The following is a 54,761-nucleotide window of genomic DNA, read 5'->3' on the forward strand; positions in this document are numbered from 1 at the left end:
ACTGCTTACAAAAGTTTCATCTAAATAACCTTTAAATTTATCTCCAATCAAAAAATCAGTACGTGTATTAGGTACTTCATTAGGGAGAGCACCTACAAAACTTATTGCAGTATTGTTTGTATCCACATAAAGTTTCGCCGTTCCCTGTTCATAAGTCAGCCCAATATAGTGCCAGCCTGTTGCCAGATCAGGAGTGGTAACGGTTGCAACCGAACTTCCAATAGACAGTTTCAAACTATTAGCTGTCGCACCCATTTGAAAAGCAATGATCGTGGAGTTTCCATCCATTTTCTTAAAGAGAAAAGCTCCGTCCACCCATTCACTTATATATATATAGGTACCAAAGGTGAATTTATTAAAGGCCCCATCAGCAGAGTGAAGTAATCCATCACCGCCATTCATAAAACTTGTTCCTTCAAATTTAACCACTCCATTACGACCTTGAAAAGTGCCTGTATGAGATACGTTTGTCATCGTCGCATCATTCAACGGCAATTCAAAAGCTACCTCACCATTTGCATAAGGACGCGCTGCCAAATAAATCAAATCTGTACAAGCACCCATACTGGCTGCCGAAATACGGTTTATTTCAAAAAAATCCCCCCGAATGTAAGAGCAATTAATGAATGATTTTACAGTAGGATCATCCGGTTCTTCCGGTTCACCAGGTTTTCCTGTGATTGCACCTTCAGGAGGAGTACCAGTTGGAACGTCTACCCATTTTGTGTCTTTACAAGCTGTCAACGTTCCAAAAAGGAAGAGACAAAGAAATAGGAATTTGTTTCTCATAAATTTAATAATTAAGATTAGCTTTATTTAATAATTGTGCTGTCCCTTTTGACAATCACGATCACAAATGTAGGCTATATTAAAGGCAAAGAATGTTCTATTTTAGCTACGATTCTTCCAAATTTGTCTAAAATCGTCCATTTCATCGATATATCTAAACATCATAGACATTGTTGGACATCTTACGAATCAAAAAAAGAAAGCGGAAGTATTCATTCCTGAATATTCCCGCCTCTTTTATATTTTATCCTAATATAACTACAACAATTTTCCTACGAAGATATATTATAGGTTTTCTATATCAGAAGATTGAAGACCCGTGTATTTGATAATTGTATCAATGGATATTCCGTCCTCCCTCATCTTTCGAGCAATTTCAATTTGCTTCTTTTGCTCTCCTTTCTCCATCCCTTTCTCCATTCCTTCCTTTATTCCTTCTCTTATCCCTTCCTTTAGCCCTTCTTTCATCCCTTCTTCAGCCGCTTTTCTCCGCATCTCTTCGTTTTTACGCCGTTCATCCTCCTCTACGATTTGATTGACTCTATATCGATCTAATGCCTTATCATAAGCGATACGATTTTCTTCCGAAAGATCGGCAACTGCTGCCAATCTCGCCAGATGTTCAAACACTTGTTCTTTAATTGATTGATCACAACCATGAAAGCCAACAACAAGATTAGAACGACGTGAGTATAATGTTTCTTTCATCTATAAATTTTGGTAAGTTCACCTGATTTAGAGACTATTCCAGCTTTTTTTAGAAAAGATTGGGCATTCCTTTTATTAGCTGTAATTTTCTTCACTACCTCAACTCTAAGTTCTTCCCGAGTTTTTATTTTCTTTGTAGCAGTCATTATATACCTCCTTTCTTGTACAAAGATAACTATTTAAATCCATAAACATAAAAAACAATCCCAAACTTTACGGATTTATAGCCTTTTATAGTAAGCCGTCTCCCTTTCAATTCCTCCAAACAAACAAGAGAAATGTTCTATTTTTCAGATTAAGAAAGAAAACAAAACTATTGAAGATGGTAATCCGGAATTAAAAGCATCCATATTATCACATATATATGCATATTACTACCACAATACAGCATATATTTTCAGATGATATGCGTTTTCTTTAAAGAAATAAATGATTTTCCTCGGTGAGCAATAAGCCATTCCTCGGTGAGGAACACATCCTTCCTCACCGAGAAAGCCTTCCATACTCACCGACCAAGTTATAAAAGCCCTCGGAAAAGCCTGTTTATAGGCTAGTTCATCATCATATACGCACCAAAAAAGAATGATAAAACAAACTACATACGGGCAAACAGTAAGCATATAGATAGCAATACAGAGGAATTATTTATTTTTAGACAGGAATTATCCAGGATAACAAACAATCCTACATTCTTTCATCCAAAATGCAGAGCGTTTTTTCCTTCACCACAAACAAGTGACTGATATATTAAAAACAGAAAGAATAGAATATACCCTTTTTCAGATCAGCACATTTCTAATCCCATCCTTTCAACAACCATACTCTTTCAGAGTCTGCATCAACTTCGCGCCATTGATCGGCTTCACCAGATAATCATCACAACCGGCTTTCAACGCAGCTACCCGGTCAGCATCAAAGGCATGAGCAGTCAGGGCGATAATTGGAATTTCAGCATTGAACTTCCGGATCTCCGAGGTTGCAGTACGTCCGTCCATAACAGGCATCTTCATATCCATCAGTACCAAATCCACCGGTTGGGTACGGACAATCTCAACTGCCTCCAGTCCATTCGGTGCGTGTAACAACTGGCATTTGTTTTTCAAGATAGAAGATACCAAAAAGAAGTTACTTTGTATATCTTCAACGACCAGTACTCTTTTAGGTACTTTTTTTGTTTCTTCGGAGTCAAGAATATTTTCTTTATTCGCATCCTTCTCATTGTTCCGACGTGAAGAAGTCGGTTCGCTGTTAACCGATTCGAACTGGCATGGCAAAACCGCCCAAAATAAAGACCCTTTATCAAATTCTGACTCAAAGCCTATCTCTCCTCTGCAAGCCTCAACAATGGCTTTACAAATGGACAATCCCAATCCGGTTCCCTGTGCAAATTCATCCAGTTTCTCAAAACGATGAAATACTTTATCTTTTTTATCCTCCGGTATGCCGATACCTGTATCGCGAACGTAAAGACGAATATTTTCGTCTATCTTCTCATACCCCATTTCAATAGTTCCTTTGGAGGTATATTTGATAGCATTAGTTACAAAGTTAGTGAGAATCTGCGCTAACCGGTTTTTATCCAAACGAACGGTACAGGCTTCATAAGGATTCACGGGAACTAACCGAACCTGCGGATTTACTACACGACGATGCATCGAAGCAGCTAATTCGTTGAAATAAACAGCCAAATCAAAATTTTCGTATTTCAGTTCTACCGAGCCGGCTTCTATTTTCGAAAGATCCAGTATGTCGTTAATCAGCTTCAAAAGCAACTCATTGTTGGCATTGATAATCTGAATAAATTCTTCTTTTTCTTCTTGATCTTCCGTCACCATCAATAAGTCGGAAAAACCAACGATAGCATTTAACGGTGTACGAATTTCATGGCTCATATTTGCCAGAAAGGCGGATTTCAACTTATCGGATTGTTCAGCGCGGCTCCTTGCCTTTTCAAGTTCACCAATCATGTGCTGCCGCTCGGTAACATCATCTACACGAATCACGACACCGTCAACATCTCCCTGTTCATTAAATATGGGAGTAGCAAAGACTTCTATGACATGCTTGTTATCCAGATTAAACAAGATAGACTCTACCTGACCGGATTTCCGGGCACGTTGCATCACACAATTCTCACAAGGAGTGGTGCGATTATGGGCTGTCAGATAGCAAGGTTCTCCTTTTTTGTAAGCCTCATAAGAAAGGCTTTTACTACAAAGCGAGATATTCTCCCATTGTACGATATAGTCGTTCGCAATATATGCCAATCCCGAATTAATATTGTTCAATACCAATTCATTCTGACGAATCAAATGGATCATTCTTTGTTCGCTCTCAAGAAGTTCTTTTTTCGAACGCACAACCTCTTCGTAAAGATTGTCATATTTGTTTTGCCACAAAACACGTTCGGTGATATCTTGAGTTATCACCATATAATTGGTAATTTCAGACTTATCATTATGTACAAAAGAAACGGTAATCTCGAAGAATTTTATACCGGACAGATTAGTAGGAAAAAGACGGCACAAGTCATCAAAATCATATTTTGCCATGAAACGCACTGTTTCTCCTTTTCTGATCTGTTCCTTGATTTCATCAGAGAAACTGGTGTAGTTGAATAGATTATAGCCCAAAATATCCTTTTTGTCTTTTATCCCCATTGATCTCAACCGTGAATAATTGACATCTATCATGAGACCGTCCTTATCATACAATTCCAAGCCTACAGACAAGTCATTAAAGATATTATGCAATAAGTTATCAGCTATCCCATTTACCAAAGTCTGTTCCATGCAGCAAAATTTGTATAGTATTACAATATTGATTGTTTATCCAAGCAAAGTTACTTTAATATTTTGTTACATAGAAAGAAAGAGGCCTTTTAGCCTCTTTCAGTATCTTTATTTCGCATTTTGGTATAAGAAGCCTTCTGCTTTCGCTAATGTTTCCGGTTTGCCTATATCAATCAGATGCAACTTTTCTGTCAAGTAACCACCATAGTTTACTTGCCGGCAAGTGGCAAGATAGAAATCCATGATAGAGAATTTTCCATCCCATGAGGGAGAGGTCATCCATTGAAAAATGGCGGGCGAAAGTACATGGATGCCACTGAATGCATATTCTTGATAAAGGGAAGAATCATACTGAAAACCTTCCGGTTTCACTTGTTCCGTATCCTTGTTTATCCATCCGCAAAGTCTCTTATCTGTATCAAAAAGAAGATAGCGGGAGGTTTTACGTTGGCTGGCCAGTAAAGTGGCAACAGCACCGCTTCGTAAATGGTAGTCATATAATTCTTTCAGATTCACGTCTGAAAGAATATCGACATTGTGTATCAGGAAAGGCTCATCGGAGTTTTCAAAGAAAGAACGGGCTTTCTTAATTCCCCCACCGGTGTCGAGCAACAGATCGCGTTCATCGGAAATATGTATGATAAGCCCAAAATTCTCATTGGCTTCTAAGAAATCAAGTATTTGTTCGCCAAAATGATGGATATTAATCACTATTTCTGTGAATCCGGCAGCTTTCAGTTTTAAGATCACATGTTCCAACATCGGATGTCCGGCTATGGGAACCAAAGCCTTCGGCATGGTATCGGTGAGCGGCTTCAGCCGGCTACCCAAACCGGCTGCAAATATCATTGCTTTCATTCTTTCGGTTACTTTCTTCTTTAATATTTACTCTTCTTAGATTGTTGCCTCAAACGTATGTTCGATATTCTGTTCCCGATGCACCAGTTCGACTTTCACACCAAATTTCTGATTCAGGTGCTCTGCCAGATGCTGGGCAGAATAAACAGAACGATGCTGTCCGCCGGTGCAACCGAAGCAGACGGACAAATTGCTGAATCCGCGTTCCATATAACGTTGCACGGAGGCATCCACCAAAGCATAGACATGATCGAGGAAACGGAGTATTTCTCCATCTTCTTCCAAGAAAGTGATTACAGGTTCATCCAGTCCGGTGAAAGGTTTGTAACGCTCATACTTACCGGGATTATTCACGGCGCGACAGTCGAATACATAACCTCCTCCATTGCCGGTAGAGTCATCAGGAATTCCTTTCTTATAGGCAAAACTCATCACTTTGACGGTTAACTGCCGCTTTTTCAGATCGTCCGTAAATTGTTTCAGTCCGGTAAGCTCTCGCAAAACGTTACAGAGATACGGATATTCCGGATATTCTTCTTTCAACAATTCACGCAGGTTTTCGATGGCATAAGGAACACTTTGGATAAAATGCGGTTTCTTTTCAAAGTAACCACGGAAACCATAAGCTCCCAGCACTTGCAGCGTACGGAAAAGGACAAAGTGACGAAGCTGGCTATAAAAATAGGATTCGTCAATCGGTTGGTATTTGCGAAGAGCTTCCATATACTCTTGCAGCAGTTCTTTACGAAGACTATCGGGATATTTCGCTTTCGCTTGCCACAGGAAAGAGGCTATGTCATAATAGAACGGGCCTTTGCGTCCGCCCTGAAAGTCGATAAACCACGGTTCGCCGTCTTTTATCATCACATTACGGCTCTGAAAATCACGATACATGAAAGTAGCGGAAGAACTGCGAAGCAAGACATCGCTCATTTTCTGGAAATCATCTTCCAGTTTATCTTCCTGAAACTCCATACCGGTAGCTTTCAGGAAGCAATATTTAAAGTAATTCAAATCCCACAGAATGGAGCGTTGATTGAACTCCGGTTGAGGATAACAACGGGAAAAATCAAATCCATCGGCCCCGGCAAACTGAATGGCAGGAAGCAAACGAATCGTTTTGCGAAGCAACTCTTTTTCCTCTTCTGAAAAGACGCTGGTAGCACGTCCTTTCTCTATGGCATGGAACAACAGAGTATCGCCCAAATCCTCCTGCAAATAATAGGTCTTATCTTCCGAAACGATGCGCACTTCGGGAACAGGCAGTCCACATTTGTGGAAGTGTCCTGCCATATAAAGAAATGCTTCATTCTCATCGATAGAAGCTCCGTAAACTCCAATCAATGTTTCTATACCCGTCAGCCGAAAATAACGGCGGTTGGAACCGGAAGACGGTAATTCTGTTATGTTTTCAGCGGGAACGCCCGTATATGACTGATAAAGTTTCTGTAGTTCTTCGGTAATCATAGTCGTATATTTTCGAGCAAAGATAGAGAATCTAGCTAAATAATACTATCTTCCCGCTAATAAAAACCGGCTACTTTACCTAATCTGCTGTGTACAGGCCTTTACTTCCAATAAGCCGGTTATTTAAAAAAGTTGTTGGAATGGCTCCCTATGAATATAAGATGAAGAATTAGCAATTCTCATTGTATTCAAGGATTTTCAGTGCAGAGATTAAAGATTTTCAGTACAGAAATTTATAATAGTTTATGCAGTCGAGTAGTCATCCCCTTATAAGGTGACAATAATCATTTTGTAAAGTGATAAATAGCACCCTATAAGATGACTATTATCCCATTACAAGGGGACAACTTATCTTTAGAAGGACGGAAAGCTTTAAAGATACAAAATTAAATAGAAAAAAGCAACTATATATAACTCTTTTACCTGAAGGAATACAAAATAAGTTTGCTTTTCAACAAACATTCATCCGAATGTATTATCTTTGTTTTAGTTTAACTGACCTAATCTCATGAGAAGAAAGACCTTTTTACTACTATGCATCGCATTTATCGCACTGTTTATCGGCATCTCCCCTCTTCAAGCCGGTCATTATTACTATAAGCAAATCTCACTAAAAGACGGACTGCCTTCTACCGTACGATGCATCTTAACGGATGAACAAGGTTTTGTATGGATTGGAACCCGCTCCGGACTGGGACGATATGACGGACATGAACTTAAAAAGTATGTCCATCAGTCAAACAACCCTCATTCCATTCCTCACAATTTAATCTACCAGCTGATAGAAGATGTACAAAACAATATATGGATTCTGACAGATAAGGGAGTGGCACGTTATCAGCGGCAAAGCGATGACTTTCTTATACCGACTGATGAAACAGGAAATAATATCATCGCCTATTCCGTCTGCCTGACTGATGATGGAGTGTTATTCGGTTCGAAAAATAAAATCTTTTTCTATAATTATCAGGATGCCACTTTCCGCCTCCTGCAAACGTTTGACCTAGAGCCCAATTATAATGTGACTCTGCTAAGTCTATGGGATAAACGAACATTACTTTGTTGTAGTCGCTGGCAAGGACTACTCCTGCTCGACCTGAATACCGGAAAATGCCGCCGTCCTCCTTTCGATTGCGGAAAGGAAATAATGAACGTACTCATAGACTCACAAAAAAGAATCTGGGTAGCCCCTTACAACGGAGGGCTGAACTGCCTGACACACGACGGTAAACTACTGGCTACATATACTACCCACAACTCTTCTCTAAGTAACAATGTTGTACTAAGTCTCGCCGAACGGGAAGGAGAAATCTGGATTGGAACAGACGGAGGAGGCATTAATATTCTCGACCCGGAAACCGGACATTTTTCTCTGCTGGAACATGTGCCCGGAAGTGACAACTATTCACTTCCCGCCAACTCTATCTTATGCCTATACAACGACTACAACAACAATATATGGGCAGGCAGCATCCGCAACGGACTAATCAGCATCCGGGAAGTTTCCATGAAAACATATACAGACGTACCACCCGGCAACGACCGGGGACTTAGCAACAATACCGTTCTAAGTCTTTTCCAGGAATCTCAAGATCAAATCTGGGTAGGCACGGACGGAGGAGGTATCAACAACTTTAATCCGCTCACAGAGAAATTTACTCATTATCCCTCAACCTGGGAAGACAAAGTTGCCTCTATCTGTCAGTTTACTCCCGGTAAATTATTAATTTCTATTTTCTCACAAGGAGTATTTATTTTCAATCCGGCAACTGGAGAAAAACAACCTTTCACCATTGTCGACGCTGAAACAACAGCACTCTTATGCAATCGAGGCAAGGCTGTAAATCTACTCCGGAACACTCATCACAGCATTCTGTTCCTTGGAGAACATATCTATATATATGATTTGAATACACGTACTTTCAGTACCGCTATAGAACAGGAAGAACAAGATATTATCGGTGCTCTCCTGCCAATCGGCAATTATAGGAACACCACTTATCTAAATGATACGAAGCACATATATGAACTGGACAACCATACAAACCGGCTGAAAGCCCTATACAGATGCTGGAAAGACACGACCATCAACTCCGTTTCAAGAGACGAAGAGGGAAACTTCTGGATTGGGAACAATTACGGATTGGTACACTACAATCCCGCCACCAAAATACAGACTCCGATCCCGACCTCTCTATTTAGTGAAAACACTTTGATCGTATGCGACCAGCAAGGAAAAGTATGGATAGGAGCTGACAGCATGCTTTTCGCTTGGCTTATCAAAGAAAAAAAGTTCGTTCTATTCGGCGAATCAGACGGCGTAATCCAGAACGAATATCTTTCCAAACCCCGCCTGTTAAGTATGCAGGGAGACGTCTATATGGGTGGAGTAAAAGGTTTACTGCACATTAACTGCAAAATACCATTAACAACTTCTGAACTTCCCCAACTCCAATTATCCGATGTCATCATCAATGGAGAATCCGTGAATAACGAATTAACCAATCGACCAACAGGGATCTCCGCTCCCTGGAACAGTAATATCACTATCCGGATCATGTCGAAAGAGAAGGACATTTTCCGACAGAAAGTGTACAGATACCAGATAGAAGGGCTGAATGACCAGCAAATCGAATCGTACAATCCCGAACTGGCTATACGTTCACTTCCTCCGGGAAGTTATAAGATTATGGCTTCATGTACAGCTAAAGATGGCAGTTGGATTCCCAGTCAGGAAGTACTGGAACTAACCATTCTCCCTCCCTGGTATCGGACATGGTGGTTTATTCTTAGCTGTACCGTTCTTACTGCTGCCGCTATTATTGAAACTTTCCGAAGAACTCTAAAGCGTAAGGAAGAAAAACTGAAATGGGCAATGAAGGAACATGAACAACAGGTATATGAAGAAAAAGTACGTTTCCTTATTAATATCAGTCATGAGCTGCGCACACCTTTAACGCTCATACACGCACCGCTTAGCCGGATACTGAAATCGCTTTCTGCCGAAGATACACAATATTTACCTATAAAAGCAATCTATCGCCAGTCACAGCGAATGAAAAACCTTATTAATATGGTACTCGATGTACGCAAAATGGAGGTTGGGGAAAGTAAATTGCAGATACAGCCGTATGCTCTCAATCAATGGATTGAACATGTATCCCAAGATTTCGTCAGCGAAGGTGAAGCTAAAAACGTCCGTATCCGCTATCAGCTTGACCCACAGGTCAATACTGTAAGTTTCGATAAAGATAAGTGTGAGATTATTCTAAGCAATCTGCTTATCAATGCCTTGAAACACAGTCCACAAGATGCAGAAATAACAATTACATCGGAGTTGCTTTCCGAGAAAAATAGCGTACGTATCTCCATCATTGACCGGGGAAACGGATTGAAACAAGTAAATACACAAAAACTCTTCACCCGTTTCTATCAAGGTACAGGAGAGCAAAGCGGCACAGGTATCGGATTATCTTATTCCAGGATTCTGGTAGAACTACACGGAGGCTCCATCGGTGCACGGGATAATCAGGAAGCTGGTGCAACATTCTTCTTTGAACTACCCTTGAGACAACAATCGGAAGAGATCGTCTGTCAGCCGAAGGCATATCTGAACGAATTGATGAACGATGATAGCAAAGAACAGTTACCGGAGGAAAATACGTTTGATACGAGTCCTTACAGTATTCTAGTGGTGGATGACAATCCGGATTTGACGGATTTTCTGAAAAAGTCACTGGGAGAATATTTCAAACGGGTAGTGATTGCTTCCGATGGTGTGGAAGCCCTTCAACTGACCAGAAATCATGCTCCGGATATTATCGTCAGTGACGTGATGATGCCGAGAATGAATGGATATGAACTTTGCAAAAATATAAAGGAAGATATTACGATCAGTCACATTCCTATCATTCTGCTGACAGCAAGAGATGATAAACAAAGTCAGTTGAGTGGCTACAAGAATGGGGCGGACGCTTATCTGACTAAGCCCTTTGAGATAGAAATGCTAATGGAAATCATTCGCAACCGATTGAAAAACCGCGAATCTATCAAGAAAAGATATTTGAATACAGGATTAGTCCCTGCGCCGGAAGAGAGCACTTTCAGCCAGGCAGATGAAACATTTCTGCTGAAACTGAATAAAATTATTCAGGAACATCTGGATAGCAGCAATCTGGACGTCACTTTTATCTGCAAGGAGATAGGTATGAGCCGGGCTTCCCTTTACAATAAGCTAAAAGCTCTGACCGATATGGGAGCCAATGATTACATTAATAAATTCCGGATGGAGAAAGCGATCACATTAATCACCAGTACGGACATGTCGTTCACGGAAATTGCCGAGAAGGTCGGCTTCACTACTTCACGCTATTTCAGTACGGCTTTCAAACAATATACAGGAGAAACGCCAACTCAATATAAGGAGAAGAGAAAACAGGAACGGAAAAAAGAGTAATGAGCAGCTACCCGAAAAAACAAATATTCTTTAGGCACGGAATTCTAAGACCTGAGCAAATAATCCGTGCCTAAAAATTTTAATATACTGCAAGTTTCATTACTTACTCAACCATTGACTTTTTTATAGTCTTCCAGAAACTTCTTCAATCCCGAATCCGTCAACGGATGATTCAATAAACCCTTGATAGCACTCAACGGACAAGTAGCAACGTCCGCTCCCACTTCCACACATTCGATAATATGTTTCGTATTGCGGATAGAAGCAGCGAGCACTTGTGTCTTGTAATCATAGGTACGATACATACGTACAATATCTCCCACAAGCCCTACTCCATCTTCACAAATATCGTCCAGACGACCGACAAAAGGCGAAACATAGGTAGCTCCGGCTTTAGCTGCCAGTAATGCCTGTCCTACTGAAAAGACTAATGTACAGTTAGTACGGATTCCCTTTTCCGTGAAATGTTTGATCGCTTTAATGCCATCGGCAATACAGGGGACTTTTACTACAATATGCGGATTGAGCGCGGCAAGTTCTTCACCTTCACGAATCATTCCTTCATAATCGGTTGCTATCACTTCGGCACTGACATCTCCGTTGACAATCTTACATATCTTGATATAATGTTCACGCTGATTCTGCGTTCCTTTGATACCTTCTTTCGCCATCAGCGAAGGGTTGGTAGTCACTCCGTCAAGTACTCCGAGGTCATAAGCCTCCTGAATTTGCTCCAAATTAGCTGTGTCAATAAAAAATTTCATACTCTTAATTTTTAATGGTTAACGATCTAATAGTCAAAGATAATAATTTATTTCCATTCATCTCTGATTATGCAATCGTTATTGACGAATCAAGATATACATCCTGAATAGTATTCAATAATTCCACCCCTTCGTTCATTGGTTTCTGGAACGCTTTACGTCCGCTAATCAATCCCATACCTCCTGCACGTTTGTTGACTACAGCTGTAATGACTGCATCACGCAAATCGGAAGAACCGTGAGATTCTCCACCGGAGTTAATCAAACCAACGCGTCCCATATAGCCGTTGGCTACCTGGTAGCGGCAAAGGTCAATCGGATGTTCGGAAGCAAGTTCGGTATACATACGCTCGTCGATCTTTCCGAAACCGATAGCTTTGAAGCCACCATTATTAGTCGGAAGTTTCTGTTTCACAATATCAGCTTTGATAGTCACTCCCAAACGGTCGGCCTGTCCTGTCAGGTCGGCGGCAGCATGATAATCGACAGCACCTTTCTTGAAATCATTATTGCGCAGGTAACACCAAAGAATGGTTGCCATCCCCAGTTCGTGAGCATATTCAAAAGCTTCGGCTATCTCCACGAGCTGACGGCGACTCTGTTCCGAACCGAAATAGATAGTGGCGCCTACCGCTACTGCTCCCATATTCCAGGCTTCTTTAACGGTACCAAACAATACTTGGTCGAAACTGTTAGGATAAGAAAGTAATTCATTGTGATTCAACTTAACGATAAAAGGTATTTTATGGGCATATTTACGTGCTACGGATCCAAGAATCCCAAAGGTAGAAGCTACTCCATTACAGCCTCCTTCAATAGCCAGTTTTACGATATTTTCCGGATCGAAATAGATCGGATTGGGGGCAAACGATGCTCCGGCAGTATGTTCGATGTCCTGATCGACAGGAAGTATAGACACATAACCGGTATTTGCCAGGCGGCCATGTCCCAACAACGTTTGCAGACTGTTCAATACTCTGATGCTCCGGTCCGAATCAATCCAGATTTTATCTATTGTATCGGGAGACGGAACATGAATCAATGATTTATCAATGGTTTCGCAAGTGTGGTCCAGGTAATAACAGGCCTTATCTCTTAATAATTCTACTACTTTACTCATAACTTCTTTTTTTAATGTGTAACTTTTCTATTTTTTCTTTCCCTGATTGGCTACTGCTTCCATCAGTTTTTTGATCTCTTCCGGGTTTCCCAGGAAATAGTCATTAGCAACGTTCAGGTTTTCATCAAACTCAAATACGTAAGGCACAGCCGTAGGTAGATTCAGCTTGACAATATCTTCATCGGAGATGTTTTTTAGATGCTTGATGATGCCTCTCAAACTATTGCCATGAGCGACCACCAACAGCGTATGAGCTGTTTTCAGACTAGGAAATATATCACTTTCCCAATAAGGCATAATACGTTCAATGGTATCTTTCAACGATTCAGTACGAGGCAACTCCGCATCGGGTACTTCATGATAACGGTAATCAAAACGGGGATTTCTCAAATCACTTTCTGAAAGAGGATGGGGAGCTATATCATAGCTACGACGCCACACTAGCACTTGTTCTTCTCCATATTTCTCGGCAGTCTCGGCTTTATTCAATCCCTGCAATTCACCATAATGCTTTTCATTCAAGCGCCAGCTTTTCTCTACAGGTATCCAGTCCAGATTCATCTTATCGAGAACACAGTTCAAGGTTTTCACCGCACGCTTCAAATAGGAAGTATAAGCCTTATCAAAATTGAAACCATATTCTTTCAATGTCTCTCCGGCTTTTTCAGCTTCGGCAACTCCCTTTTCTGTCAGATCTACATCTGTCCAGCCCGTAAAACGATTTTCTTTATTCCATGCACTCTCTCCGTGACGAAGTAATACTATCTTTTTCATTTCTAAAATTCTCCTTTCTTCTTTTTATATATACAACAGATTGTTTCTTCACAAAGTTCACTAGAAAATAAATAGTTGTCAATACCCAGAAATAATGATTCTTTCTACAAAGAAGCGGGATGCAGTAATCAGGGATATAAAAAAATACCCTCCTCTAATTCTAAGCTTGCATTATGGATGATGATTCATCAAAGCAAGGTTATCATTAGAGAAGAGTAAGTCTGTAAAAGTAAAAAGAGAGAGTTTATATATACAAGAAAATCTGTTCTACTTTTCTATTTTTTTCTATTCTTCGTTTTCCTCAAAGCTATTTATCAGAAGACCGCGTATCAGCATCTTTTCCATAATATCCTTCTTTTATTTTCTGAACGTTGCGCAGCAATGCCGCATAATGCCGGTAATTGAGATCTCCCTCCTTAGAAGCAGCAAGTTGCTCTTTTACTGACTCTTCAATCTTATCTAAATGCTGTTCTACAAAAAGCTGAATATCAGAACGGCTGATTGCCAGATTTGCATTGGCACCATCTTTGCTACTAGGTTTAATCATTCCTTCGACAAACCCCAGATAAGTCCGGTGCAACTGACGGCGGAAATTATTCTCCAGTTCACTGGGATCATTCAACGGTTTCCATATTGCAGTAAATACATCGTTCAAATAATCATCGAGTGCATACGATTCCGAAGAACACAATGAGGTTGAGTAAATATTATACAACATTCCCGGTGCAAGTAGCAAAGCTACAACAGAGCTTTGGCGGTCACGAATCTCATCCACCGGTTTGACTCCGGTACGACTCACCACTTCATCAGGGTAGAGCCAGAGTGGAGCTACAAACAAATTGCGTCCCAACCATTCAACAGCTTCTTTCTGCAAACTGCGTGGCAGATAATCATGCACTTTGAGATCCGGCAAATTATTGGTATAGCGTCCTCCTATGTTCTTCTGCACTTGCAAGGTATACTTCAGATGTTGGGCACGAACCGAATTATAAATGGTGGTTAAGTCAGTGTACTCTCCGTCAGGCTGTGCTGTCCAGGTCAGTATGTTTTCCATCACTCTTTTCAGGTTCTTTATACCGTATTCATTGGCTTTCATATTATTGTCGCCCAAGTCCTCACTCTGGCTACGGGGATCAAATCCCTTTCCTTCATCACCAACAAACCACAAGCGATGATCTCCCCGCAGTTTTTTGGTTACTTCGGCACGTAATACGTCTTTTTCTTTATAAGGATCCTTAAATTCCGGACGATAGCGATATCCCCATTGGATAGCCCATTTGTCATAAACACCGATACGAGGGAACAATCCTTTTTCGGAAATCCGATCTTCCGGTTGGGCTACATAATTGAACCGCGCATAATCCATGATCGATACCGTATGACCATTGGCTTCTACCCAAGCTTTATCACGCAGTTTCTCTACCGGAGTAGCCGAACTGGCTGCCATATTGTGCCGTAAGCCGATACTATGCCCCACTTCATGTGAAGAGACAAACTGAATCAGACTGCCCATTAATTTGTCGTCAAAAGTCATCGTGCGTGCGCGCTTATCCAGTGGCCCGCACTGCACCATATACCACTTTTTGAGTAAGTTCATTACGTTGTGATACCAACAAATATGACTTTCCATAATTTCTCCACTACGCGGATCGACAATACGCGGACCGTAAGCATTCTCCGTTTCGGAGGGTAGATAACGTATCACACTATAACGCGCATCGTCCAAACTCATATTGGGATCGTTCGGCCATTCTTTAGCTATTATAGCGTTCTTGAATCCGGCAGCTTCAAATGCTGTATTCCAGTCTTCGACACCTGCTTTAAGATAAGGTATCCACTTCTTCGGTGTTGCCGGATCAATGTAGTAGATAATGGGATTTTTCGGTTCGGAGAGTTGTCCCCGACGGTAACGTTCCGGATCTTTCGGTTCCAACCGATAGCGCTGGATGATGGCTCCACGATCGGTAGTCTGCTGGTCGTCCGAAAATTCGGTCAACGAGTTTTGGAAAAATCCCACCCGGTCATCGGCAAACCGTGGCTGCATCGGTTCTTTGGGTAACATCACGATGCTTGTATTCAGTTTCACAGTCACCGAACCAGTCTGTGCAGCCGGTAGTCTACCAGCACTAATACTATAAGTACGCAAAGTCACTGCCTCCACGTTGATAGGATAGGTTTTTATCGTATCCATAAATGTGCGGTCCTGGGCTAAAGTACCAATGCCAAGAATGGAACGGTCGCTTGAGGTAAAGCCACACAATTTATTATCACCTAAAAAGAGTTTTGATACATCAATGAGCTGTGCCTGAGTCTCCGGATTTCTACCGATTACATCAAATTTATAGATTACAGGATCTACAGTCGATTGTTTCAATGCCTCGGCAATGTTATCACCCGGACGGGCAAACTGTGATTGCACATATTCGCGTAAAAAGAGAGTCTTATCATCATGCTGTTCCCAATAAACAACACTCCGGTTCACCTCTTCTCCGCTAAGCATTTTGAAACCCTGTGGCACTGCTTTAAACCGGGTCACAGCCAACAACAACCGTCCTAAAAGAGTATCCGGCACTTCAAAATACCAGTTATCTTTGATGTGGCGTACCGTAAACATACCCTCAGATTCACTTCCTCCATCTTTCAACAGTTTTTCATAAGCCGTTACTTTCTTAACAGTGTCTTTCTTGACCGTATCTTCCTGTGCTACCAGTTTCTTCTTTCCACTTTCCAGAAGAGATATACCACTGGCACGAGCTCCCACACCTTGCAAGGACAGGAACGCCAACACAGCCATCATCAAAATCTTTCGCATAGTTTTCTCTTTATTTTTTTCATTCGTTAGTGTTCATTGTCAGGTTCGGATTTTTTTCACGGGCAGCCAACGGGAATGGAATGATATACAACCGTGAATCCGGCTTCAACGTATATGTCTTTTTCTCGACATCCGTAGATACCAGCGGGAAAGTACGGGTGATTGTCTTTGCGTAATCAGCTTCCGTATTGTATCGTTTCAAATCCCAGAAGCGACTAAATCCGGAGATTAACTCCTTACGGCGCTCATCAATGACTGCCTGCACCATCGCACGTTCGGTAGCAGGTTCCGGCAATACAGCTTCGGCTCCCTTGATTCGTTTTTCACGCAACTGATTCAATGTTTGGACAGCTCCCGGTATATCTTTCAGCCGTGCTTTCGCTTCTGCCAGAATCAGGTAAACTTCGGCAGTACGCATTCCCACAGACATAGGCTGAAACTTAGAATAAGTAATCGAAGTATTCCACAAAGCAGCTCCTGAACCTTCGTCAAAGTAGTATACACTGTTGTCACTCGTTTTAAAGAATTGGTTCAAACGTTCATCATTCTGCCCGAAAAGTTGTACCATCTCCGGGCTAAGCATACCATAACAAAAGGCCAAAACTTCAGTAGGACCACCCATATAAGCATAGTTCAGCACTTCCGGGTTACCGCCTTTGGCATAAGTAGTAACCTTAGTCGGACCTCCTTTAGCTCCCAAATCAATATAATCAATCAGGGTATTATTCAACTTCAATGATTCTTCGGCAGCTTCTTTCGCTTTTTTCCAATCTCGATGGAACAGATAAACACGGGCAGCCAACGCATATCCAAAAGCTTTTGACGGATGATATACATTCACCGGCTCTTCCTGTAAATAAGGAAGCGCTTCTTCTATATCCTTAATAATAAAATCGTATACTTGAGCAACCGTAGATTTGGTTGGAGTAGCCTCCAAATCATATTTATCAATGATAGCAACTCCACCGTCAGTGGCTGCAGTTTCCGGATTATATGCTTTCGCAAATGTATTTATCAGAATAAAGTGATCCCAGGCACGCATGATCTTTGCTTCCGCTTTTGCCAATTCCTTAACATCTTTATCACCCAGACTAGCATCAACCAATGAAATTACGATATTTGACCGTAGGATATATGTATAACAATTTTCATATAAATTGTTATCACTTAGCTCTTTCCGGTTAGCTGCCTCATTAAAAGTCATGTTAATACCATCCCATGAAATAAATTCATTACCTATGATATTCGATTCTTTCGACCAGACATTATCGCTCAACAAGGCAAAAGCTGCCGGATGGTAGGCCCGGTTGGGCAGGGCTATCAATTCATAATAAGTATCAGTAGAATCCACCGTTTTCTTGCCTGTAGGAGTAATATCCACATAGTTTTCACAGGCTGCAAAACCCAATATGAGAATAACTGGCAATATATAAAGTAATTTACGCATATCTTATATCTTTTAAATGGTTAGAAACTTGTTGATAATCCGATGGAGTAAGTCTTGGGAGAAGCGATGCCACGTGTACCGTCATTCATTCCATAGCTTTCCGGATCAATATCACTTCCTGCCTTACACCAGGTAAACAGATTATTTACCTGCACTTTCACTTTCAGAGAAGAGAGGCGGAGGTGTTGGCAAACCGTAAACGGTAAGTTATACCCTACACTCAAGCTACGCAATTTTACATAACCTGCATCTTTCACATTGATGTCACCGTATTGCCACCAATCTTGGAAAGTGCTGGCATAAGTTTTCACCTGTGCCGGTATATCGAGGTACATACGTACCTGTGCATTCGAATCATCCGCAGTCCAACGGTTGGCAATTCCTTTCAAGGTTTGAGTACCTAACTGGTCATCCATTTTTAATACACTGTTACGCAGCTTATTACCACCAGCATACACAAAGAATGCATTCAAATCAAAATTCTTATAGTTGAATCTTAACCCCACTGACCCGCTGAATTTCGGAGTCAGCGAACCAAGGTTCACCAAGTCATCAGTACCTTTGAGCGAAGAACCAGAAGTGATACTGGCTACCGTGCCGTCTTCATTAAATTTCACCAGATCATTTCCATCTTTATCCACTGCTACCGGATATCCATTCTCGATACAATGTATACGGTAAGCCCATAACGTATTATAACTAGTACCTTCCATAAAATAAACCTGCGGACTTGCGATAAAGACTCTTGCATTATCAGATTCACTATGATCGACTTTCAACATTTTGTTCTTATTATAGTCAAAGTTAAAATCTACAGCGAAGTTCCAGTCTTTCTTACGTATGATATTGGTTGTAAGGGAAAGTTCTACGCCACGATTACGCATCTCACCATTATTCACCACACGTGAACCGGCTCCTAAAGTAGGGTCCATATATCGGCGTACCAGCAAATCAGATGAGTGACGATTGTAATATTCCAGACTACCGCTTATCAGATTCTTGAAAAGACGGAAATCTAATCCTATATTGTAGGTGGCTGTTTTCTCCCAACGAAGCTTCGGATTTGGCAAATCATCATCCTCATAAGTCAGATAGGTCGTTTTAATAGGATTACTTTGCGTTTTTTTCTTTACAACAAAATAGGTAGTTGAGCTTTGATCGACATTACCGTTGATACCGTATGTCATACGTAGTTTAAGGTAATCCAGCCAGGAAATCTCTTTTATGAACGATTCTTCCGATAAAATCCAAGAAGCACCGATTGACCACAAAGGATGGCGCTGATTGCGTATATCGAGCCCGAACAAGTCAGCTTGATCCCAACGTATACTTCCGGAAAGATTATAACGTGACAGATAAGAGTATCCTGCATTTGCATAAAAAGACGCATAACGATGGCGTGACTCGTGCAAAGTAGCAGACAGCCCCGATAAAGTAATTGTTCTGCCAGAAAGAGCACTTGTTCCTACACCGTCACGATAGGTCTGCCAGTTCATAAAATCAGAAGTTAATGTCTGCGGATCGTAGCCATACAACAATTGGCGGGCAGGTGTCGGAATCTTGTTTTCACGAAATTCCAGACCGGCAATGGCAGTTACTGCATGGTCTTTCCAAGTTTTGTCAAAGTCAATCTGGTTTCGTACCGTGTAACGCTTACTTTCTACTTCTGTCTGATTAAAACGTCCCCCTTGCGGCAATTGTGCTTTTCCATTTGTATCAACCATACTGTTATATAGCATACGCATTACATAAGTATTTTCCGACTCAAATAGTTCACTCTTACCTTTATTCCATTCATACTGATACATGAAGTTGTATTTGAACATTTTCAGGAAACGAGCCTGTAAACTTACAAACGGACGAATACTAACATCATGTGACTTTGTTATGCTTTCCTCCAATGCATCAAGTACATTGAAACCAAACGTTCTATAAGGTGAGACACCCTCAGTTTTTCTTACAACACTCCCATTATAGGAAGGAGATGTATCCACATTCACGTAAGGAGAAGTATAATGGTTACCGTCGGCATCCAATATCCGTTCATATCGCTGTTGCAGGGTGTAGCTAGTATAACCGCTATTCGGGGTATAACTACGTCCCATACGTACATCCACTCCGGCATTCAGGTTCAGCCAGTTTGTAACCGCATAATTCGATTTATAGTATAAAGAAATTTTATTACTTTTGCCACTGATAACGCGCTGACTATCCTTTTCATAATTGAAAGAAAGGAGATGGTTGCTATTTCCGGCTTTCTGTGATACGGTTACATTATAGCGCTGGGCTATAGCCGTACGCCAAGCGTTATCACGATATTCTTTATAATAATCATTATTGCGCCATTGCCTCAACGTAGCATTTACTTCACCACTGGTAATATCCCCATTGGCCTGATCCAGATAAAGCTGAAACAAGGGATTGTAATAATTATACTCAAAAGAAGATAAAAAATTCGCCGCACTTCCTTTTTCCGCTACATTGGCATCAAAAACAGCTGTCTGATAATCAATAATATCACTTGTTGAAGCTAAATTCAAACTCTTGAAATTTGGTTTGGTAGTGATAAACCAGTCTGCATTAATGCTCACGTGCGCACCTTCTTTTTTAGCCCGCATCGTGGCTACCACAATAACGCCATTGGCTGCCAAAGCACCATAAATACTGGCAGCGGCAGCATCTTTCAGTACAGTGATACTCTCTACATTATACGGATTTATCTCGCTCAATCTCAAATTGGTTGGCATATCGTCCACAACAATCAGTGGTTCTGTTCCCACATCATGCGAGAATGTACCTACCCCACGAAGAATAGGACTCATATCACCCGTATTCGAATTGATATTCATACGCAAACCAGCTACTTGCCCTTCCAGAGATGAGGCCAGATCACTGTGCATCTGTCTGTTCAGTTGCTCGGAATCAACGAAACCGAAAGCGGCAGTAGAACGTTCACGGCTAATACGCTGATAACCCGTCACAACAACATCACCCAACTGTTGCTTGTCCTCATGCATTATCACCCTGACGTTGTTACGATCTTTAACAGAAACCATTTCCGACTGCATACCAACGAAAGACACTTCCAATGTATGTACATCGACCGGAACTCTACAAGTAAAGTTTCCCTCTGCGTCCGTAATAGCACCAAAGGGACTGTTAAGCACCTTTACATTTGCTCCCGGCAAGGGATCACCACTTTCATCCACTACCTGTCCCCCAACATTTCTGAACTTACCTGAAGCAGCTGTCGAGGTAGCTTTCACTTTACGGACAGTGATGAAATTTTGTTTCACATCATACTCAAAAGGCTTTCCTTCCAGAATCTTCTGAAGTGCTGCAAAAGGAGCCATCTGATATATACTCACAGTTACACGATAGGGTGCAACGTCTTCACTGGGAAAATTCACCTTATAACCAGATACATTGCTGAACTGCTTCAAGGCCGAACCGAGCGGTTCGTTTTTCATCTCTAAAGAAATCTGCCTGTTTTCTGCATTCTGCGCCCATCCTTGCAAGGTTGCTGCTGTGAGCACCAGCAATAGAAAGGCAGTTTTCATCCATACAAGCTTTCTTTTAGTTCTTTTTTCTAATAATGTAATTTGTTGCTTTTTCATAAGAGTTGTATTTGTATAGTTAAATCTGTTTGATCGTAATGGTTCGGTCCTGATAGTCTACCTGCACTTTCTCCAACTTATTCAGTAGTTCCAATGCTTCATCCAAATGGGTATTTTTATTAGCCCAGAAGTTCAACCTGATATGATACAATTCGCGCCGCTCGAAATCGATATTCACATTATACCATCTTCCCAAAGCACCCATGATTTCTTCCAACGGCACATCCTCAAAGTAGAACATTCCCTCTGTCCAGGCTGTATATGTAGCGATATTCACTTCTGATACTTTTTCCTCTCCGGTTTCCGTATAGGTCAAATCCTGTCCCGGACGTAATGTTACCGACTTATTGTTAACTGTGTTTGTAACCTGCACCTTACCATTCACCAAAGTTACATGACGATCTTCAACACTATAGGAACGCACGTTGAATTTAGTTCCCAGCACCATGGTATTCATGCCATTAGCACATACAATAAACGGATGTTCGGCATCTTTTGCCACTTCAAAGCAAGCCTCCCCTTCTAGTTCCACACGTCGTTCTTTTCCATTAAATGCCACAGGGTAGCGCAAACGACTTTCAGCATTGAGCCATACCTTAGTCCCATCAGCCAGTACCAGCAGAAAATCTTTTCCACGTGGTGTAGTCAAAGTCTGACAGCATACAGTGTCTGCCGAGACAGTTTTCCAGTCTTTCACATCCATCACACTGTCTGTCAATAACTGCTGTTCACTACGACCATCCATTTGTAGGACCACATGTTCATCATTGTTGTTCGCAGCAAAAAAACGTATCGGCTGTTCTACAGGTAAAGAAGTGGAAGGAAGCAAAGAAGGAATCAGAAAAGCCAGTATCAAGACAGCTGCAGCAGAAGAAGCAATTGCCAAGATACGCATTTTCTTTCTGTACTTGCGTTTCCGTTGCAGATTCTCACGTATCACAGCTTCCTTACAAGCCATTAATTCCAAGAAAAGTTCTTTATTTTCAGGTATACCTATCCACTGAAGAAATTCATCAGTTTCTCTTAATTGTGGATGTTGTATGGCACGAAGTGCATAATCTAATTTTTTATCTGAATGGTCTATCATAGTGTCAATAGTTTCATTAAACACGTAAAGGTTACTGAAACTGATGACACCCCGATAGGATTTTTTTTAAAAAAAGATGGTTAATTGTTTTCGGAGTATCTTTAAAGCTCTGGCAATGTGCGTTCTAACGGTATTATCACTAATACGTAACTTTTCACTGATTTCCGCACATTTCTTTTCATTTAAGAAGAATTCTTCCACTACGGTTCGCATTTGTGGAGCCATCTGGCGAATACTCTCCTGCATCCGGTTTATCTTGTCTTCATACTCACGGTATTCTTTCACAGTCCAGCCACTGTAAAGTTCTTCCAGATATCTTTCCGCATTTTTATGCACCACGTTCTGATGACGTATTTGGTCAATACAACGATTTCGCACCATGACGAAAAATAACGGCAGCAGATCCTCTTCCGTTGTCAACCGTTCGTTGCTCTCAAGCACCGAACAAAAGACATCGTTCACCACATCTTTTGCGCTTTCCTCATCATTCAGCAGATTATATGCATGAATATAGAGTTTTTGCCAATGTTCCCTGTATATAACAGTTATAGCATTTTGACTATCATTCATGTATTTCTAGTTACTTTTTGCGTTTCATAGAGCGCAAAGATAACCAATTGGAGCAAAAAACATTCTATTTATTAAAAAAGATTATAATTCATATAAATACATTTGTTGTTATAGACATATTCTATTCCCATCGTCTGACTCTTTATATTTTGACACTATGTTTCTCTCCAGAAAGATACGATTCACAACTATATCCGGCCGTTTCCATTCATCTGGACGTTGATTTAATCTTCGCTTTATCTTTACGCGTACAGAATGCTTCGATTACTTTTTTTACACGAAGATAATTTATTGATACTCTGCTCATATATGCCCATTTTCTTTGTAATACATACTTTCCTTGTGATACAATCATACTATCTTTTACTTTTTTAAGGTGGAATTCAACAAAAATGATTATTTTTACGAGCAAATTATTGTCTAACTACCTGATAATACAGACATACCTTGAAAATAAACGAACAAAACGAAAGCGAATTCCTACAAAAGCTTATGAACAAAGCGAATATAGGATGGTGGGAAGCTGACTTGAAAGCAGAGACTTACAAGTGTTCGGAACTTATCTCCCAACTACTCGGAATAGGAGAAGACGGGCTCATCAGTTTCGAAGATTTCAACAAGCGTATTCTAAAAGAAGATCAGGGATACGCAACTTTTCCGTCTTTTGACAAAGTACAACAGACTGTAGAAGAAATATACTTGTTTGATACTCCCAAAGGTCATGTATGGATTCGTAGCAAGGCATGCTTCCAGGAAACAGACGAAAATGGTAACACCAAAGTATATGGAATTGCCGAAACCCAAGAGGGAATTCATATAGCATCTGCACACCAGGCTCTACAAAATAGCGAGCGGATCCTTCATAATATATATAAGAATCTTCCGGTAGGCATCGAATTATATGATAAGGACGGTCAAATGGTCGACCTGAATAAAAAAGATATGGAAATGTTCCGTATTTCCAATAAAGAAGATATTTTGGGAGTCAACATTTTCGAGAATCCTATATTGCCGGAAGAGATAAAACAGAAAATAAAAGACAATGAGAACGCAGATTTTACATTCCGGTACGACTTTTCCAAAATCAACAAATATTATCAGCCTAACAGTACAACCGGTTTCATTGACTTAACAACCAAAGTCACCACTCTATACGATCACAATCACGAACCTATCAACTACCTCTTAATTAATGTAGACAAGACCGAAGATACAATTGCTTATAATAAGATTCAGGAATTCGAGAGTTTTTTCGACCTGGTAGGAGATTATGCCAAAGTAGGTTACGCGCACTTCGATGCTTTGAGTCGGGATGGGTATGCTTTGAGAAGCTGGTACAGGAATGTAGGTGAAGAAGAGGGTACCCCATTGCCGGAAATCATCGGCATTCATTCCCATTTCCATCCAGAAGATCGAGCTGTGATGATCGACTTCCTGGATAAAGTGATAAAAGGAGAAAGTTCCAAGCTATCCCGCGATGTCCGGATTCGCAGAGCAGATGGAAATTACACTTGGACACGGGTTAACGTATTAGTAAGGAATTACCAGCTCCAGGACAATATCATCGAAATGCTGTGTATCAACTTTGATATTACCGAACTGAAAGAGACAGAGCGGATGCTGATTGGCGCCAAAGAGAAAGCTGAAGAAGCCGACCGGCTAAAATCTGCTTTTCTTGCGAATATGAGTCATGAGATACGTACCCCGCTCAATGCGATAGTAGGCTTTTCCAGTTTGCTTGAGGAAGCGGAGGATGCAGAAGAAAAACATCTGTATGCAACGATTATTGAAGAAAACAACAAGCTCTTGTTACAACTGATCTCGGATATTCTTGACTTGTCAAAGATTGAGGCAGGGACTTTCGACATTATCCCAGAACAAGTGGATGCACAACAACTTTGCAACGAACTGCTACAATCTATGCAGGTAAGGGCTACAGAGCAAGTAGAGATTCTCTTAGCACCGGAACTGCCCGAGCTTACTTTTACCAGCGACAAAAACAGGTTGTATCAGGTATTGCTGAATTTTGTAACGAATGCTCTGAAATTTACTTCCGAGGGCAGTATTGTTATTGATTACCGAATCAACGGAAATGAAGTCAGATTCTCGGTTCAAGATACGGGAATGGGCATCGAACCGGAAAAGCAGGAAGCTATCTTTACCCGATTCGTGAAATTGAATAATTTTATTGCCGGCACAGGGCTGGGACTCCCTATCTGTCAAAGTATCGTCACACAGTTAGGCGGCAAAATCGGAGTGGAATCAGAACCGGGGAAAGGTTCTTGTTTCTGGTTTACGCATCCGATTAACTAAAATCTAAATTCAAAATAAATATCAGAAAACAATGTTTACCGGTTTCTCTTTAAGAAAATACGATCTGTTATAGTGTTGGGAAGTTCCGATTCATAATGTGTCACCATAATCATCGTCTTATCTTTGCGTCGGCAGAAAGCCTCAATCACTTTCTTTACCCGTCGACGATTATAAGTATCCAAGCCATGAAGCGGTTCATCCAGAATCAGCAGTTCCGGGTCTTTGACGAAAGCTCTTGCCAACAAGGACAAACGTTGTTCTCCACTGGATAGTTGCAGGAATGGTTTATCTTTCAAATCTGCAATGCCAAATATATCCATCCACCACTCACAGATAGCCATCTGTTCCGGTTGAGGACGTTTATACAGACCGATACTGTCATGCAAACCACTGGCTACAATCTCAATAGCGGGCAGATTTTTAAGATAAGCACGGTGCATCTCCGGACTTACGTAACCAATATGTTTCTTGATTTCCCAAATACTTTCTCCCGTCCCTCTTTTCCGTCCGAAGAGACTGATGTCACAGGCATACGATTGCGGATTGTCTGCACAGACAAGGCTCAACAGAGTCGATTTCCCAGCACCGTTCTCACCACTCAACGCCCACTTCTCACCACGACGGACTGTCCAGTCCAGTTCTTTCAGAATAGTTCGGTCGCCATAACGGATACTGACCTTATTAAGTTTTACTACTTCCTCCGAATCGTAATTGTTGCCATCAGATGGCAAATCTATAATCCGTTGCTGCAAATCATCCAAAGAGGTAACCACATCTCTACTGCGGAAAGCTTCCAGATAGGCTTCACGTTCCATTTTAGGAAAGACCTCCATTTTGTCCACAGGAATGACATGAGTGATGAATGAAGGTATATCATCGAGCATGGAAAGTACCAGAATGATCTGTACGGACGACATTTTTGTCAGACGTTCGAGCAAAGAAAACAACAGTTCACGCGTAGGAGCATCCAGTCCGATAAACGGATTATCCATAATCAACACGCGGGGAGCAGTCAACAGGGTTTTGGTTAGCTGGAATTTACGTAATTCACCGCTGGAAAGGAGAATAATTTTCTTGTCGAGCAACGGTTCGATACGGAAGAGTTCAAACAGTTCGCGTTGTAGTTGCTCGTCCTTGATTTCTCCCAACATCTCACGAACATCAGGAGCTTCATCCTGATCGTGAGCATTCCAACGCTGCTGGTAGTAGTAATTGGCATCGGCAGCTCCATAGGTATCACGGAAAGCAATGTATTTCACATTATCATAAAGAGTCTGGGTGGCAGAGGGGGAAAAATCATATTGTACGGTTCCTTCACGCAATGGATATTTTCCGATCAGGGTATCTACAAAAAGACTTTTACCGCCACCATTGGGACCTACAATAGCTATGTGTTCATTCGCTCCGATAGTTGCCGTGATGGGTTTGGCTAAACGCACAAGCGGGTTGCGTGCTACGCCCCCCGCCATGCAGAATGTATTTTGGTTCATATTCTTTTATTCTGTTTTATTATTGCCCGCAAAGGTAACAATTTTATCATAAAAGACGCCAAATTGCAAACATATTCTTATTCGTTCCGTAGAAGGAATATCTTTATTTACTTACTAAACCCATAAGGTGGACATTCAAAATTGGTAATATCCAATTTGTATTCCATCATATCTTTCAACTCGTGTATGGGACGTTCCAATTCGTAAGGTATCGATTGTCTGCTGAATTGCTGGAAGTAAAGCAAACAAGCATCCCGCCACCAGACAGCATCCCGTGCCTGAATCTTCAGGCGGTGTTGCACATCACGAAAACGTTCGGAATCAATATACGGTTCCATCCTGTCCCACACTTTTTGAAAGTTTCTCACTTCGTTTACACCACGATCATACGTGTAGCACAGTTCTGCCCAAAGTGTACGTCCGCTCTTCATCTGATGATTCCAAGGGACATGGTGAAACCAAAGGAGCAGATTCTCCGGACAAGTATTCACATTGTCCAGTTGCTCGCATAATGGAGAATGGTATTGTCCGGTAGCATTACTTCCTGTACTGCTGCGGTCGAAACCTATTCCCATGTTGTCGGCACGGTGGTAATAAGGAGGCAGCCAATCCGGGCGGGCATCGGGAATATCACACCAGGGTTCCGGTCCGTAATGATGTCCCCATGCAAAGATATGATGCAAGCCGAGAGGCATCATGTAGTCTACTACTGCTTCTCTCGATTTCTGAAGCACTTGGAAGTTGAGAAGGGAGAGTTCAGCGTCGATCTGCTCTTTTTGAATGACTTCTCCTGCCGGAGTATCGGTTTGCGCACCGGTAACGGGAAGAAAAGTTTGTTTCAACCATTCTTCTCCTATCTGTTCGGAAGAGAGCGAATGTTTCCATGCCAATCGTCCGAAAGCATACCAGTTGGCTTGAGCAAAAGGATGTCCACACCAATTAGTATCATCACCGATGTTTGCCACTCCGGAAATAGCCGTGAGCGGATGAAAGAATAAAGAACCATCTGTCACACGGGCAACGGTAGAGCCTTTACCTTGCAGATAAGTATCACTGTCTAAACACTCTTTCCACATAGGAGCAAGGAATGCAAGATGATTGGAAAAACCAAGATACTCTTGTGTGATTTGAAATTCGGGCATAACTGCCGTCTTTTTCATGGCTCCGAACAGCGGGCTGAATGGTTCACGGGGTTGGAAATCTATCGGACCGTTCTTGATCTGCACAATAACATTATCCCGAAACTTATCATCCAAAGGTTCAAATTCAAGATAGGCTTGTTTGGCACGGTCGCTGTCGGTAGGAGAATAAACGAAAGCGCGCCACATCACAATGCCATGATAGGACCTCAACACATCGGCAAGCATATTGGCTCCTTCGGCATGAGTCCGTCCGTAATCACACGGACCGGGCTGCCCTTCGGAATTCGCTTTCACCAGAAAACCTCCGAAATCGGGAATCAGAGAATAAATCTCTTTGGCTTTCTGCTTCCACCAGTTTATCACTTCTTTATTCAACGGATCGGAAGTGGATAAACCGCCTAAAGCTGCGGGAGAAGAGAAATTGATAGAAAGATATATTTTCAAGCCATAAGGGCGGAAAACGTCGGCCAAGACTTTGACTTTCTGCAAATAATCATTAGATAGTATCTTAGGACTTGCATTGACATTGTTTATTACAGTGGCATTAATGCCGATAGAAGCATTGGCACGAGCGTAGGCTTCATAACGGGGAGAGACAACAGACGGAAGTTCGTCCCATTTCCAAAGTGAATGTCCGGCATATCCGCGTTCGATTGTACCATCCAAGTTATCCCAATGATTCAGGATACGAATTCGATAATCAGGTCGTTCGGAGATATTGAGGGATTGCAAAGCTGATTCCGGTAGTTGTCCGGTAGCTTGCAGACGGAGTAAATGATACGTTCCATAAAGTACTCCTTGTTCACCGGAAGAAGCTATCGTTATTTGACTGCCACCTTTGGAGGTCTGAATCGTATATCCCTCATTTCCAAGTGCACGAAGTTCTTTATTGTTCCGGACCTCCAAAGTAACCGGGATTCCTCCCTGCCAGAAGTTCTGTAATTCGGAAACCGCAATACGTAATGTAGGTGATTGTTTCTTGCTGGTAATTTCCGCTTTCGCTCCCGATGCATAACGAAGCCACAAGGCACTTCCATCTTCTGCCCAAATAGAAGAAAAGCAAAAAAGGATAGTAAATATCAATGCAAATATATTTCTAGGCATATTTTTCAGATAGAAGCGGTTGTTTTAATGTATTCTATTATTCATCTTTTCCCTCAATAGTAATGATTCGCCCGTCTGCATCATACTGAAGTTCACAGACTTTTAGGCTACGGAGCCAAGTCTTTCCCTCTGATGGTACACAATCGTGATGAAACAGATACCACTTACCTTTAAACTCTACAATAGCATGGTGAGTAGTCCATCCTACCACCGGAGTCAGAATGACTCCCTGATAAGTAAACGGACCATAAGGGTTATCACCTGTTGCATAGCAGAGCAAATGAGTGTCTCCCGTAGAATAGGAAAAATAGTATTTACCATTATATTTATGCATCCACGAAGCTTCGAAGAAACGGCGTTCCGTATCCCCTGCTGTCAATGGCTTACCGTCTTCATCCAGAATTACCACTGCACGGGGTTCTTCGGCAAACTCCATCATGTCTTCACTCAAACGAGCAACACGCGACGGGATTGCCTCCTCCTCTCCTTCCGGCAAAATGGCAGATTCCAAGGCTTTATTATTACGGTAACGTTGAAGTTGTCCACCCCACAATCCACCGAAATATATATAATAGTTACCATCTCCGTCATCCCATACAGCCGGATCGATGCTGTAACTTCCTTTCATCGGATTAGCTTCCGGTATAAAAGGACCATAAGGTTTATCACTCACAGCTACCCCGATACGAAATATATCATTCTGATCTTTCAATGGAAAATACATATAGTACTTACCATCTTTACAAACCACATCACAATCCCATAGTTGACGGCCCGCCCAAGGAATATCCTCTGTGGAAAGCACCACTCCATGATCTTTTATTTCACCGTTCATCACATCATCCATAGAATACACGTGATAATCTTTCATATTGAAATGATCGCCATTATCATTTTCAGCAATACCACTTTCCCAATCGTGCGAGGGATAAATATACAGTTTGCCATCAAATACATGTACGGCAGGGTCAGCCATATAATCACCGGGAACTAAATATCTTTTTTCTGTTTTCATGCTTTTTCGGTTTTTCTGTTAGAAACTTATTTTGTTTTTTCAGCCTCTTTGATAATCAGGTCGACTACCGGCTTCGGCTGATAATTGCGATCAAAAAGTAACGGATAATCCGTGCGGCCTCTCATCGGCCAGTCATTACGCCAAGAGTTCTGATCGGCTACTCCCCAAAGAGTAACCCTGGTGATGAGGTTATGATGTTTCAGGAACAGACGGAAAAAGTCATTCATTCTTTCAGTCCATGCTTTCGATACCTCTTCCGGTAATCCATCCGGATAAGGATTCATCTCTTTCTTATATTCAAAGGAAGCGGAAACTTCTGCACCTACATTGGGATTCGGTGATGGTATCACCGTCAAATCCAGTTCTGTTATCATTATCTTCACTCCTGTTCCGGCAAAAGCCAGCATACTCTTCTCAAATTCACTGATTTTCGGATAGTCCATACCGATATGACCTTGCATACCTACGGCATCAATACGGATTCCACGTCTTTTCAAATCGTTCACCATCTTCACGACAGCTTCTCTTCTGCCCGGTTGGGCCATTGAGTAGTCATTGTAGTAAAGTTCGGCATCCGGATCAGCCTCGTGTGCATACTGGAAAGCCAATGGAATATATTCTTCCCCCAGAATCTCATAAAACTTTGTCTTGCGATATGCTCCATTATCTTCAATCGCTTCATTTACTACATCCCAGCCTTTGATACGGCCTTTATAGCGTTTCACGATGGTAGTGATATGGTCTTTCATCCGTTTCTTCAGGACTTCCGGAGAAACATTATTCCCGTCCTTATCTACGCAAAACCAAGGAGCCAATTGTGAATGCCAAATCAGGCAGTGACCAATGATAGCCATTTGATTGCTCTCACCAAAACTGACAAATTCATCTGCCTGCGCAAAATTATACTTATTTTCTTTCGGATGAATGACAGAAGACTTCATGCAGTTTTCCGCCACGATGGAATTAAAATTCTTCTTTACAATTTCAACAGCTGCGACATCCTTACCGGAACTTTGATGTGTGTTCACTGACACGCCAATCAAAAACTTGTTTTTCAAAGCCTTTTTCAGCGAATTTCCATCTTTCGCAAAAACTTCTCCATAAGAAAAAGAAAACATCACTGTCAATAATAACAGAATTATTCGTTTGAGTTTCATACGTTATATTTTTGAGTAATAAACATTCTACTATCTTATCTATTCGCCTTTTTTACAGCGCGATTCTATCTCCTCATTTATATTGTCAATCACATTATCTTCCAATTCATATTTAGAAATAATGAACATAGCGACCAAAAGCAACAACGCCGGAATAACGGCTACGAGCCACAGTATTCCCTGTTCGGCAAAAGGTGATTGTGACACTTCATTTGTCTGGTCGAATCCGACAAAAGCCATAACAAGTCCCGGTACAACTCCTCCAAGAGCCATTCCCGCTTTATAGAAAATACCAGTCAAAGCATTGACTATACCCGAAATACGTTTACCATGAGTATATTCGCCATACGAAATTACTTCGGGAACCAAAGCCCACATATACCCTGTCGCAATAATGACTCCCGTCGATTTTATGAACTGCGCCACAAAGACCAACCATATCTGCGTTTTGAGTACCGGAACCACAGAAATAATATACAGCAATGCCATACCCAATATAGCGACTGAAAGGAATACATAAAACATTTGCTTTTTTCCAATGGCACGTTTAATGGCAGGTACCATCGGCATGAAAATGAATGCGGGTATCGAGCCCAAGGCCATGAAATAAGGTAACATCTCCGGTGCACGTACATTATAAATCATATAATATGAACCGGCAGAATTACCAATCGCCATCATTGCAAAAGCAGTAATGAAAAAGAACGCCAAAATACGCAAAGGTTTATTTCTACAAAATTCTACCCACAAGTCGGACACTTTTACTTTAGATGTCTCCTCCTGATCCATAACCACACGCTCCTTCGTCTGGTTAAAGCAGAACATCAATAACGCCAATCCGATAACAGCATAAATAGTCATCGTAATAAACCATGCGTTAGCAGATGCAGTAGTATTGATTTTACCATCGGGAGACAACACCTTCACCAGTATCGGAATACCGTATGCCACAGCCAAACCACCCAAATTGGCAAGAAACATACGCACTGACGTCAACACCGTGATTTCATTCGTATCGCGGGTAAGTGACGCATTCAGTGCTCCATAAGGCACATTAATCAATGTATAACACATGGATAATCCAACGTAAGTGAAATAGGCATAGAACAGTGAACCCGAAAAGCCGTTCCAAAAACAAAGAATAGCAAAACCAGTCAGCGGAGTTCCTCCCCAAATAAGATATGAACGGTATTTACCTAGTTTAGGATTGTGTTTATCGACGAAAGCACCCACCAGAGGATCCCAAAGGACATCCACTATCCTGACAATAAGAAACATCACGGCTGCCACTTCCGGTTTAAGTCCATATACATTGGTATAAAAAATCAGCAGATACATACATACGGTCTGGTAAATAAGGTTTTGCGCCAAATCACCGGAACCGAATCCTATACGTTGAAGCCAAGAGAGTTTATAGAAACCTTTCGCTTCATTGGTCTTTATTGTATTCTCCATAAAATAGATAAATTGGTCATTTTCTGTTTTTCGTATTCATTTCTATCAAGATAGCTGCTGCCACTCGTTGCCCTAGCGTCTTTTTATCCAATGGATGAATATCATTCCATTCTCCTAAATCACTATTTTTAATCAGAGTAACATTTTTATTTGTATCGGCTACTTCCGCCTGCGCTTTCCGGAATTCCGCCCAGGCAGTGCGTCCTCCTTTATCTGTGGGTGAAAGGAAATCCGCCAGCTCAATGATATAGAAAGGCATATCCGACTTATTCCATCGTTGTCTCCAATCGCTAATCATAGCCGTCAACAAGTCTTTATACTCATTTCTGCGTGAGACATTCGATTCTCCCTGATACCAGATAACACCAGATACCGTATAGTTCAGCAAAGGAGCAATCATTGCATTATACAGTCCTGTGGGTTTATAATGAAAAGCCGTTTGTCCCGGAGCAGCGGGCATAGGAGCACCGAGATGATATTTCCAACTCCCCTCCAAATTGATCTCCGATTCTCCTTTTTCCGGCTGACCTTTTCCGAAAAGGATTTTATAAGGCTTTTCCTTTACAAATTGAGGACGACCGCCATAACTGAAAAGGCGTATGGTTATTGTATTTTTTCCGGCTTTCAACAATCCGGCAGGAATGGTGTAGATACGGGGAGGATACTGATAAGAGACAGTCCCCACAAATGTGCCATTTACATAGACCGAATCTGCATCTACGATGCATCCCAAACGAAGAGTCGCTTTCTCTCCCGCCTGTTGTGCAGACACCTGAAAGTCTTTACGGAACCAGTGGGAGCCATTGACGGTATTCAGTCCGTTTGTTGCCCAGCCGGAAGTAAACAAATCTGTTTCTGTCCAATTGCTATCATCATAATCGGCAGCATACCAAGGGGTAGCCTCATGCATCCCTTTATCTCCCTGAAACAACGCCACATTCCAGGCATGACTTTTCTTCCTCTCCTCTTTTTTCATCGACTCCATCAAATCGTCTGACTCATAGATACGCTTTTCATTCAAATAAAATGGAAAAGGCTTCAACCCTCCCTCACTGATCCACGCTTCTACCGGTGAACCTCCGACACTGGAATTTATGATTCCTACCGGAACCTTTGTCTTTTGATAGACATCTTTAGCGAAGAAATAGGCCAAAGCAGAGAAAGGCATCACATTTTCAGGAGTCATCGCTTGCCAGGAAATTCCCGGAATATCTGCCTGCGGAGCATGAAAATTATAGAGCAGAGGTGTTTTTATATAGCGTACCATCGGATAGTTACTGTCCGTAGATATTTCATCGCGAAAACGATCTGTAACCCGTGAAACAGGCAATTCCATATTCGACTGTCCCGAACATACCCAAACATCACCAATAAGAATATCCTTTAATTCGATATCATTAATGGCCATCGTATAAGGTCCGCCAGCTTTCAATATAGGCAAAGTCACTTTCCAGTTACCTTGTACATCAGCAACAGTCTTATATTTCTTTTCAGGAAAGTTATATCAACGGTTTCATCAGGATCAGCCGTTCCCCAGATATTGACAGGTTCCCCACGCTGAAGTACCATTCCGTCGGAAACAAGAGTCGGAAGTTTAACCTTTGCTCCGCCCAACAAGGCGAAGCAAAGGAACACAACTACTAACCCTACCTTATAAAACCAATACTTATTCATTCTGTCTTTTCTTTTATATGTCTTTATTTCATGATAATTTAGCAAGAGAAGAAATCCATCGGGATTCCACTTTGCAAACTTAGGAAGTTTCTTCCCACTTACCCAGAAATTCTGATTCAAATCATTACTCGCTTGTTACATCATCGTTTACGTATGTTACAAAAACTTGTTGCAATGTTACATTCAAGCTGAAACCACCGATGAACAGGAGGAAAACGAAAGTTTTAGAAAGAGCGGATTACAGTAGTTATTGTTATTCATTCGATCCGCTCCAGGATGATAACAACTACTGTAACCCTCACTCTCCCCCTCTTTAATTATTATAAAATCATTTATTCCAAATCTCCGGTAAAGTCTTCGCTGACATCCTTACCAGCCAAACCATCGGCTACTCCCTTATAAGCATGTTTACGTGCATAATTAGCATCCCAAAGGTTCGGAGCGTCATTCGGTATCCAATTCACATGTTCTTTTTCATTGTCCGATACTCCCCAGATGGTAATACCATATTGTTTATCCACCGGAATATACTTCTTGTACATATCAATAACATACTGATACATTTCTGCCTGTTGTGCCAGATTTTCAGTAGTAGGCGACGAGGTGTTAACCTTAATATCCAACTCGGATACTTTAATCAACTTGCCGGTAGCACCCAGTTTCTGGAACATTTGAGCAATATTGTCTTTATTGGAATCAATAGCAATATGCATTTGTGTACCAATACCATCCACTATGGCCCCTTTGCTTTCGATGTATTCCACATATTTAATCAGACCGTCACACTTATTGAGGTTATATTCCAGATTATAATCATTGATGAATAGTTTATCATCCGGATTTCCATACTGACGGGCAAGTTTGAAAGCTTCTACTGCATAGTCTTTCGGAGTCAGGAAATAATCTTGCCAGTAGAATTCATCAGAAGCCAGATCAGTTTTGCCTTTACCAGTCTTAATGTCTGATGTTTTTCCGTCATCCATTGGTTCATTGACTACGTCCCATGCATGAACATAAGGTTTGCAATGGGTAACCATCTTTGAAATCCAGTCTTCCATAGCATCTCTGATAATCTCGGCTTTTTCTTCGTCGGTCTTCTCAATGATAGTAGGACCGGAAGCGCGAGTGACTGCACGTGTCTCCACCACTTTCTCCGACAATACGATATTATCTATATAATAATCGCCTGCACTAACTCCGAAATTGATACAGAATCGATTCATATCCTCTTTAGACACTGTAAATTCTTTCTTAAATTCTGTCCAAGTCGTACTCACATTTCCATCTACATAGCATTCACCTGCATAACTCGTTGAGTTCTGAATTTGAATTTGGAAAGTAGTTGAGACACTTGCTTTAATCATAGCAGAGAACTCATAGGTCTTGCCGACTTCCAAAGGAGTATCAAAGCCATATCCAGCCTGTGCCTTATATGCATTGCCCGCCCCTCCGTCAACAGAACTAGTCAGCTTCATCGAATATGAACTTCCATATCCTTCACCTTCTTCCGAAATCGCGGCTTTTCCACTACTCCAAGCTCCCCAAGGAGTAATAGCTTTGCTTTCAAAATCTCCGTTAGAAATCAGATTAACCACAGTAGGATCGGCATCTTTGTCTGTCACAACAATATTATCTACATAATAAGTCACATCCGGCAAATAACCAAATTCAAATGCAATCTGAAATGTAGTACTAACAAAATCATTCACTGTGATCTTCACCTGCTGCCATTGAGACGTTGTCTCAAAAGCTTCCGTCCAACTGCCACCTGTAGCATACCAGTCTTTATATGGATAATTATTTCCTAACCCAGCGAAAGTCAACCGGGCTTTACCAGCTTTATCCGAACGGACAAAAAATGAAATTTCATAATTATGCCCACTTACTGCTGAAATGTCAGGAGTATATAATTGCACAGAATGAGCAGCCGTTACAGAAGATCCTACTGTAAATTTCAATGCTTTGGAAGTAGTTGTCAGTCCTTCCCCTTCCACAATGGACATCGCATCACTTCCATTTTTACGATTCCAGCCATCAAAGGTTCCATCTTCAATGCCTGACAGATCCAACAAATTACTGCCCGCCGGTCCCGGAATAACTTCCGGTGCAATCAGACTATTCAGATAACTCGCATTCTGATTAGTGTGCCAAATCAGACAGTGTCCATAAATGCTTATACCCGCTTCTGTAGTCTTTGTAAACAATTGATCTACCTTATCAAATTTCAAATTCCCTTTAGAATCGACCATAGGACCGTGCTTCATGGCATATCCTATCGTCAGATCATTAAAGTTCTCATTCACAATGGTAGTCGTTGTCTCGTCACCAAGATATTCATCCATCCCCACTCCGATACCCAACTTAAAGTTGGGATCGGATAAATATTCTTTCAACGGCTTGTAACGGGAAATCTTTTCAGCCAACTGTAAAGGCAGTTCGGAAGAAGTAACCGCTCCATGTGTAGGGTCTTTATACCACTCCATCTTATTATCGTCACACGATGTCAATATCAGCACCGACAAGGCAACAAACGGAAGCATATTTCTGTATTTCATAATCTTTTCAATTTAAAGTCATTATTATTCTGCATCCTCTTCTTCATCCGGGAAATCGGTATATTCCGGCTTCGTCAAAGGTACGACACGCCAGTTATCAATATAAATCTTCACGGAAGTTGTTTTGGATAGAAACTCTGTTTCTTTATCCGAGCTCGCACCTGTGATCTTATCCAATGTAATATCAGAGTTCTCAAAATAGAAACCGAAGTTGGCATAAGAAGCAGATGCACGGGTAGCGGCCACATCGGCAAAAGTGGTCCAAGCTCCGCTGGATGCTTTCGATTTGTAGAATTCACTGAACGGAACAGTTACAGTCTGCCAACCGGTTGTCTGGAAAGGAACGATCTTTCCGCCTACAAGCCACGGTACGTAATTATAACAGTCTCTCTCCCATTCTCCACCATTGAATCCGTTCTGACCACAAATCTTCAGGAATCCGGATTCAGACCAAGGTTCGGGCACATAAATTTCAAACTGAATAGCACATTCGGCAACAGGAGTTTCAGCAGGGACACCCAGCGTCAACCAGTCAGGATCAGTGCCATTACCAGCTGTCCAAACTTCAGCACAACGATTCTTCGCTGCTGCCACCGGCAACTGTCTTTCTAATGGCAAACGACAGTAAGCACCTTGCGACACATTACCTTCACCAATCGAAGCAGATTCCAGTTCGGTTGTTTGAATCATACTTTCAGAATCGCCCCATGCTCCTTGTGCACCCACTCCGTCGAAGTTCAACAACAAGCCTTTCTTATAATTGAAATAGGCAGGAGAATAAGCACCACCATTCGAACCTTCTACGAAAATAGAACCGCCCTCTTCAGAAACTCCGGCAGGCATATCCACCATAAAATATTCACCGTCAAGATCAGAAATAATACCTTCTGTCACCACCACATTTCCGGGGAAAACGACTTTTGCTATTTCCGTCAATCCACTTCCGTAAACAATGATAGGTTCACCTATATTCGGCATACAGTTGGAGATTTTCGTTATAGACGGTGCAGCAGCACGAATCTGGAAATCATAAACGTATTCACCGCCATCTTTTACCAAACGAATTGTATTACGTACATTCTCGTCTGCTTCTGTAGTCGGAACTTTACTGTTCACACTAACCAGAAAAGATTTATTCGAAACAAATACCGGATTAAAATAACAGTTATATCCATTAATATACACTTTCTTCAATCCGTTGAATCCTTCACCTTCAATTCGGATCAGTTGTCCCAAACGGGCAAAATCAACCAAACGGTCAGGAACATTCGACTTCGCGTCTTCCAGATAGATCCCTGTTATGTTCATCACAGAACTTCCGCCATTATCGTCATCGTCGTCACACGAAACAAATGAACAAGAGCAGATGAGCAGGCTCACCAATAAGCCAAATGCTTTCATACTATTTTTATATATCAAGCTTTTCATTCGTATTCTCGTTTTTAATTAAACAAATCAGTTATTCTGTCTTCCTTAAATGCATAAGGCACAGGATCTGCTTTCAACAAAGGATTTTGCACAGTCTCCGATTCCGGATAAGGAAGAAGGAATATACTGGAATCGACGTCACCTATGGCACGCTTCGTTTCATCCGAATCCTCGTCTCTCTTCAAAGTCTGTGTATCCGCATCCCATACTACAGGAATAGCAGTACCCCTATCCTGTCCGGTGATATAATTGAGTACTTCCTGTTGTTTATAATAAGCTCTACGTACCAAGTCATACCAATACTGTCCTTCCAGACAAAGTTCCAGTCTACGCTCACGACGAATATCTTCGTAAGTAATCGAATTTTGGGGTTCCAAACCGGCACGCTTGCGCACTTTGTTAAAGTATTCCATTGCATCGGCATCATCTGTTGAAGGATTATTTCCCAATATAGCTTCTGCATAAATCAGATATACTTCTGCCAGACGCAACATGTAAGTATTGATAGGAGTACTTCCGGAAGTGATCTTCGCATTATCTTTGCTAGAACCACAAACATATTTCTTACAATAAATTCCGGAAACAGTACCCGATGCTTTCTTCTCACAAGTATATCCTCCGTTTGCTTTCTGTATTTCAGGATAATGATCGCCATAAGCCATCCAAGTCGGCTGACGCCGTTTATCTCCTTTTTCATACTCCCAAATCACGTCCGGTTGTGCAAAAACATAACCGCCCCATGCACGGTCATTACCGGTAATAGCCGACTCACAAGCAAAATAGTCCTGTATCGTATTACATTCCCCATACGTACCATTACTAACCCATTGTAAAGCAAATAGTGTTTCCGAGTTGTTATTTTTATCAATCATAAACAAATCGGCATAATCAGTCATCAGTTCAAAATTTCTGTTTTCTATCACTTTTAAAGCCGCTTTCTTTGCCAAATCCAGATAGTCCTGATTACGGGTCGCACTATTAGGGTTACTACTATAACCGGCATACGTCAGATAAACACGCGACAACATGCCAAAGGCACTGTATTTATTGACACGTCCGGCAGCAGAAGAAACCTCCGGCAAATATTTTGCCGCAAATTCCAAGTCACGCATCGCAAATTCATAGACATCACTTACCGGGCTAGTATTGACAATTGGATTAGCCACCAGTTCATCCGTATCCTCATTTATAATAACATTTCCCCATAACATCGCCAGATAGGAATAAGCAACTCCACGCATGAACCGTGCTTCAGCAATATATGGGTTCTTCACTTCTTCGCTATTGGATGAGTTACCTTTGATCCCGTTAATAATCTTATTAGTTTGCTGTACTATATTGTATAATGAGCCCCAAGCCGAAACTAACGGCCCCGTCAATCCGGTTTCGGTCAAATCGGCAAAAGGATAGATATAATTAGAGGTTGTCGCACAAAGGTTGAATCCGCGTCCATCACCCAGTCCATAATAGAACTTATCGTTAAAGTCGAACCACACCTTATTATACAAAGGAGCTGTTGCTGCCCGGAAATCATCTTCCGTTTGATAAAAGTTATCTCCTGCGATATTGGAGTTATCTTCAGAATCGAGGAAGTCACTGCATCCTGCAAACGCCAAAGCTACAGCCAACATGAAAGAGTATATATATTTACTTGTTTTCATATTTAGTCACTTTAAATGATTAAAAGGTTAAATTCAGACCGAATGTATAAATTCGCGGAGAAGGATAACGATAGTTATCAAAGCCTGTAAGCAAAGCGTCCTGATTGGCAGAACCTATTTCCGGGTCCATCCCTTTGTATTTTGTGAATGTATATACATTCTGCAGGTTACAATAAAGTTTCAGATTCTGAATACCAATCGGTGCCAACCATTTACGCGGGAACGTATAGCCGAAAGAGATAGACTGAATACGCAGGAAAGAACCATCTTCCACAAAGCGGTCACTGAAACGATAATTGGAATCATCTGTCCCTTTGGCAATAGCCATACGGCAAGCATAAGGGTCACCGCCTACAATCTGTATATTCCGATAATCATCCGGACCATTCGGATCAATCAAAGCCAGTTGTGCATAATCCAACGCCGATTTCAGGATATTATTATTGCCCCGTGGATTTTCAAGTTCACGACGCCCCCAGTTTACAACTTCATTTCCCACCGATCCGGTCAGGTTAATGCTCAAGTCGAAGCCTTTATAAGAGAAAGAGTTACCGAAGCCGAAAGTAAAGTCCGGTTCAGGATTACCGATATAAGTACGGTCCTGTTCATTGATAACACCGTCTTTGTTTACATCTTCAAAAATATAATCACCAATCCAGATACTATTCTTGGAAATCGACATACCTTCAGGCAATGCTACCGGCTTAATTGCTCCGGAAGCATCTTTATAGTAAAAGTCAGTAGCCTTTTCAAAGCGGCCAATCACTTTATAACCATAAAACTGTCCGATAGGGTTTCCTACTGATGTACGTGTCAGTACGGTTATTGTTTCGCCTGTCTGATTACTCTTATCTATCAGGCTGGTTGCCGTATCCAGCGATTTTACTTTATTACGGTTCATAGAGAATACCACGTTACTTCTCCATTGAAATCCGCCTTTATCAATATTCACTGTATTTAAAGTCAACTCAAGTCCTTTATTCTCCAAAGAACCCACATTCTTCCAGGGTGCGGAAGTAGAGCCCTGACCTGAAGTTCCCACGTAAGCAGGAAGAGGCACTTGCAACAACAAATCATTTGTTTTCTTATAATAAATATCGGCTATCAATTCAATCCTGTTCTGGAAAAGATTAATATCAAGTCCCAGATTACTTGAATAAGTAGACTCCCATTTCAATTCGGGATTCGGAGTATTGCCAGCCAGCAATCCTGTTCCCCAAACGGTAGCAACAGATGAATAAATGGCTTTATATGCATTATTAGGCACATTCTGATTACCTACAACACCCCATCCTAAACGCAATTTCAGATTATTAATAATATTGTTGTCTTTCAAAAAAGATTCATTGGAAACCTTCCAAGCCAAAGCAGCCGACGGGAACCATCCCCAACGATTATCTTTGTAGAATTTGGAAGAACCGTCGCGACGAAGAGTAAATGTCAACAGATATTTGTCATCGTATGAATAGAACAGACGGCCGAAATAAGATAAAATCGAACTTTCTCCACTATTACCATTATTCTTGGCTGTTGCGGCATCTCCCAATGTCAGGTCGGTTGCAGCATTGGACAAATATCCCATACGGCTTCCCATCAGATATTCCCATTTGCTCTCCTGCATTTCCTGGCCAATCATTGCATTCACATTGTGCACTCCAAAAGTTTTCATGTAATTCACGATATTTCTCCAACTCCAGAACTTATTATATGATTTGGAGAAAGTCCCCTGACGGTCCGTATTTTCAATCGCACCAAAAGTATATGAGGGATCAAATTTATAAGTATTAGTTACCCCATAATCGAAAGACAATTCCGTTTTAAACGTCAGTCCGTCAATGATAGTAGCTTCAGCATAGGTGTTTGCCCGAATACCCATTTTCTCGTTGCGGTTATCCTTAATCATGGCAAGACCCACCGGATTCGTTTGTACCCATTCGTCCGTATCCGGTCCGTCAAATGTGCCTTCAGCATTACGAACAGCCACACTCGGACTCTGCAATAAAGCAGTTCTAATCAACGACTCGTCAGATACAGTCAATTTCTGACGGGAATTACTAAACGCAAAGTTAATACCCATTTTTAAATAGCTCTTCACCTGGGCATCAAAACTACCTCGTAAGTTCAGACGCCTGAACCCTGAACCAACAGCAATACCATCCTGATTGAGGTAACCTGCTCCCAATGCATAGTTACTTTTATCAGTACCTCCGGTCACAGAAAGATTATGACTGGTCATCATAGCTTTAGAGAACATCTCATCCTGCCAGTCTGTACCCTCACCTAGTAAATCCGGACGAACAAAGTTATTATCCTTGTTCACTATTCCCCAATCATTTCCCGAATAGTCTTTTCCTGAACGAACATTCTTATGCTCCGCATATTCACGCAGATTCAGCATATCCAGTTTTTTAGGCATTTCCTGCCATCCTATATATCCGTCATAAGTTATTTGCGCCTCACCCTTCTGTCCACGTTTGGTAGTAATCATAATCACACCGTTTGCAGCTCGCGCACCATAAATAGCAGTGGCGGAAGCATCCTTTAATACGTCCATAGAGACGATGTCCGAAGGATTGATAGATGCCAGTGCATTATCACTTCCCGAACCTGTGGAACCGTCGATGATAACACCGTCAATGACAAAGATAGGTTCATTGGAGGCATTCAAAGAGTTGATACCACGAATACGGATGGAAGAACTACCACCGGGCATACCGCTATTAGCCTGTACCTGCACACCAGCAGCACGTCCTTGCAGTACCTGGTCAACGGAAGTCACTACAGATTTCTTAATGGCTTCATCGTTGACCGATACAACAGAACCGGTCAGGTCACTACGTTTCATCTGACCATATCCAACTACAACTACTTCGTCTAATACTTTTGCATCTTCTTTGAGGGTAATATCAAACTGCTTTTTCCCGGCTACAGGAATCGTTTGTGTCTGATATCCGATAAAAGAAATCTTCAAGCTACCTTTGGCTGATACATTCAACTTAAAATTACCATCCAAATCGGTAACTATACCATTGGTAGTGCCAGCTTCTACTACACTGGCTCCGATAATCGGTTCGCCCGATGCATCTTTGACCATCCCCGTCACGGAAACAGTCTGTGCCAATACCCATACAGGGAAGAGGCAGAAAAGAATGATAAGACCTAACGGTCGAAAATAATGATTTGTGCTTTCCATAAAATCATTTTTTTAATTAATAATGATAGTGGTTAATCCAAGTTATAGGTTTTTCTCTTCTTATTTATAATAAGGAATAGAGTAAGGAATTCATGTTTCCATAAGCAGTTATTATTTTAAGGTGTCCGACAATTCATTTTTTTGGTTAATGCAAATTTATGGATAATATATCAAGCATAGGTGGAGATTTTGTTTCAAGCAATTGACAGGCGGTTACATACACTTGCATGTACGTTACAAGCTATTGCACACCCGTTACATACCCCTCCCAGAAGCATCCCTAAAGGGTTTGCACGTAACATCAGTAAAAGGAAAAGTAACAAAGCTAATGCTATTTTAATTTAATATAGTATCTTTGTCTATATAAAAAGCACCAATAAACCCTGCTTATATTAATGAGTATGAAAGCACAAATCCTATTCCTTTTTTCCATATACTATTTCCTGATAGGAAGCACTCCTGTTATGAAAGCACAGACCGGCAAATTCTATTCAACAGACAAAGAACTTTCCAACAGTCTGATCAATGCCGTATATCAGGACCGGAAAGGATTTATCTGGATAGCTACCGAAAACGGACTTAATAAATTCGACGGGACACGTTTCTCGATCTATCGACATAATGCTACGGATAGCACCAGTTTGAAAAACAACTATGTACGGACATTATTCGAAGACAGTCGCGGTAATTTCTGGATCGGATGCATCAATGGCTTACAGCGATATGACCGCGCCACAGACAACTTTCACGAATTATTCATCTCTCGGAAAGACGGACGAAAGAATCCTCATATCACTTCCATTATTGAACGCCGGAACGGAGATCTTTGGATAGCAACTTCCGGACAAGGCGCCATATCCCTAAAAAAGAACAGCAATCCCGCCTCCTTCCATATCGAAACCGAACTGACAGACCGGATAGGTAGTAACTACCTGAATGTCATTTTCGAAGATTCCCGGCAAAATTTATGGATTGCTACAGAAGAAAAAGGACTTTACCGTTATTCTCCGGAAAATAAAGAGCTTAAAAGCTATAAAGCACCTTATCATATAGCAGGTGATGACGTTTCTGCCATTTGTGAGGATGCACACGGACAAATTTTCGTAGGAACCTTGACAAAAGGTCTTTTCAGACTATCATCCCGGCAGGAAGGAAACTTCGAACCTGTCCTCTACCAAAACCGGATGAATTTGAATATCCGGACTCTCATCATTGATACCCGTGGAAAACTTATCATAGGAACAGACGGTGAAGGAGTAAAAGAATATCAGCCTCAACAAGATATTATTGTGGACAGTGAGATTAATGCGGGTCCCTTTGACTTCTCCAAATCCAAGGTTCACTCGTTAATCGAAGATAAAGATCACAATTTATGGCTGGGCATTTTTCAGAAAGGTTTGATACTAGTGCCCGGCATTTCAAATAAGTTCGACTACTACGGCTACAAATCAATACACAACAACACCATTGGTTCCAGCTGTGTTATGGCTATTCATACAGATGAACAAGCTACAATCTGGATAGGTACGGATAACGACGGATTATATGCCATAAACGATCAGGGAAAACAATTACGCCATTACACCCATCAGGCAGGTAATCCCCAATCTGTCCCCGGCACTATCCTATGTCTCTATGAAGATTCCAATCAGGAACTTTGGCTAGGATCTTACTTCAATGGTCTGGCACGGATGAACAAACAAACCGGAACATGTCAAGATGCCACCTCGCTTTTACAAGGAAATCTTAACGCAGGCAAGCCCAAAGTTTCCTGCATCATTGAAGACAAAAACAAGAATCTCTGGGTGGGTACTTATGGTTCGGGCTTATACAAAATCAATTTACCAACTCAACATGTCACCTATTACGAATCTACCCGCAACGAAAACGATGACTGGAGCATCAACCGACTTCCAAACGATTGGATCAGCTACCTACTGGAAGATAGAGAGGGAATGATATGGATCGGCACTTATAAAGGTCTGGCCGTACTCAATCCTCAAACGGACAATTTTATCAATTATAAAAAGCAAAACAATCTCCTCCCCGGGTATGTCGTTTACAGTTTATTGGAAAGTAGTAATGGAGAGATCTGGGCTGGTACTTCCGAAGGATTGGTCTGCCTGAATAAAGACAGACTAACACCTGTACTTTTCACTACTGCCGATGGACTCCCCAGTGATATTATTTGCGGCCTGGCTGAAGACGAGAAAAAAAATATATGGATCAGTACCCATCAGGGAATCTCCAAACTGAATCCTCCGAAAAAGAAGTTTATCAACTATTATGCAGGCGACGGTCTGCAAGGAAATGAGTTTACGCGCACTGCTGTATTTAAAGATAAACGCGGCAAGATATTTTTTGGAGGTACCAATGGAGTAACAGCTTTCTACCCCCAGGATATCACCGAAATCAAAAAAGAAATGAATGTATTGATTACCGGCTTTCACGTTGCTAACCGCCCTGTGAAAAAAGGGGATAAATCCGGCAACAATGTCATCACTGATACTGCTGTCATGGATACCGAGCAATTTACACTGGCATATAATGAAAATACATTCAGCATTGATTTTTCTGTTTTGGAATTCAGCAATCCCGACCGGATTAGTTATCAATATAAGATAAAAGAATTAGGCGATGAATGGATCAGTACGCAACCGGGAACAAACCGGGTGACTTATAGCAGTCTGAAACCGGGGAAATACACTTTCTCCGTACAGGCACGCGACCATAATAATTTCTCTAATATCCGCACAGTTACTATTGCCATCACTCCACCCTGGTACCAGACCTGGTGGGCAAAAGTAATCTGGGGATGCCTCGGAGCATTACTAATCTATGCTCTTACCATGTATATTCTGTCACGTATCCGCCACCGGCAAGAAGTGATGCGACAAAAACACATGGAACAGATTAACGAAGCCAAATTACAATTCTTCATTAATATCTCACATGAAATACGTACCCCGATGACTCTTATCATCAGCCCGTTAGAGAAACTGTTAGCCGAACATTCCGAGAAACAACCGGTTTATCTCATGATTTACCGGAATGCCCAACGTATTCTACGTCTGATCAATCAACTGATGGACATACGAAAACTGGACAAAGGACAAATGCATCTGAAATTCCGGGAAACAGACATCGTAGGATTTATCAATGACTTGATGCAAACATTCAATTATCAAGCGCAAAAAAAGAACATCACATTTACTTTCGAAAAAGAACTGGAAGGTGCTGATTCTCTGAAAGTATGGATTGATCTAAATAACTTTGACAAAGTATTGATGAATGTCCTTTCCAATGCTTTCAAATATACACATGAGGGAGGAAATATCGAAGTGTTATTGAAAACCGGTCACAACGATGCCTACCGGGGTGCTTTGAAAGATTATTTCGAGATAGATATCACCGATAACGGAATCGGTATTGACAAAAACAAAATAGAACAAATATTCGAACGTTTCTATCAGATTGACAACGACATGACACAATCTAATTTCGGTACAGGAATCGGACTGCATCTTTCACGGTCGTTAGTGGAACTGCACCACGGCATCATCAAAGCAGAAAACCGCGAAGACGGACAAGGAACCCGTTTCATCATCCGCCTGCCGTTAGGTAGTAATCACTTGAAAGCAGAGGAACTGGAAAATCCTGAAGAAACCGGAAGCGAACCAACAATCTCCCAACTTCCCAAAGATTCCATCTATGAAACGGAAGAAGAAAACAAAACTAACGAGTACAGGAAACCCAAAGCAAAAACACGTTATCGCGTCTTAATCGTAGAAGATGATGAAGAAATACGTCGCTACATACGTAGCGAACTGGATAGTGATTTCCGTATCTACGAATGTACAAATGGACGGGAAGGACTGGAAACCATTTTGAAGGAGAAACCCGATCTCGTCATCAGTGATGTTATGATGCCCGAAATGGATGGAATCACTCTCTGCCGGAAAATAAAACAGAATATCAATATCAATCATATACCTATTATATTATTAACCGCCAAATCGAAAGCCGAAGACCAAATCGAAGGACTTGAAATTGGAGCAGATGCTTATATCGTAAAACCATTCAACACTGAATTATTACGAACTACTATCAGTAATCTGATAGCCAATCGGGAAAGACTGCGCGGCAAACTGGTAGGTGAACAACAAGTAGAAGAAAAAATAACAAAGATAGAAATGAAGTCCAATGATGAGATCTTGATGAGTAAAGTAATGAAAACCATCAATGACCATCTTGCCGACCCTACCCTTAATGTAGAGATGCTGGCAGCCAACGTTGGAATGAGCCGCGTACATATGCACCGCAAATTAAAGGAGTTGACTAATCAGTCAGCACGAGATTTCATTCGTTCTATCAGACTGAAACAAGCTGCCAATCTGCTACGTGAGAAGAATCTAAGCGTTTCGGAAGTTGCATACGCTACAGGCTTCTCCAACCTCTCTCATTTTTCCAATACATTCAGAGACTTTTACGGAATTTCACCGAGTGAATATAAAGAACAACAGATGTAACAAACAGAATTAGACTTGTTACAAACAAGAATCTAAATTAGAAAGAAAGCCGTTATTGATATGACAAATAATGACTAAAGCTATTTATACATAATCAATGCAGACTGTCCGGGAATAATTACTTCCGACCCGGTTTGCGTACCTAATCCACGCACATCTATCACGCCATCTTTGCATACCACTGTATATTTACCAACAGGCACTTCCAAACGCGCAGGAGTCATACGGGAATTAAACGCCACGATAATATCTTCCCAACTATCTCCGTTCGCATGATCCTTCAGGCGGAATGCAATCAGGTTTTGTCCTTCCACCGGAAGAAACTCCAGATGTTTCCGAACCCTTTCCGCATCTCCCATACGGAAAGCGGGATGGGACTTACGCAGATCTATGAGTCGCTTATAATACATGAAAACATCTCCGTTCGTCGTTTTACGTCGCCAATCAATAGCATTGACTGCATCCGGACTCTTATAACTATTATCCACCCCTTGTTTATCGCGCATCACTTCTTCTCCCGCATAGATAAAAGGAATACCTTGCGAAGTGAAGACTACCGTCTGCGCAAGCTTATCAAGCCGGACCAGTTGCTCGGGAGTAGCGCCCGGCATACTTGCTTTCAAGCGATCAACAAGGCACAAACCGTCATGGCAGGAAACGTAGCTAATCATCTGGGTAGGCTGCTCCGCCCACGGTTTCTGACTATAATTAACAGAATCACACCGTACTTGCGGATGCTCAATAGCACCCACAATTCCGAATTTAACACTCATTTCTGCTCCCGGAACTCCGGCGAGGAAAGCCCCTTTCTCCTTTTTCCACACAGGTCCGCAAAGCCCATCACGCAATTCATCCGAGAATACGGCAATTCCCGGCATGTGGGAAACATTCCCTTTCATTGCCAACGAATCTGCCGGATATTGGGGAGTGTCGGCTGCCCAACCTTCTCCATAAATACAAATGGTAGGATCAACCTTGTTCACCGCTTTCCGGATCTCATTCATGGTTTCAATATCATGCACTCCCATCAAGTCAAAACGGAAACCGTCAATATGATATTCTTTTATCCAATAAAGAACGGACTCTATCATAAACTTGCGCATCATAGGGCGTTCACTTGCCGTCTCATTACCGCATCCGGAACCATTTGCCAATGTCCCGTCTTCTTTCTGACGATAAAAATAACCGGGAACAGTACGTTCAAAATTACTTTCAACGGTATTAAAAGTATGATTATAAACCATATCCATTATCACACGGATACCAGCTCTATGCAGTGCTTGTACCATTTGTTTGAACTCTTTCACACGAGTGGCAGGTTGATAAGGATCAGTTGAATAAGAGCCATCCGGCACATTATAATTCGCCGGATCATATCCCCAGTTATAGTGGTTTTCTTCCAGTTTTGTTTCGTCGATAGAAGCATAATCAGAGGAAGGAAGAAGATGTACATGTGTCACTCCCAGTTCTATCAAGTGATCGATACCGGTCAATAACTTATCTGAATTCATGGTCCCGTGTTCAGTCAATGCGAGGTATTTACCTTTATTCTTAATTCCCGAAGTAGAATCAACCGAGAAGTCACGATGATGCATTTCATAGATAATCATATCAGCAGGAGATTTCAGAGAAGGACGTCTGTCACTCTCCCATCCCTCGGGATTTGTAGTCTTCCAGTCAATAATGGCAGCACGTTTCCCATTCACTCCGACAGCATGGGCATTGATTCCCGGCGTGTCTCCCTGCCATTTATCATTGATTTTTACATTGAAGGCATAGAATTTGCCAAGCAGGTTCTCATCTACTGAAGTTGTCCAGGTTCCATCTTCTGTGGGCTCCATCTTTACTGTTTCATAAGCATGTCCGCCTTCACCGGCATCATATAGCATCAGGCGTACTTCTTCTGCAGTTGGTGACCAAAGATAAAATTTGGTTGCCAACGGCGTATATTCCATTTCCGTAAGACTTCCCGTACGAACCGGATACAGCTCAAAAGAAGCATATTCCTTTTTCGCAGGGGAGCAGCTCATTACTGTTGTCACTGTAGTCACCCCTAATATTGCTAAATAATTACTTCCCATCTTCATTTAAACCTCCCCTAGATATTTCCTTTATATCTATCCCTATAATCAGTCGCTTTACTTCACCTTATCCGGATTCTTCGCTATAAAATCCTTCCAGCTATTATAACCTTTTTCCATGGTCGGCCGCCCCATTTGCAGGAAATGACAATAGGCTGCCGCCAATCCATCTGTTGCATCCATAAAAGTAGGCATATCCTCTTTGGGAAAGCGCAACATCCGCTGCAACATATCCGCTACCTGTTCTTTTGATGCCTGCCCGTTTCCGGTGATAGCCATCTTTATCTTCAAAGGAGCATATTCCGTAATCGGAATATCCCGGCTCAACGCCACTGCCATCGCTACCCCCTGTGCACGGCCCAACTTCAACATCGATTGTACATTTTTACCGAAGAAAGGCGCTTCAATAGCCAGCTCATCAGGCAGATAACTTTCAATAATACTCAATACCCGTTCATGGATATGGCGAAGTTTCAGATAGTGGTTGGCAAATTTACGCAAGTCGATAATCCCCATCGCAATCATTTCGGGCTTGGTTCCTTTCACTCTTAGAACACCGTATCCCATGATTGTCGTACCGGGGTCAATCCCCAGGATTATCTTTTCTTTTACCGGTTGAATCACTCTATCACCTCCATCAGGGTCGGAAACCCGATCACTTTATCTTTAAATATTTTTGCCAGTTCGTCATTCAAACGTACTCCCTGTTCCAAATGCCAACGATGCAGTAACCCACTGCTTTCCACCTCCCATTGCAAAGAATACGCACTTCCTTCTTCCCGATGACTTAATATCCGGCAAATGCGGGGTGCCTTCAACGCACCGTGTTTCTGTACTTCAGGAATATAACTCTCTTTTATCCAAATCATGAAATTGTCGTGAACGTCATCGTCCACTTGAAAAGTTGTATTATAAATCAGCATATCTTAATTTCATACTATTATTTACCGCAAACATAGCAATTATTTCAGAATAATGCATTATATTTGCGGCAACAAAAAAGATTCGTTTACAAACGTTATCATATAAGATAGAAAAGGGGCGTTAGCTCATCTGGCTAGAGCGCGACACTGGCAGTGTCGAGGTGATCGGTTCGAGTCCGATACGCTCCACTTTTTAAAAGAGCAATTTCCAAAAGAGTTGCTCTTTTTTGATAGCCTTCTTGAAGTAATTATATTGTACGAATCAGAACCAAGTTATTTGATAATTATGGAGCGCAAACTTATCATTCGTAATTTTGGAGCTATCGCTTCAGCAGATATTGCATTGAAAGACTTCAATATCTTCATAGGTGAACAAGGAGCCGGAAAGAGCACAGTGGCCAAACTAATTACTATCTTCGAGAATAGTAGGGATAAAGTTTTGAAGGTTGATTCCGACTATTTAATGACTAAGTTCTCCGAGTACAATATTATTTCGTATTTTAATCCGGACAGCTATATTAGTTATTCTTCAGAACAAGGAGATATCACCTACGAAGATGGTTCCTTCAATTTCACTTTTTCGTACCATTCGACAAGCCATAATTTATACATTCCGGCAGAACGCTTCTTCATTAGTACATTCTCCCGCTCCATAGCTACTTTGGTGTTGTCCAAAGCACCTATACCAGTCACATTGTTGGAATTTGCCTCTTTCTATGAAAAAGCAAAGAACCTATTCGTAAATTATCAAGTTCCTATTTTCAATATAATATTCCAAGTCCGTGAGGCTAGTGAGAATCTAGTTTTAAGCAATTATGATAAAATCATTCCATTCAAAGACGCATCGTCGGGTATTCAATCCGTCGTACCCTTACTCATGGTTATTGATTACATCACCAAGGAGCAATCGGACACTCACTTCGTAATAGAAGAACCGGAACTTAATCTCTTTCCTGAAACTCAAATTGCTTTGCTCCAACACATAGTAAAAGAATGTCATCAGCTGACAATAACAACTCATAGCCCATATCTACTGTCGGCTTTAAACAATATGCTAGAAGCCGGTAACGTATCTAAGTTACACCCGGAAAAAGAAGAAGAGATTGCAGCACTCATGCCTAAAAGCAGCTGGGTTGACTTTAATAAAATTACTGCCTATAAGATAGAAAAAGGACATATCATTTCTATCTTAGATAAAGAATATAACATCATTGTCGCCGACCAAATAGACTCTACTTCAGATGAACAGGGAAGGATTTTTTCTTCATTATTAGATTTAGAATAATATGGCAATATTCAAACAAGCCTGCACATGGGAAGTAACAGATAAGTTGCTGGTAGTAAAAGAAAATAAATGCAAATGCGTTTTCTCAAATCCCAATCAGCATCTACTCACAAAAATAAAGGTTGATGGTTGCCAAATTACTGATGGCATCAGATGTGACTACCTGATACTCGACCATTGTCACAACGAATATTTTGTTGAATTAAAGGGGAAAGATCTGCCTCATGCTGTTGAACAACTGGAAGCCAGTATCCAGCAATTATCAGCCCCCAACCATACAATTAAAAAAAAGGCTATTATTGTATCAAGCCGTAATCCCTCCAATGACACTTCGGTACAAAGAGCTAAAGCTATGTTCAAGAAAAAATATGGAGTAGAGCTTATACCCAAGAATATACAAATAGAAATTACAATCAAATAATATCCCGACAAATCAGACTTCCTTTTTTTTGCATAAATAGCAAAAAAAGGACCTTTATTCAAGGTCCTTTTTAATCACTTCGTCCATTTCTTTTATACGTTTCTCACGATCTTTAATGGGACCGTCTTTCTTGTCATTCTTAAATGCGTCATCGGCACGGTCGGCAACCTCGCCGCTCCATTCCTCAAACTGGTCCTTAGCCGGACGACCATTCGGCTCGATATTTTCCTCGGCTATCGAATCATGCCTGTTAATCATATCATCCATAAGTTTTCGTTTTAAAAGTTTATGGCTATAAGACAATACAAACGAAGAAAAGTTTTCTATTTTAATGATTTTTGAAGAAATCAGCCATGTTATTATACTATCAAAGAAACACTCCAGCCCAATCTGTGTCATTCATCCAGATACCTATATAAATTGCAGTTGCCGGCAACGTCCAGTACATTCAGCTCTTTCAAGCGTTTTTCCACTTTCTTTTGTGAAACCAGCCCGAAATTCCGTAACATATCACGCAACTTCCTAAACCCATATTGAGAAGTGATTTGTAGCAGTTCTCGAAGTGTTTTTATATCAGCTTCAGAAATGATCCGCTGCGACCGAATATCGAATTTCAATTCTGTGATAGGAGTATCAAGTAAAGCCTTTGCCGCTTTTATATCTTCGGGAATAAAAATTTCCGGATTCGTTTCTTCCGCCTCTCTCATGAACATATCATTATCAAAGCCATTTTGGCGGAATTTCATTTCATACGCCCGTACTGTTGCTTTAAGACGGATATTTTCTTCTTTATACGTCCTAAGGAATCCCGCTTGAGATTTTATTTCCTGCACAAGTCCTTCAAATGCCTTCTGTGCTTGACGATATTTCATACGTTTCCGGATACTAAAATCCTTAATATTTCCTTGTAAGACGGTATAAAGAAATAGTTGCCGTCTTTCATCATTCCTTATCATTCCGGCAAGCTCCTTTATTATTAACCGGATCAATGGGGTTAACTCTTTCAGTGATTGAAGTAGAAAAAATTCCTCTTCATTTTCCTTCATCTTCTCATCCATCCGGCGTTTGTGTTCTTCTTCGGAAAGACTGAACCGAATATTTCGTTCAAGACAATCCGTCAGACTGTTTTCATCAAGCATCAGATAATCACCGATTTCTGAATAAATAATCTCTTGCCTTTCACACCAAGTAATAATACGTCTGGTAGATACCTGATACTTGGTTGCCGCTTCTTCAATACCAATCCATTGTTTTGTTGCCATAACTCGTTTGTTTTTAGATGTATACGTCGCAACCGGATATAAAAAAGGTGCGAACGATACATATATTTCCCAACAGCGGTACTAGCAAAACCGACAGATGAAAATACAGTATGCCCGCACCAGAACTTATATATCGATAGGGATATAAGCTTGGCACGGACATTTGATTTATCATCTGTTTGAAAATTGCTAGTTTCCTGTTAGATAAATTAAATGTCCTATAAATACAAGTCCGGCTGTCAAAGGTCCGGTCCTTGATTGCAAATATACTTCTTTTTTCTGAAAAGAAAGATAATAAATGACAAGCTTTTTAGTTACAATAGAATTTTATATAAGACAAATAAGTAAACAACTACACGGGAGAATAGTTTCATCGGTGAGAAACTAAAGTTCCATCAGTGTGAAACTATAGTTTCATCAGTAAGAAACTAATAGTTCCAAGCAAGAGAAACTACAGTTTCAAGGCGATGAAACTGTAGTTTCGAACCGCAAAACCAATAGTTTCAAGGCTTGAAACTATCGATTACAAGGCAGGTCCCGCCCCGTAAGTACAGGGGTAATAAATAAAATAGCTTATCTGCCTGTGGTTAATACTATTCAGGCAATGAAACTTCATCTGTGATTTTTACTTGATTTGGGTATGCATCTCTACCATACCGTCTTTGCAGTGTGTTTATCTCTTCTTTGCTTTGCAGTGACAGCATTATTGCCGTCACAGTGCTGTCACCATGTTGCTGTCACGCCATTAACTTTTCATAATCAAACAGTTAAGTTACAATCTGTGACAGATGACAGCAAATTTATTTTTTTTA

Annotated in this window: 32 protein-coding genes, 1 tRNA gene and 1 pseudogene (1 of these 34 running past the window's edge); 6 read left to right on the forward strand and 28 right to left on the reverse strand. The window is 41.3% G+C overall.

All coding sequences use genetic code 11. From position 1 onward, the window contains the following. From BSCG_RS25010 to BSCG_RS24985, 5 genes are all read right to left on the reverse strand, one after another. On the reverse strand, positions 1-789 hold the 5' end (the start) of the coding sequence (locus tag BSCG_RS25010; RefSeq protein WP_004304365.1) for a glycosyl hydrolase family 18 protein. The gene continues 852 nt to the left of window position 1, outside the view; 789 of the gene's 1,641 nt are visible here — the first part of the coding sequence; it begins with the start codon at positions 787-789; its stop codon lies beyond the left edge, outside the window. A gap of 285 nt (positions 790-1,074) precedes the next feature. Further along, positions 1,075-1,497 (reverse strand): hypothetical protein, encoded by a 423-nt coding sequence (locus BSCG_RS25005; protein ID WP_008648815.1) that lies wholly within the window; start codon positions 1,495-1,497, stop codon positions 1,075-1,077. An 809-nt stretch (positions 1,498-2,306) separates the two neighbouring features. After that, entirely contained in the window at positions 2,307-4,289 is a 1,983-nt protein-coding gene (locus BSCG_RS24995; RefSeq protein ID WP_004311429.1) for a response regulator, read from the reverse strand. Between the two features lie 108 nt (positions 4,290-4,397). Beyond that, complete coding sequence (locus tag BSCG_RS24990; protein ID WP_004300821.1) at positions 4,398-5,147, reverse strand: nucleotidyltransferase family protein; 750 nt, start codon at positions 5,145-5,147, stop codon at positions 4,398-4,400. 36 nt (positions 5,148-5,183) lie between these two features. Beyond that, positions 5,184-6,614, reverse strand: coding sequence for a phosphotransferase (locus tag BSCG_RS24985; RefSeq protein ID WP_004300822.1), 1,431 nt, complete (start codon positions 6,612-6,614; stop codon positions 5,184-5,186). Positions 6,615-7,122: 508 nt separating this feature from the next. On the opposite strand from BSCG_RS24985, the gene BSCG_RS24980 reads away from it, so the two are divergent. After that, positions 7,123-11,070: a response regulator gene (locus BSCG_RS24980; protein ID WP_008774768.1), complete on the forward strand. Its 3,948-nt coding sequence runs from the start codon at positions 7,123-7,125 to the stop codon at positions 11,068-11,070. Between the two features lie 107 nt (positions 11,071-11,177). On the opposite strand, the gene fsa is transcribed toward BSCG_RS24980, so the two are convergent. From fsa to BSCG_RS24940, 8 genes are all read right to left on the reverse strand, one after another. Continuing rightward, on the reverse strand, positions 11,178-11,834 hold the full coding sequence (gene fsa, locus BSCG_RS24975) for a fructose-6-phosphate aldolase (protein ID WP_004300824.1): 657 nt from the start codon (positions 11,832-11,834) through the stop codon (positions 11,178-11,180). Positions 11,835-11,901: 67 nt separating this feature from the next. Next, complete coding sequence (locus BSCG_RS29360) at positions 11,902-12,954, reverse strand: class I fructose-bisphosphate aldolase (protein ID WP_004300825.1); 1,053 nt, start codon at positions 12,952-12,954, stop codon at positions 11,902-11,904. 27 nt (positions 12,955-12,981) lie between these two features. Further along, positions 12,982-13,728, reverse strand: a complete 747-nt coding sequence (gene gpmA / locus BSCG_RS29365) for a 2,3-diphosphoglycerate-dependent phosphoglycerate mutase (RefSeq protein WP_004300826.1) — start codon at positions 13,726-13,728, stop codon at positions 12,982-12,984. A 307-nt stretch (positions 13,729-14,035) separates the two neighbouring features. Further along, positions 14,036-16,540 carry a zinc-dependent metalloprotease gene (locus BSCG_RS24960; protein WP_032849280.1) on the reverse strand — a complete coding sequence of 835 codons (2,505 nt, stop codon included), beginning with the start codon at positions 16,538-16,540 and terminating at the stop codon, positions 14,036-14,038. A gap of 19 nt (positions 16,541-16,559) precedes the next feature. Continuing rightward, a complete protein-coding gene (locus BSCG_RS24955; protein ID WP_008774770.1) occupies positions 16,560-17,987 on the reverse strand; it encodes a RagB/SusD family nutrient uptake outer membrane protein in 1,428 nt (475 codons plus the stop codon). A gap of 20 nt (positions 17,988-18,007) precedes the next feature. Continuing rightward, positions 18,008-21,604: a SusC/RagA family TonB-linked outer membrane protein gene (locus BSCG_RS24950; RefSeq protein WP_008774771.1), complete on the reverse strand. Its 3,597-nt coding sequence runs from the start codon at positions 21,602-21,604 to the stop codon at positions 18,008-18,010. A gap of 19 nt (positions 21,605-21,623) precedes the next feature. Beyond that, positions 21,624-22,691, reverse strand: a complete 1,068-nt coding sequence (locus BSCG_RS24945) for a FecR family protein (RefSeq protein WP_032849281.1) — start codon at positions 22,689-22,691, stop codon at positions 21,624-21,626. A 66-nt stretch (positions 22,692-22,757) separates the two neighbouring features. Then, positions 22,758-23,261, reverse strand: a complete 504-nt coding sequence (locus BSCG_RS24940; protein WP_008774773.1) for an RNA polymerase sigma factor — start codon at positions 23,259-23,261, stop codon at positions 22,758-22,760. Positions 23,262-23,753: 492 nt separating this feature from the next. Between BSCG_RS24940 and BSCG_RS24935 the strand changes: the two genes are divergently transcribed. After that, positions 23,754-25,574, forward strand: a complete 1,821-nt coding sequence (locus tag BSCG_RS24935; RefSeq protein WP_004304374.1) for a PAS domain-containing sensor histidine kinase — start codon at positions 23,754-23,756, stop codon at positions 25,572-25,574. Between the two features lie 35 nt (positions 25,575-25,609). On the opposite strand, the gene BSCG_RS24930 is transcribed toward BSCG_RS24935, so the two are convergent. The 10 genes and pseudogenes from BSCG_RS24930 to BSCG_RS24885 form a co-directional block, all read right to left on the reverse strand. Further along, positions 25,610-27,064 (reverse strand): ATP-binding cassette domain-containing protein, encoded by a 1,455-nt coding sequence (locus tag BSCG_RS24930; RefSeq protein ID WP_008774775.1) that lies wholly within the window; start codon positions 27,062-27,064, stop codon positions 25,610-25,612. Positions 27,065-27,171: 107 nt separating this feature from the next. Further along, positions 27,172-29,310 carry an alpha-glucuronidase family glycosyl hydrolase gene (locus tag BSCG_RS24925; RefSeq protein WP_004304376.1) on the reverse strand — a complete coding sequence of 713 codons (2,139 nt, stop codon included), beginning with the start codon at positions 29,308-29,310 and terminating at the stop codon, positions 27,172-27,174. A gap of 37 nt (positions 29,311-29,347) precedes the next feature. After that, positions 29,348-30,325 carry a glycoside hydrolase family 43 protein gene (locus BSCG_RS24920; protein WP_004300838.1) on the reverse strand — a complete coding sequence of 326 codons (978 nt, stop codon included), beginning with the start codon at positions 30,323-30,325 and terminating at the stop codon, positions 29,348-29,350. A 26-nt stretch (positions 30,326-30,351) separates the two neighbouring features. Further along, on the reverse strand, positions 30,352-31,482 hold the full coding sequence (locus BSCG_RS24915) for an endo-1,4-beta-xylanase (RefSeq protein ID WP_004304377.1): 1,131 nt from the start codon (positions 31,480-31,482) through the stop codon (positions 30,352-30,354). Between the two features lie 39 nt (positions 31,483-31,521). After that, positions 31,522-32,937 carry an MFS transporter gene (locus BSCG_RS24910; RefSeq protein WP_004304378.1) on the reverse strand — a complete coding sequence of 472 codons (1,416 nt, stop codon included), beginning with the start codon at positions 32,935-32,937 and terminating at the stop codon, positions 31,522-31,524. Between the two features lie 16 nt (positions 32,938-32,953). Continuing rightward, positions 32,954-34,611: pseudogene (locus tag BSCG_RS24905) on the reverse strand (sialate O-acetylesterase). 332 nt (positions 34,612-34,943) lie between these two features. Continuing rightward, entirely contained in the window at positions 34,944-37,166 is a 2,223-nt protein-coding gene (locus tag BSCG_RS24900; protein WP_009040541.1) for an endo-1,4-beta-xylanase, read from the reverse strand. Positions 37,167-37,190: 24 nt separating this feature from the next. After that, positions 37,191-38,567, reverse strand: coding sequence for a glycan-binding surface protein (locus BSCG_RS24895; RefSeq protein WP_032849300.1), 1,377 nt, complete (start codon positions 38,565-38,567; stop codon positions 37,191-37,193). A 41-nt stretch (positions 38,568-38,608) separates the two neighbouring features. Then, positions 38,609-40,255 carry a RagB/SusD family nutrient uptake outer membrane protein gene (locus tag BSCG_RS24890; protein ID WP_008774779.1) on the reverse strand — a complete coding sequence of 549 codons (1,647 nt, stop codon included), beginning with the start codon at positions 40,253-40,255 and terminating at the stop codon, positions 38,609-38,611. A gap of 19 nt (positions 40,256-40,274) precedes the next feature. Beyond that, positions 40,275-43,448, reverse strand: coding sequence for a SusC/RagA family TonB-linked outer membrane protein (locus tag BSCG_RS24885; RefSeq protein WP_004311414.1), 3,174 nt, complete (start codon positions 43,446-43,448; stop codon positions 40,275-40,277). Between the two features lie 395 nt (positions 43,449-43,843). On the opposite strand from BSCG_RS24885, the gene BSCG_RS24880 reads away from it, so the two are divergent. Beyond that, positions 43,844-47,977, forward strand: coding sequence for a two-component regulator propeller domain-containing protein (locus BSCG_RS24880; protein ID WP_008774780.1), 4,134 nt, complete (start codon positions 43,844-43,846; stop codon positions 47,975-47,977). Between the two features lie 80 nt (positions 47,978-48,057). Here BSCG_RS24880 and pulA read toward each other — a convergent pair whose 3' ends face one another. Genes pulA through BSCG_RS24865 form a run of 3 tightly spaced genes read right to left on the reverse strand, consistent with a single transcriptional unit; the run spans position 48,058 to position 50,981 of the window. Next, complete coding sequence (gene pulA, locus BSCG_RS24875; protein ID WP_008774781.1) at positions 48,058-50,064, reverse strand: type I pullulanase; 2,007 nt, start codon at positions 50,062-50,064, stop codon at positions 48,058-48,060. A gap of 51 nt (positions 50,065-50,115) precedes the next feature. Continuing rightward, complete coding sequence (gene ruvC, locus BSCG_RS24870; protein ID WP_004300848.1) at positions 50,116-50,682, reverse strand: crossover junction endodeoxyribonuclease RuvC; 567 nt, start codon at positions 50,680-50,682, stop codon at positions 50,116-50,118. Then, on the reverse strand, positions 50,679-50,981 hold the full coding sequence (locus BSCG_RS24865; RefSeq protein WP_004304386.1) for a DUF4286 family protein: 303 nt from the start codon (positions 50,979-50,981) through the stop codon (positions 50,679-50,681). Before BSCG_RS24865 ends, ruvC begins: the two co-directional genes overlap by 4 nt. Positions 50,982-51,096: 115 nt before the next feature. On the opposite strand from BSCG_RS24865, the gene BSCG_RS24860 reads away from it, so the two are divergent. The 3 genes from BSCG_RS24860 (at position 51,097) to BSCG_RS24850 (ending at position 52,687) form a co-directional block, all read left to right on the forward strand. After that, positions 51,097-51,170, forward strand: a tRNA-Ala gene (locus tag BSCG_RS24860). A 97-nt stretch (positions 51,171-51,267) separates the two neighbouring features. Beyond that, positions 51,268-52,266 carry an AAA family ATPase gene (locus tag BSCG_RS24855; RefSeq protein WP_004311410.1) on the forward strand — a complete coding sequence of 333 codons (999 nt, stop codon included), beginning with the start codon at positions 51,268-51,270 and terminating at the stop codon, positions 52,264-52,266. Between the two features lies 1 nt (position 52,267). Continuing rightward, positions 52,268-52,687 carry a hypothetical protein gene (locus BSCG_RS24850; protein ID WP_004304388.1) on the forward strand — a complete coding sequence of 140 codons (420 nt, stop codon included), beginning with the start codon at positions 52,268-52,270 and terminating at the stop codon, positions 52,685-52,687. Positions 52,688-52,741: 54 nt separating this feature from the next. Here the strand turns inward: BSCG_RS24850 and BSCG_RS24845 are convergent, their stop codons facing one another. Further along, complete coding sequence (locus BSCG_RS24845; protein ID WP_004304389.1) at positions 52,742-52,954, reverse strand: hypothetical protein; 213 nt, start codon at positions 52,952-52,954, stop codon at positions 52,742-52,744. 128 nt (positions 52,955-53,082) lie between these two features. Further along, positions 53,083-53,949: a hypothetical protein gene (locus tag BSCG_RS24840; protein WP_008774782.1), complete on the reverse strand. Its 867-nt coding sequence runs from the start codon at positions 53,947-53,949 to the stop codon at positions 53,083-53,085. Positions 53,950-54,761: the final 812 nt, after the last annotated feature.

The organism is Bacteroides sp. 2_2_4 (assembly GCF_000157055.1).
GTDB lineage: Bacteria > Bacteroidota > Bacteroidia > Bacteroidales > Bacteroidaceae > Bacteroides > Bacteroides ovatus.

Excerpts from the sequence above, each read along its gene's own strand:
- BSCG_RS25005 (WP_008648815.1), bottom strand. The coding sequence starts at position 1,497 with ATGAAAGAAACATTATACTCACGTCGTTCTAATCTTGTTGTTGGCTTT.
- BSCG_RS24995 (WP_004311429.1), bottom strand. The coding sequence starts at position 4,289 with ATGGAACAGACTTTGGTAAATGGGATAGCTGATAACTTATTGCATAAT.
- BSCG_RS24990 (WP_004300821.1), bottom strand. The coding sequence starts at position 5,147 with ATGAAAGCAATGATATTTGCAGCCGGTTTGGGTAGCCGGCTGAAGCCG.
- BSCG_RS24985 (WP_004300822.1), bottom strand. The coding sequence starts at position 6,614 with ATGATTACCGAAGAACTACAGAAACTTTATCAGTCATATACGGGCGTT.
- BSCG_RS24980 (WP_008774768.1), top strand. The coding sequence starts at position 7,123 with ATGAGAAGAAAGACCTTTTTACTACTATGCATCGCATTTATCGCACTG.
- fsa (WP_004300824.1), bottom strand. The coding sequence starts at position 11,834 with ATGAAATTTTTTATTGACACAGCTAATTTGGAGCAAATTCAGGAGGCT.
- BSCG_RS29360 (WP_004300825.1), bottom strand. The coding sequence starts at position 12,954 with ATGAGTAAAGTAGTAGAATTATTAAGAGATAAGGCCTGTTATTACCTG.
- gpmA (WP_004300826.1), bottom strand. The coding sequence starts at position 13,728 with ATGAAAAAGATAGTATTACTTCGTCACGGAGAGAGTGCATGGAATAAA.
- BSCG_RS24960 (WP_032849280.1), bottom strand. The coding sequence starts at position 16,540 with ATGCGAAAGATTTTGATGATGGCTGTGTTGGCGTTCCTGTCCTTGCAA.
- BSCG_RS24955 (WP_008774770.1), bottom strand. The coding sequence starts at position 17,987 with ATGCGTAAATTACTTTATATATTGCCAGTTATTCTCATATTGGGTTTT.
- BSCG_RS24950 (WP_008774771.1), bottom strand. The coding sequence starts at position 21,604 with ATGAAAAAGCAACAAATTACATTATTAGAAAAAAGAACTAAAAGAAAG.
- BSCG_RS24945 (WP_032849281.1), bottom strand. The coding sequence starts at position 22,691 with ATGATAGACCATTCAGATAAAAAATTAGATTATGCACTTCGTGCCATA.
- BSCG_RS24940 (WP_008774773.1), bottom strand. The coding sequence starts at position 23,261 with ATGAATGATAGTCAAAATGCTATAACTGTTATATACAGGGAACATTGG.
- BSCG_RS24935 (WP_004304374.1), top strand. The coding sequence starts at position 23,754 with ATGAACAAAGCGAATATAGGATGGTGGGAAGCTGACTTGAAAGCAGAG.
- BSCG_RS24930 (WP_008774775.1), bottom strand. The coding sequence starts at position 27,064 with ATGAACCAAAATACATTCTGCATGGCGGGGGGCGTAGCACGCAACCCG.
- BSCG_RS24925 (WP_004304376.1), bottom strand. The coding sequence starts at position 29,310 with ATGCCTAGAAATATATTTGCATTGATATTTACTATCCTTTTTTGCTTT.
- BSCG_RS24920 (WP_004300838.1), bottom strand. The coding sequence starts at position 30,325 with ATGAAAACAGAAAAAAGATATTTAGTTCCCGGTGATTATATGGCTGAC.
- BSCG_RS24915 (WP_004304377.1), bottom strand. The coding sequence starts at position 31,482 with ATGAAACTCAAACGAATAATTCTGTTATTATTGACAGTGATGTTTTCT.
- BSCG_RS24910 (WP_004304378.1), bottom strand. The coding sequence starts at position 32,937 with ATGGAGAATACAATAAAGACCAATGAAGCGAAAGGTTTCTATAAACTC.
- BSCG_RS24900 (WP_009040541.1), bottom strand. The coding sequence starts at position 37,166 with ATGAAATACAGAAATATGCTTCCGTTTGTTGCCTTGTCGGTGCTGATA.
- BSCG_RS24895 (WP_032849300.1), bottom strand. The coding sequence starts at position 38,567 with ATGAAAGCATTTGGCTTATTGGTGAGCCTGCTCATCTGCTCTTGTTCA.
- BSCG_RS24890 (WP_008774779.1), bottom strand. The coding sequence starts at position 40,255 with ATGAAAACAAGTAAATATATATACTCTTTCATGTTGGCTGTAGCTTTG.
- BSCG_RS24885 (WP_004311414.1), bottom strand. The coding sequence starts at position 43,448 with ATGGAAAGCACAAATCATTATTTTCGACCGTTAGGTCTTATCATTCTT.
- BSCG_RS24880 (WP_008774780.1), top strand. The coding sequence starts at position 43,844 with ATGAGTATGAAAGCACAAATCCTATTCCTTTTTTCCATATACTATTTC.
- pulA (WP_008774781.1), bottom strand. The coding sequence starts at position 50,064 with ATGAAGATGGGAAGTAATTATTTAGCAATATTAGGGGTGACTACAGTG.
- BSCG_RS24865 (WP_004304386.1), bottom strand. The coding sequence starts at position 50,981 with ATGCTGATTTATAATACAACTTTTCAAGTGGACGATGACGTTCACGAC.
- BSCG_RS24855 (WP_004311410.1), top strand. The coding sequence starts at position 51,268 with ATGGAGCGCAAACTTATCATTCGTAATTTTGGAGCTATCGCTTCAGCA.
- BSCG_RS24850 (WP_004304388.1), top strand. The coding sequence starts at position 52,268 with ATGGCAATATTCAAACAAGCCTGCACATGGGAAGTAACAGATAAGTTG.
- BSCG_RS24845 (WP_004304389.1), bottom strand. The coding sequence starts at position 52,954 with ATGGATGATATGATTAACAGGCATGATTCGATAGCCGAGGAAAATATC.
- BSCG_RS24840 (WP_008774782.1), bottom strand. The coding sequence starts at position 53,949 with ATGGCAACAAAACAATGGATTGGTATTGAAGAAGCGGCAACCAAGTAT.